The sequence below is a fragment of the Vibrio sp. RE88 genome (genome assembly GCF_013113835.1).
Lineage (GTDB): Bacteria > Pseudomonadota > Gammaproteobacteria > Enterobacterales > Vibrionaceae > Vibrio.
Map to the genome: position 1 here is coordinate 1 of NZ_VTYQ01000017.1, position 57671 is coordinate 57671.

Sequence of the window (57671 nt, forward strand, 5' to 3'; positions counted from 1 at the left end):
GTACCGTCTGGGCTAGAGCCGCCAGACAGATCATTTTCTTGCAGAATGAGTGCTTCTGCTGAGGCAATGTTCGGGCTGTCGTCGCCAATGGTCACTGGCAGCGTGATGCTGTCGGTATCACCATCAGTGTCGGTTGCCACTACCGTAAAGTTAATCAGTTCACTGTCGCTGTTGGCGTCATGGTCAATCGGCGCTTTCAGCTCAAAGGTGTAGCTGCCATCTGGGCGTAGCGTTAGTACAAACACTTCGCCATCGGCACTGGAAGCGGTGTACGTCGCCACACCATTGGCATCGACAGATTCAGACAGCGTCACCGCTTTTCCTTGCGAGGTCATGCCATCAATCGGGTTGGTGGTCAGGTCAAGCTCGTAACTCACCACCTTATCCGCCCCTTGAGTGGTGGTGAAGTCGCCGTCTTTACTCAGCAAGGTACCGTCTGGGCTAGAGCCGCCAGCAAGGTCATTTTCTTCAAAGCTCAATGCTTCAGCATTTGTAATCGTTGGAGCGTCATCGACGATGGTGACGGAGATATCTAGAGTCGAGGTATCGCCATCATTATCTTTAGCAATAATCGAGAAATTCAACTTTTGATCATCCGCGTTCGCAGCATGATCAATCGGCGCTTTCAATTCAAATGAGTAGCTGCCGTCTCCTTTTATCGTCAGGACAAACACGTCCTGAGCAGACGTTGAAGCGGTATAGGTATAAGTATTGGTTGCGCTGTCATAAGTCTCACTGAGTGATACTGCCAAGCCGTTCGACTCTAGACCCGCGACTGGATTAGAATTTGTATCCAGTCGATATTCAACTACCGTATCTGCACCCTCAGTTACAGTAAACTGACCGTTTGCCGTCAAAGAAGCAGCGTCTGGAGAGGAACCTGAAGCAAGGTCGTCTTCGTCAAGAGACAAAGCGTCAGCACCGCTAATCGTCGGTGCATCGTCTTTCACTTGGATGAGAATTTTGCCCGCTTCCGGTGAACCCGAACCACCCGCTAATTCAGAGCGGTCGCCATCCGCATCAACCGCATAGACTGGAAGTTCAATCGTCAGTGACTCGTCATTCGCACCTAGATGATCAAGCTGTTCAAACAACGTGAATTCATAATCACCTTGCGCAGGTGAATCCACCTTAATTTCAAATACAGTGACACGACTTCCGTTAAGCTCAATCACACCTTCGTAGGTACGCACACCATTCTCGTTAGTCGTAAGTTCAAGAGTGACCTGCTGTCCCTGCGAAGTGAGTGAGCCATCGGTGTTAAATTCGCTTGGCTCCAGCTCGAAGTGATCGATAATATCGCTGCCTGTGGTGGCTGTTATTGAGCCACTACCCGAAACCACAGCAGTGCCCACTTGCGAGCCACCAGCGACGCCTGCCTCATCAAGACTCAACCCTTCAATGTTGGTAATCACAGGGTTGTTGCCGTCAGTGATCTCAATATTGATGTTGTTGGTTACGGTATCTTGGTCGTAATCCACAATAGTCGTAGGCAGCGTAAGAGAGATCGTATCAGAGCTGTTGTGTTCCAAAGGCTTAAACTGCTGAAACTGGTACTGCCCTTGCGTATCAACGCTGACCGTTAGTACGGTGTCGCCGGAACCATCAGCCGTTAACGTGATTGTTGTGCCATCCTCTGACAGTGTTGCCGTCGTGGTTTGATTATCGCTGAGTAAGCCGTCAAATTGCTGAAGGGCAGAACTGTCAAACGTTACTGAAGCAAGTGCGTCACTACCAATTTCTACCAATTCGCCTTGGATTAACGTTGAGTCAGATTCAACGTTCTGAACATTCGTCGCTTGAGGAGTTGGGTTAACGCCATCGCCAATTGAAACCTGAGCATCTATCGGAGCTTGAATGGCATTGCCACCTGAATCGGCACCTGTGATATCAAAACTGACTGAGATCTGATCATCACTGATCGCAACTTGCCCACCACCTATCGAGTCAACATGATCAATAGGTTGGCTTATAGTTGTAGTCAGCTCTAAGCTGACATCCTTGCCGACCAGAGTCGTATCAATATCAATCCGCAGCACTTCGCCTTGAGCATTGACGCCAATGATATCGTTTTCGGCCGAGTCATAAGTAAACGTAACGGCTTCGCCTGAAGATGTGATATCGGAATTGAGTTCAGCTAATAAGCTGGCGAGTGATGCTGGTTCAGGGACAAAACTGTCTGCGTCCAAGGGAAGATCACCGGCAAAGATGGTGACTGTAGCTGTTTCTGATTGAGGGTAAGTGCCAGCGGAAAGAGAACCTTCTATCACGCTGTCAGAAATGCTTTCACCACCAGCAGCAAAGACTAACGTTCTTAGCTCGTCATCCGTTTCATCGACCTCTTCTGAAGCCTGAGCAGCAGTTTCGAAAAAAGTGCTCGCCAGCACCTCGGTGCCATTATATTCAACGGAAACAAAGCCCCCATTAGCCGAGCCAGCACCACCAGCCCCCGCTGCTGTTGCTTCTAGAATTTGAGTCGGGTCAGCGCCTTCCAAGATTGCGCCTTGAATCGCCGCAATATCATCTTCACTTAAAGCACCTTCACCAAGCTGGTCCAGATCAAACTCAACATTGCCGTCAACTGACGCAACATGCCACGCACCAGCTTCTGCGCTCTCTAAATCAAGAGAAATGCTATTTTCGTCAATCTCTGAGGGAACACCGTCCGCACTTAACACCACAGAAGCATTGCGCGCGGTGATCATGATTTCATTCGACTGGATAGCCTCGCCTTGAATGACTTTTCTCGCAGCACCATCTGGCTTAACGGCGATAACATCACCATTTACTTCTTCTACGATGCGAGCCTGGCGTACTATTTCGACATCCATATTTATCCCCTCAATCTGACTAAGCAAGTCAACAGCAATTAAGAAATTTAATAATATTTAACAAGCGTATTGGCGACAAAAATATCAAATTTTGTCTATGATTCCAGTGCTTATTCTCTTATTACAGCCGATATTCGCTATTAACTTAAGTATAGACGTGAACCCGCCCAGATACCCGATACCTAACATCATGATATTCAACAGTTAACTGTTCCGCATACGCCAAAGTCTCAACTTTGAGAATTGGAGTTAAAAACTGTGGTGTTTACTTAATTAAGGCTATGAAAAACATCGTCTTTGATAGATAACTCTTATAGTAAAGAAAATACTATACGGACATTGATGTCTTCATGAATTACAAAATTCAGCGTTACTTGGCTAATGGAAGAGAAGTTTTCGCGCATGTACCCAATTTATTCCCGATTGCCGGAATATTTGCAGCGGTACTTATTGTGTCGTTTATCTGGAATTATCATCAAACCAGAGAGCAAGCGATCCTAGACGGAAACCACTCCGTGGCCACGCTGGAAAACTATATCGACCGAGTAGCCAACGAATTAATCGTCCTGAAGCAAAATGTCAGCACTTCATGCAGCGAAGAAGACAAGCTCGCCCTTCGCGCACATATGTTTCACTCTGATATGATTAAAGAAATTGGCTTATATCAGGGTTCCAATGTGTATTGCACCAGCAACGAAGGGCCAACCCGTATCCGCTTGTTTTCTTCCGTGTTAAAGCGCATTTCAGAGTCATCAAATAACATCACCATTTCGCTGACCAAATCTAAAAGCAAACTCAATTCATTTTTCATTTACGTCTCTTCCAATGACGGAACGGGGATTAACGCGCTACTTCCACCTAATCAGTTTCTGCAACAAACTTCTTCCCTGTTAGACAATCAGCACTACGGGTATCAGATTCAAGTCCTCAGCCGCAGTATTCAAGGTCAACATCAGATTTCTGAATATATGACCACTCCGTTTAACTTCTCATCACAACTCTATCCGTTGTCGGTCAAAATCCAGCTTGATACTGCCGCTTACCTTCACCATTACCAACAAAACATTTGGCAGGTCGTGCTGTTCGCTTTCGCCTTGTCACTGATTTATATCCTGCTGCGTCATCACACTCTTGTCAGGCATTCGATCGAATTCTGTCTAAACAAAGCCATAGACGAGCGTCAGATCGAACTGTATTTGCAACCTATTGTGGACATCGAAACGCGCAATGTCGTCGGTAGTGAAGCCTTGCTACGTTGGAATCACCCACTGAAAGGCAACATTTCTCCTGAAATATTTATTCCCCTCGCGGAGAAATTGGATCTCATTGATGATTTGACTCGTCACACCTTTCAATCAGTGACAGAGTTTCTAACCCAAAATGGCCATAACCTAGGCAACCATTACATTAGTATCAACTTAAGCCGTACATCATTGCTCAAACCTGACTTTATGGCTTTTCTGCAGTCTTACGCCGAAGAAAACCCTGCTTATGTTCAACACATTCTGATAGAGGTGACGGAAAACCTCGACTTTCCAACCGAGCAACTTAAGGACGCACTCAATTCTTTACAGCGTATAAGCCAGCTTGGATTTGAAGTCGCAGTGGATGATTTTGGTACCGGATACTCCGGGTTGAATTTAATAAGACAGCACAAGTTTAATGTGATGAAAATAGATAAAGTTTTCATCAACAGCTTAGGCGCAGACACCCATATCAAACCAGTTATTCAGTCTATGGTGAGCTTAGCAAAAGAACTGAACATGAAGATTATTGCTGAGGGTGTAGAAAACGAACTTCAGATCAGCCAACTGAACGAGCTTGGCGTGCGCTACATTCAAGGTTTTTACTATTCAAGACCAATACGACCTGAGGCACTTGTCGAATATACTGTTACACCATTTAGTGTGCGTTTTGCCAATCGTTCTATCTGTTACTAAAAAAGGAGCCAGCTTAGCTGACTCCTTTTTGTTTTCATTTTAAATGGCCTATGGCACACCATGACCTTTTGAGGCTACCCAAACGCGATACCATTGCTCACGAGTCAGTTCAATATCCATTGCTTCAACAGCGCTTTTCACGCGTTCAATTTTTCCTGAACCAACAATAGGCAGAGGTCGTGATGGCAGTCGATTAACCCAAGCGTAAATGACTTGATCAATACTCTGCGCACCTACTTCACATCGGATAGCTTCTAGCTCATCACGAACACGTTGTGCCTGCTCGGTTGCACCAGTAAAGATGCTTCCACCGCCTAGACAAGACCACGCCATTGGTCGTACACGCTTCATTTGAAGCTGATCTAACGTGCCATCATGGGCAACCTCAAAATTCAGCGGGTTGATTTCAACCTGGTTAGTAACAAGCGGTTTTGTCACACGAGATTGTAGAAGCTCAAACTGACTTGGAGTGAAGTTAGACACACCAAAATGCTTCACCTTGCCAACTTTGTGTAATTCATTAAACGCATCCGCCACTTCATCCGCATCCATCAGTACATCCGGTCTGTGGATGAGTAGCACATCAATCTGTTCGATATTCAGACGTGCCAACGAATTGTTGACCGATTCATAAATATGCCCCGCGCTGGTGTCATAATAGTTCACCTTGCGCTGAGGAAATTTGTCGGTGCAGAGCTTAATATCGCACTTAGTAACGATCTCGATCTCATCGCGAACGGAAGGATCTAGCTTTAACGCTTCACCAAATAGCGCTTCACATTCGTAGTTACCGTAAATATCGGCATGATCGACCGTTGTGACACCCAATTCAATGTGCTGCTTGAGAAACGATAATCGTTGCTGAGGCGTCATACCCCATTCTGCAAGACGCCAATAGCCCTGAACCAGTTGAGAAAACTCCGGGCCTTGCGGCGCAATTGTGACTTTAGACACCATCACTTACCTCCTAATAAAATCTGCCTTTACACTATTCTTGTTTAATTCAATGCTCAACGTATACTGACAACAAATTCGAACCAGAGTACGAAAAATTGAGTTTCTCCGAACGGCTAAAACAATTGATTGGTGAGGAGTCGGTTTCTGGTTTTGCTCGTAGAGTAGAACTCTCAGAGGCCTTGATTCGCAAATATCTCAACGGAAGTGAACCTAGTTTGTCGAAAGCAAACCAGATAGCCATGAAAGCCAACTGTTCACTTGAATGGCTGGCCACTGGCTGCGGATATCTATACAGACAAGCTGAAGTGGTCGACATGGACGCTTACATTATGGCCTATCGACACGTTCATGGCGTTGACCCCAAAGACCATGAACAACACCGCCATGTCATTGCAGGTTATCAATATCTGCGAGGTCACAAGAAAGCCGATGGATACCTTGATGAATCTGCCATGGCGCAATTTTTAAATCGCCAGATAAAGACACAGAGCTAAAACCATCATTCGAAGAACGCAAAGGATGACTGCTGTGATTTTGAGCAAACTTTAGGGCGTAGATTAGGGGAATGATGTCAGCTTGAGAGAATCGGTTTAGCCTTGATGAAAAAACAATCAAGGAATGAACGTGAAGCCAACACATCTCTCTCTTGCTGTGCTGACTGCCTTAATCAGCTCAGCAAGTTTAGCCGCGCCGACTCTTACCATTTCAACCACCACCACAAGTCGGGACTTCCCTTTAAGCGCATTGGATCCATTGGTTCTGCCGCTTAAAAAAGAAACCTATCAAGTTAATATATCGGGGATCGATGGTACATGCCCATCGGTGACAGAACAGAAAGTTAGGTTCCGTAAGCCACTAAGCCTCAATTGCAGTAGCGATACCGAATTATCAGTTAAGATCCGCTTCAGTGGTGATTACTCCTTTGCCTACGATGATACTCAACACACAGTAACAATTGCTCGGGAAGCAAAGAAAGTCGCAGCCAAGAAGTTTACCCGTCCTATCCCTGATGTCGTTTGCGAGCAATACAAAGGTGGAGAAGTGACACTTTCTTTAGGTGACACCTTCAGTGACGGCACTCAGCTCAGAGAGGCATTTTCAAATCAACTCGTTACCGTGCAAAACAACCAAGTCAGATTAACCCCCTCTCCGAACAGTGGTGGACTTGTTCTACTTGAACAGGCCGACGCCAGCGCCTCCTCTGCGCAATTCGACTATCGAAACGCCAATATCTATTTCGCCATGGTGGATCGATTCAACAACGGAGATACATCCAATGACCACAGCTATGGTCGAAAGAAAGATGGCAAACAAGAGATAGGCACCTTTCATGGAGGGGATCTTAAAGGACTAACCGAAAAGCTCGATTATATTCAAAGCCTTGGCACTGACGTAATCTGGCTTTCTCCTATCGTAGAGCAAGTCCACGGCTTTGTCGGTGGTGGAGAGAAAGGCAGTTTTCCATTCTATAGCTACCACGGTTACTGGACTCGTGATTTCACTAAAATCGATCAGAACTTTGGTAATGAAGAGGATCTAAAGCAGTTGGTTACACAGGCTCACAAACGTGGTATGCGTATCTTCCTTGACGCCGTGGTCAATCATTCAGGTTACTCGACACTGGCAGACTTACATTTCGACAACATAAACGTTGTTAACACCGAAAATATGCCCGATAAGTGGCAAGACTGGGCACCCAAATCAGGGCAGAACTGGCATAGCTTTAACGATTCTGTTGATTACACAAGTTCAAACTGGCAGCAGTGGTGGGGTAAAGACTGGGTTCGAGCAGGTTTACCAGGCTACAGCAAACCCGGATCAAGTGATATCACAATGACGCTGGCTGGCTTACCCGACTTTTTGACCGAGTCTGAGCAGCACGTAATGCCACCAGAATGGTTACTCAACAATCCAGGAACCCGCGTTCAAGCGCGTGAGAGCTACACCGTATCTGACTACCTCATCGAGTGGCAAACCGACTGGGTCAAGCGATTTGGTATTGATGGCTTTCGAGTTGATACCGTTAAACACGTTGAAGGAGATGTGTGGAAACGGTTGAAAAGCGAGGCAACAAAGAGCCTTGAGCAATGGCGTGTCAATAATAATCAGACTGGGCAACCTTTTTGGATGATGGGTGAAGTCTGGGGACATTCTGCTTACCGTTCTCCTTATGTTGACCAAGGTTTCGATGCGCTAATCAACTTTGATATGCAGAAGAAACTCGACAAAGGTGCTGCTTGTCTGAGCCAAATGCAGGAGACCTATCAAAACTACGCCGATTCAATGCAAGAAACGCCAGATTTTACCCCTGTCAGCTACATGTCTTCACACGACACAGAACTGTTTTTCAGTCGTTTCAACTCGATTGAGATGCAGCGTAACGCCGCCAACGCTTTACTACTTAGCCCCGGCGCTGTTCAGGTTTACTACGGTGATGAAGTGGGAAGAGATTTAGGCCCCTATGCTGATGACTTCCATCAGGGCACTCGCTCAGACATGCTGTGGGAGCTAAGCAAAGAGCGCCAACAACTTCTCAAGCACTGGCAAACGTTAGGCCAGTTCCGTCAATCCCACCCAGCAATAGGAGCTGGTGTACACAAAGAAATTGGCAACAATTCTGCCTATGTTTTCTCTCGGAGTTTGGAAGGTGACACGGTTGTTGTAGGTTTCGTTGGTAAATAAATAACAAGGGCTCTCTGCCGAGAGCCCTTGTTCAAAATAGTCAGATTAAGGTTCGTAGTTTGGATTCATCAATGAATATCGGTATTGCTGATCTTTCTGTCCTTCCGCCGCAATATAAAGTAAGAACAGTCCTGTATGACCGATGCCACATTTGAGATCGCAAGGGACCTCATAATCTAGCTTCAAGGCTGGCGGAGGTGATGCACTATCGACCTTTACATCAATCGGGTCTTGGTTCATATCATTGCGCGAGTCATCGTACTTGGGCAGAGTGTAAATAAACAAATCACTCTCGCTTTGGGCCGCGTGAGCCCATGGGGCTAGAGCCAAGCATAGTATGACAGTCCAGATAGTCGTTGACGTTCGCTTCATGAATCATTGGGGTCGATAAGTTTGATTTCCATAATATATTAAACAGTGTTCAATTAAACCCCTAAAACGAAAAAAGCTCCCAATTTGGGAGCTTTTCTTACAAATAAGAGCTAGGTTTATTTGTTACGACGCGCTTCTACCGCATCGGCTAACTGACGAAGAACCTTTTCAGTGTCTTCCCAACCAATACATGCATCAGTGATAGACTGACCGTAAGTCGGTGCTTGACCATCAACAAGATCTTGACGACCTTCAACTAGGTGTGACTCAATCATTACACCGAAAATAGCATCTTCACCTGCAGAGATTTGACCCGCTACATCTTCCGAAACCAACATTTGACGCTGGTACTGCTTCGAGCTATTCGCATGGCTAAAGTCGATCATCACCTTCTGAGGTAGACCTGACGCTTCAAGTTCAGATTTAATAGCACCAACATGCTCAGCACTGTAGTTAGGCTCTTTACCACCACGTAGGATGATGTGGCAGTCTGGGTTACCAGCAGTTTCAACGATTGCTGAGTGACCGTACTTAGTGACTGACAAGAAGTGGTGAGAAGCACTCGCACTGCGGATTGCATCTGATGCAATTTTGATGTTGCCATCAGTGCCGTTTTTGAAGCCGACTGGGCAAGAGATACCTGAAGCCAGTTCACGGTGTACCTGAGACTCAGTAGTACGTGCGCCGATAGCACCCCAGCTGATTAAGTCTGCAACGTACTGCGGAGTGATCATATCAAGGAATTCACTCGCCGTCGGTAGGCCAAGATCAGTTAGATCCAGCAGCAACTTACGACCCATGCGCAGACCGTCGTTGATCTTAAACGTATCGTTCAGGTACGGGTCGTTAATCAGACCTTTCCAACCCACAGTTGTACGTGGCTTCTCAAAGTAAACTCGCATCACGACTTCTAGACGGTCGCCCAACTCATCACGCAATACTTTCAAACGCTTACCGTATTCGATTGCTGCTTCAGGGTCGTGAATAGAACAAGGACCAACGATAACCAGCAGGCGGTCATCATCGCCGTTTAAAATCTTAGAGATTGCTTCACGAGAGCGAAAAGTCGTTGAAGACGCAGTTTCAGTTGCCGGAAACTTCTCTAAAACAGCTACTGGCGGTAATAATTCTTTTACTTTGCTAATTCGTACATCATCAGTCTGGAACATTGCTTACGTCTTCCTATTTCTCTTGGCTTGAACACCGCACCAAAAATTAGTGGTGCATAAATGCTCTATTTTGTTTTTCATCTTCCCTGTAACTTATCTATCAAAAACGATGCTTGCAACCACTTTTTAAACCAAAAGGCAATATTTCTTCTATTTTTACATTTTACACCGCATGTAAAATTTAAATTACATACGATAAAGAGTGAGCAATATCAGGCTTTCTAGCTCTATTTGAACCGCATGAGATGCAATATCTCTTTGATATTGTTAAGGTGGAAATACAAATAAATGCATATAAAGAACCGGCATGAGCGCCATCGATTTTACACACGTCAGCAAGTGGTACGGCCATTTTCAGGCACTGAAGAATATTAGCCTCTCTGTACAAAAAGGAGAGAGGTTAGTCGTTTGTGGTCCCTCTGGTTCTGGAAAATCGACCTTAATTCGTACCGTCAACGGTTTGGAAACCATCTCAAAAGGCAATATTCAGGTGCTCGGCCAGCCTTTGTCCTCTGTCTCACCGGGAAAAGTCGGCATGGTTTTTCAGCATTTTAATCTTTTTCCTCACTTAACCGTATTAGAGAACCTGACGCTGGCACCGATGCGCACATTGAAGCAATCGAAACAACAAGCCATCGATACAGCCATGCACTTTCTAGATCGCGTCAACATCACTGAGCAGGCAAGCAAATATCCCGTTCAATTGTCTGGCGGGCAGCAGCAGCGTGTCGCCATTGCACGCTCTTTGTGTATGAAACCCGAGATTTTGTTGTTTGATGAGCCAACCTCCGCTTTAGATCCTGAGACCATCAAAGAGGTTTTGGAAGTGATGACAGATTTAGCCACAGATGGCATGACGATGATTTGCGTAACACATGAAATGGGCTTTGCCAGAAAGGTGGCCGATAGAGTGATATTTATGGATCAGGGAGAAATACTCGAAATGGCTACCCCTGAGCAATTGTTCAGTGCGCCCCAACATCCAAGAACACAACGATTTCTGGAGCAGATCCTGAGCCACCAATGATTAGCCGAATTTTAAAGCCCGTTTTATCCGCCTTCGCTCAGATCGTAATGCTAGGTTTAGGGTTATGGTGGCTGCTGGATTCTGGCGCGAAAGCAATAGATTACCAGTGGCAATGGCACCGAGTACCTGACTATCTTGCCTTCTATGAAGATGGCCAGTGGTGGCCTGCTGAACTGCTCGAAGGCTTGTGGGTCACTATCAAGATATCGGCATGGAGCCTATTGTTTACTCTGCTGATTGGAATGTTGACGGCTTTACTCAAGCTCTCTCAATCTGTTGTAGGCCGAACCATCGCAAATACTTACATTGAGCTGATTCGCAATACGCCACTTCTGGTTCAGATATACCTTTTGTATTTCGTCTTTGGTCCAGTGATCGGCCTTGATAGATTTGCGACTGCGATTTTGGCGCTCTCACTTTTCCAAGGTGCCTACACCGCTGAGATTTTTCGTGGAGGTCTGAACAGCATCTCTAAAGGTCAGTTTGAGGCTGCTCGCTCCCTTGGGCTCAGCCCTTTCTCTACCTACTACGACGTTATCTTCCCGCAGTTACTGCAAAGAACGTTACCGCCTTTAACCAATGAAGTGGTTTCTCTGGTTAAGAACTCCTCAATTGTCAGCGTAATGGCCATATTCGACCTGACGACAGAAGGAAGAAACATTGTTTCGGAAACCGCGATGCCATTTGAGATATGGTTTAGCGTGGCAGCGATATATCTTTTACTCACACTGTCACTCTCGGGAATCTCCGCTTGGCTAGAACACAAACTTGGCGCCCAATGGCGTGCTCAATAATAAGGAAATCAAATGAAACACTTAGGACAAAAGATTCGTTCGTTGAGAGCTTTCAAGCAAGCGATTACCGCTTTGCTTGGGCTAGCAGTAGCACTACCAACGCTTGCCAGTGAAACCCCAAATTTGGATAAGATTAACGAGCGCGGTACCTTACGCGTCGGAATGTCGACCTTTGTCCCATGGGCAATGCGCGACAAGCAAGGGGATTTAATCGGCTTTGAGATCGATGTGGCTGAACGTCTTGCCGCGGATTCTGGCTGGAAAGTCGAATTTGTACCCACCGCTTGGGATGGCATTATTCCAGCGCTTCTGGCGAAAAAATTTGATGTCATTATTGGCGGCATGAGCGTGACTCCCGAACGCTCTAAGAGTGTTTTATTTACCACTCCTTATTCACACTCTGGTGTTCAGGTGGCAGCCAATAAAGAACTGGCTTCAGGCTTTTCTGAAATGAGCGATTTCAATTCTCGACGCATTAAAATCGCTGCACGCCGTGGCGCCTTCACGGTACAAGTCGCTCGAGAAGCTTTTCCAAAAGCTAAAATTCTTCAGTTCGACGACGATGCTCAAGCATTTCAGGAAGTCCTCAATGGTAACGCTCACGCTGTGATTGCTTCTAGCCCTAAACCTGAACATGAAGCAGTAAAGAATGCCGACAAACTGTTTATCCCGTTTAATGAGCGCCTGTCTAAGGGTAACGAAGCGTTCGCCGTTCGTCTTGGTGAAAGTGACAAGCAAGCCTTCTTCGACCAGTGGATACAAGCTCGTACCGAAGATGGCTGGCTTGAGCAGAGATACGAATACTGGTTCGCGACGCTCGACTGGCAGCAGCAAGTTGCAACCGGTCAATAACCACGTTTCTTAAACCCAGGATGATTGACAAGACATAAAGATTAGCAGGACGTTAGGTGAATAAATCGAATTTGCTGACCGCCAGTCAGGACAGAAAACCCAGCTGGAACTTCAATAAACTTGATGTAGTTTTATTGCTTGTTTTAGCTGGATTTGGGTTCTGGCTTTACCAACGTGCTTCTATCGGAGTGAATTACACTTGGCGATGGAGCGAAGCATTCACGCTAATCTTTACTTCACGCTCTGATGGGTCGTTGCCCTACTTCATTCAGGGTGTGATCTCGACATTACGGCTCAGTGTTTGGGGAATGCTACTGGCACTAACCTTGGGAACACTCATTGGTGTAGCTAGGCATTCTTCCATTTACGTATTTCGTTCACTGGCCAATGTGTATATCCAGTTAATCCGAAATATTCCCCCGCTGGTCTTTGTGTTCATCTTCTACTTTTTTATCTCAAATCAGCTCATTCCCGCTATCGGGCTGGAAGGGATTCTAAGGGAGTACTCTGGAGAGGCGAATGCGTTGCAATCGATCTTGTTCGGGCCTAAGCCTCTATGGGAAAACCTGCTGTCTGGCGTACTTTGTGTCGGGATCCTTTCCTCTGCCTATGTTGCTGAAATAGTACGTTCAGGTTTGGCTGGCATAGCAAAAGGACAATGGGAAGCGGCGGACGCATTGGGGCTATCTACTTGGGCTAAGTACCGTTTGGTAATCGCCCCACAGGTATTAGCCGCAATTACTCCTGCACTTGCCGGACAAGCCATTTCATTGGTCAAAGATACCTCGATTGTGTCACTGATTTCGATTCAGGAAATGACTTTCGTTGGCACAGAGATGGCAAACTCTTCCGGCCTTATTTTTGAGTTCTGGCTGATAGTAGGCGCCACTTACCTGATATTTTGCCTGACGCTTTCTACCTTATTTAAAAGGCTTGAGCGCCACTCCTTGAAACATAAAGCAAATGGCTAGACAGGTACTTCTCTCAAATCAAAACTTCCCTCAAATCAAATAGTGCTCGGCTAATAGCGCGGAAAATAGCAACATCAGGTGCCAAATAGAGAACTTAAATGTTTTGATGGCTTGCTTCTCGTCAGTACCAAATTTCAACTTCCAAGCGTGATAGATAAACAACGCAGACAGTATTGTTACTGAGGCTAGGTAAAAGACTCCTGCCATCCCAACCAACACAGGGAACAGGCAAACGATAAGTAATAATACGGTGTAAAGCAGTATTGATGTTTTCGTATATTCCTCACCGTGCGTGACAGGCAGCATTGGTATATCGGCTTTGGCATAATCCTCTTTGCGATGAATCGCTAATGCCCAAAAATGCGGAGGGGTCCATATAAAGATAATCATCACAAGCAGCCAGGCATTAGCATGCATTTCACCTGTGACAGCCGTCCAACCAAGTAACGGCGGCATCGCACCAGCAATCCCCGCAATGACGATATTTTGTGGCGTAGCCCGCTTTAAGTACATGGTGTAGATAACGGCATAGCCCAGCAAACTGGCAAAAGTCAGCCAAGCCGTCAACGCATTCACCCAGACATACAAGACCACAAATCCGGCGAGCCCGATTCCAGTGGCGAACGCAAGCACATTGCGCACATTGAGTTCACCCGACGGCAGAGGTCGCTTGTATGTTCGAGCCATAACCGCATCAATACGTCGGTCAATCAGGTGGTTAAATGCTGCAGCAGAGCCTGCCATCAAAGCAATCCCCAACATACCAAGAATTGATTGTTGAACAGGCAGTGTTCCTGGCACCGCCAAACACATACCGACCAGAGCGGTAAGCAGCATTAAAGCAACCACCTTCGGCTTAGTCAGAGTGAGGTAGGTTCGCCATAATGATCGGTCTTGTTCAGAGATGTGACTGATAGAATTACTCATCGCGAACTCTCCTTACGAAAAATCGAGTGGAATGGGCATTAGCAGTGACTTTCTGTCGCAGCAGATAATTGACATGGAGGACTGAAAGCAGCAACAAAGCAGCGACTAGGTTATGCGCAACCGCCACCACAAGAGGTAAGCTAAGTAAGACATTAGCAATACCTAAACTGATTTGTAGAATCAGCAACACACCCACTTTGAAAGCGGCACTTGTTAGCTTAGGATTTCTGGCACATAGCAACGCACAAAGTAAACTGATGGACAACAAAGCCACCAGCACAGCACCAAATCGGTGCGTCACATGAATGGTCATGCGAGCGCCATAGTCTAACGTGCCAAACTCGTAGGTTTCCTGCTTGGGTTGTATCAACTGAAAAGCGCGGTAAAAATCCAGATGCCCCGTCCAATTCCCTTCACATACCGGTAAACTTGTACACATTAGGGCGGCATAGTTGGATGATGTCCAGCCGCCCAAGGCTATTTGAATAACAACAAAACACAAAGTGACAGGCGCGAGAAACTTTAACCAACCAGATACATGAGGGACGGCTTCGATGGGTGACTTGCGATCAAGTAGCCGCCAATACAGCAGCGCAAGTAAACAAAACAGCGTAAACCCACCAAGAAGGTGCCCCATCACCACCAGTGGCATCAACTTCATGGTTACCGTCCACATACCCAAGAGCGCCTGAAAAACCACCACTAAAGAGATCACAATCGGTAAGCCATAAGGCAACGACTTCTCTTTAATCACTCGAAATGAAATAGCAAACACCAATAAACCCAGCGTGCCCGCAAAATAACGGTGGATCATTTCCAGCCAAGCTTTATTCGCTTCAACAGTGAGCTCAGGATACAAGGATTTTGCCAGTGCGATTTCTTGTTGATCGCTAGGTACGGTCAGCTGGCCATAACATCCCGGCCAGTCCGGACATCCTAGTCCAGCGTCAGCCAGTCGGGTATAGGCACCAAGCATGATGACGATAAACGTCAATACGAGACTTAGGCGAACTAAATTGGTCAATCCCATAACCAAACTCCTTCCCTACTGTTAGCCTACTCTTGATAACTTAAGTAGCTTCCTTAAGTCCGCCAGTACATCTTTGCTTTGGCGGACCAAATCGTCTTGTGATTCCACTTTGGGATAACGCATCACCAATTGGCCCAATGGGTCGACAATGACGTACTCGAAGTCAGACACAACCTGATGGAAGGCTTGATTCACTTTGATGGCTTCAAACCCACCCTTTTCCAATACCGATGTATCACTGAGCTCAGAGACAAGCAGCACAGGTGCAACGCGGCTCTGATATTTACCCAGCGCTAAATGACTTTGACCCAGCAAGTACACCTGCTTCTGGCAGAATTCATCACATTGCTGCGGAATCAAATACCCCAACTGCCATTGCTCGCTTGCATAAGGGTTGCTGATTCCAAGTCCATCAAAACTTTGCTTTGGTTCAATCAATTCGCCTTTGTTCGTCACGCCAGACTCATACCAATGATTGGCGAGAAATGTCTTGGCAATGACTGCGGGCAAAGCAAACATTAGTACCAAGGCAATCAGAATGATTCTGCCTCTTGTAACTGGATTAGCCATCCTGATCTCCTTGTTTTAATGCTCTGATAAAAACCCAACCACTCAACAACACGAGAGCCACAGCCATGCTAAACCACTGAACGGCATATCCTGTGTGTTTAGCGGAACCCAGCGGGACAGGTTTCCAAGGCTGCCCATAGGGCCAATCTGACGTGCGGGGCTGTAAAATGTAAGGCTCTATTGGGTGCTGCCAATATTGTTCCAGTTCAGCAATATTGAGATTTTGAATTCGATGCGGAACACCCGGCTCAATATACAGCTCATCACTCAGCGGATTTGAAGAGCGCTGGTAAACTCTCGCGTCTGATTTTAGTGGGCTGTTCAGCCAATCAACGTTGGGCAAGTTATCTCGTTGACCCTTTGAAGGAATAAACCCGCGCTCCACCAAAACCGCGCTATCAACCCCAAACTCCATAAGCTGATAAGCCAAATAACCAACTTCACCTTGATAGGTTTGATTATCGAGCAATAGGTACTTTCCCTCGATAGGCCTTAGTTCAGCGGTAACCCGCATGCCTGTAAGGTAGCGGGTCTCGGTAACGTTTAGCTGAGTAATATCGATTGCAGGGGCCTGTTCTCTTACATCCAGAAACCGCTCCATTTGCTGCTTTTCTTCAGCTCTCGATAGTTGCCACAAGCCTAAGTTGACCAAAATAGAAAAGGCAACCACAGTTAATAACAGACCAACCCAAAACGAGTACGACTTCATCTGAACTGATAAGGAAGACTTTATGGTATTCATCTTCAAATCGCTGTTGGTAGTGTTACTACTGTTTATCATCGTAAACCTCGCAAGAGCGATGCTCGAAATGGTGAAAGGGCCTCAGCCTGAAAGTGATGAGGAACCTCGCCAAGATAAGCCTATGAGTTATTACCTTGGCCGACGTGTGTTCCTCTCTGCACTCGCCGTTGTGTTATTGATCGCCGCCCTTCTTACAGGTTTTATTGAACCTAATGTTCGCCCTTACTAAGGGCGAGCACACCTACAGTACATAAACAAAGACAAACAGGCATAACCAAACCACATCGACAAAGTGCCAGTACCAGCTGCCTGCCTGAAACGCGAAGTGGTCCTTAGGAGTAAAATGATCTTTTGCCACACGGGCGAGCAGTATGATTAGGAATGTTGTCCCTAAGAAAACGTGCATGCCGTGGAAGCCAGTCAATAAGAAGAAAGTGTTGCCATATATGCCGGATTGCAGAGTAAGATTTAGGTCCTGATAAGCGTGAGCGTACTCAACGCCTTGGTAGTAAAGGAAAAAGCCCGCCAGAACAATCGTAATTTCTAGCCATACAATGAGCGCCATGCGCTTGTTCTGCTCAAGACTCGTATGGGCCATATGCAAAGTAATAGAAGAAGTCAGAAGAATCAGGGTGTTAATCAGCGGAATGCCCTGCCACCCCATCGCTGTCGTTGTGACACCATCGGGGGTGGTCGTCAAGGGCCAAAGTGCTTCAAACGCAGGCCACAAAACTTCATGAGTCATCGCGTTATTACTCGCGCCACCCAACCAAGGCACTGAAATCATGCGCGCATAAAACAGTGCTCCGAAAAAGGCGCCAAAGAACATCACTTCAGAGAAGATAAACCAACTCATCCCTTGCCTGAAAGAACGCGAGATTTGCTCAGAATACTTACCTGTCATCGATTCGGTAATCACATTGCTAAACCAACCCGCAAACATGTAGAGCAGGAACAGGAATCCAGCCAGTAGAATCAGCTTGCCGAAGACACTGCCTTCTCCACCTTCGGCCATGTTCTGCACAGTGATCCCCGCGCCAACCGCGATAAGAAACAGCGCAACCGCTCCGACAATTGGCCAGCTGCTTTGAGCCGGAACATAATATGATTGATGTTTTGAACTCATGGCTTAGCTCCTTGCTGTGTGAGGTCGCCACTCGGTTCCATTCGTGCTACTTCAACGGGTTGAGGAACCTTATCCGTAATGTCGTAGAGGGTATACGACAGCGTTAATGTATGAATCGACTCCGGAATGTCTGGCTCAATGTAGAAGATCAAAGGCATCTCGGCTTTCGCCAGACTTTCCAGTGGTTGGTGATTAAAGCAGAAACATTCAATTTTGTTGAAATATGACGCCCCCATGCCCGGTGACACTGAAGGAACGGCTTGGCCGATTGTTGCCTTGGCCGACTGGTTTGTCGCTATGTAAGCAGTCTGAATCACTTCTCCGGGATGCACATCCATTGACTGTTGCTTAGGTTCAAACAACCAAGGCATACCCTGATTTCTGTGCGCCATAAACTCAACTCGAATAAGACGTGATGTGTCAGGAACCATCCCCTGTGGCTGTAGCGCAGACTCAGTATTTGTTTTTCCGTTGATTCCTAAAGCCTCGCACATCACGTCATATAACGGGACAAGCGCAAAACCAAAGCCAAACATTGCCACCACTGCTGCCAGCAGTTTTAAGGTTAATTTGTTATTGGATTGCTGTTGTCCATCCATAGCGCTTCCCTCAATCCACTTTCGGTGGGGTAGAGAATGTATGGTGTGGTGCTGGGCTTGGTACTGTCCACTCCAACCCTTCAGCACGATCCCACGGTTTTGCCTCAGCTTTTTCTCCTCCACGGATACACTTAATCACTAACCAGAGGAAAATGAGCTGAGACAAACCAAAGGCAAAACCACCAATCGACACTATCTGATTGATGTCGGCAAACTGAATCGCATAGTCAGGAATGCGTCGTGGCATCCCAGCTAAGCCAAGAAAATGCATCGGGAAGAATAAGACATTGACCGAAATCACTGAGCACCAGAAATGCCACAAGCTCAACTTATGGTCATACATATGCCCTGTCCATTTCGGTAGCCAATAGTAAGCGGCGGCCATAATCGAGAATACCGCTCCTGAAACCAACACATAATGGAAATGCGCGACCACAAAATACGTATCGTGATACTGGAAGTCTGCAGGAACAATCGCCAGCATAAGGCCAGAGAACCCACCAATGGTAAACAGAATGATGAAAGCAATGGCGAACAGCATCGGCGTCTCGAATGTCATGGCGCCCCGCCACATCGTAGCCACCCAGTTGAACACTTTGACCCCAGTGGGCACCGCGATCAGCATGGTGCAATACATAAAGAAGAGTTCGGCGAACACGGGCATCCCTGTTGTAAACATATGGTGCGCCCAAACCAAGAAGGACAGCAGCGCGATACTACAAGTGGCGTACACCATCGAGTGGTAACCAAACAGCTTTTTACCACTGAACGCAGGGATGATGGCCGACACAATACCGAACGATGGCAAGATCATGATGTACACTTCGGGGTGACCGAAGAACCAGAAGATATGCTGGAACATCACTGGATCACCACCACCCGCGGCGTCAAAGAACGATGTGCCGAAATACTTATCGGTGAGGACCATGGTCACCGCCCCCGCCAGCACGGGCATGACGGCAATCAACAAGAAAGCAGTAATCAACCAAGTCCAGACAAACATAGGCATCTTGAACCAAGTCATCCCCGGCGCTCTCATATTGACGATAGTGACGATCACGTTGATCGCCCCCATGATCGAGCTAATCCCCATGATGTGAACTGAGAACACAAACAGCGCAGTACTGTCAGGCCCGTAAGTCGTAGAAAGCGGCGCGTAGAAAGTCCAGCCGAAATCAGGGCCCCCACCTTCCGTAAATAACGAAGCAATCAGGATTAAGAACGCAAAAGGTAAGATCCAAAAACTGAGGTTGTTCATCCGTGGTAACGCCATATCTGGCGCGCCAATCATCATCGGAATCATCCAGTTGGCTAAACCAGTAAAGGCAGGCATGACCGCACCAAACACCATGATCAAACCATGTACAGTGGTCATCTGATTAAAGAATTGAGGCTCGACCAATTGCAGACCGGGTTGGAACAACTCGGCGCGAATGATCATCGCCATGGCTCCACCGGTCAGGAACATAATGAAACTGAACCAAAGGTAAAGCGTCCCGATGTCTTTGTGGTTGGTCGAATAAATCCAGCGGGCTATGCCAGAAGGCGCTTCGTGATGCTCATGATCATCGTGTTCATCAATGGCAATCGCACTGTTTGCTCTTCCTAACTCGGCATCAGCCGCTGGCGCTGATTTTACTGATTCAGAATTCATTGACTCAGGTTTGGACGTTTTCATTGCCCCTCCTTGGATGCCTTAAATGCATTCACATCGGATGCCTGCACCACATCACCCGTACTGTTTCCTAAACCGTTACGTTGGTACGTCACCACAGCCGCAATTTCTTTGTCCGAAAGCTGATTAGCAAAAGCCTGCATTGCAGTCCCTGCCCGGCCGTTAACTACAACGTCAATGTGAGTATCAACATCGCCCGTCGCAATCTTACTGCCTGTAATTGCAGGGAATGCGCCCGGAATACCCGCGCCGCTCACCTGATGACAGACGGCACATCGGTCGACATAAACTTTCTCACCTATCGTCATCAGTTCTTCTTGCGATAGTGACGCGGTTAGAGATGCTGCCGCTTCTTGCTTCGCTTGCTCTATCTCGGCTTTCTTCGCCAATAGCCAAGCATCGTATTTGTCTTCTTCCATGGCATGGACGACAACGGGCATGAATCCATGTGCTCGACCACATAGCTCTGCACACTGGCCGCGGTAAACACCGGGCTCATCAATGCGCGTCCAAGCTTCATTAATAAATCCTGGGATCGTGTCTTTTTTCACTGCGAAGTCAGGTACCCACCAAGAGTGAATAACATCATCGGAGGTAAGGAGGAATCGCACTTTTCGGTTGATTGGCAACACAAGAGGGTTATCAACTTCAAGAAGGTAATGCGCGCCTTTTTCTTCTATGCCATCAATGGCTTTTTGGCTGGTTGCTAACAAGCTGAAAAACTCGACATCTTCTCCGAAGTAGCTGTAGTGCCACTTCCACTGGGAGCCAGTGACCTTAATCGTCAGATCGGATTGAGACGTATCTTCCATGGCGACAAGCGTGCGAGTTGCCGGAATGGCCATGAGAACCAGAATGATGATGGGGATGACCGTCCAGATCACTTCCACTTTGGTACTTTCATGGAAGTTGGCCGCCACTGCCCCTTTCGACTTTCTGTGATGGTACATGGAATAGAACATCGCCCCGAATACCACGACGGCGATAGCGCAACAGATATAGAAAATCAGCATGTGTAAGTCATAGACTTCATTACTGATACCTGTCACACCTCTGGTCATGTTCAAGGTGTTCTCTTCAGCGTTGACTGAAGTAGCAAAGCCAACAAACAACAAATTGATCAGTTGCCACAGTGAAACCTGTAATCTTTTCAAAAGACCTCTCCTCTGCCTGAGGCATCATCTCTGATGATTTATCCAAGGCGCCCTTTAGCCTGAATGACGCAAAAAAGTCCTAGTGGGCCAAAGGGTGCGGAAAATTCCTTGTAAACAGCAAATTCGATGTAATTTGTTATAGTTATGTTAATAAAAGCTAGTTGGCGTTTACTAATTGTGCAAGAAAGTGCTAATGGAAATGTCGCTAATTTGAGCAGGTTAAATTGAAGATTGATCACAATAATTGGTTTAGCGATTGCGCTCTCGCAAATGATAATCAATATCACTTAATATCCATCCATTATTTCCCAAATGTCATACACTTGGGATAACGATAGTTAAAGGTAGAAATAAGTTATGATGGAACAAGTTACTCGTTGGTTGGAAAAAGATCCGGATCCACGTACTCGTGAAGAACTTCAACACTTGATTGATAAAGAACAGTATCAAGAATTAGCAGACCGATTTAGCCAGAGATTGGAGTTTGGTACTGCTGGTTTACGAGGAAGAGTCGGCTGTGGTCCAAATCGAATGAACCGACTTGTTATTCAGGAAACGGCTACCGGGCTTGGTCATTATCTTATTAAGCACGTTCAAGATGCAGTAAAACGTGGCGTTGTCATTGGGTATGATGGACGCCCAGATTCAAAGCAATTCGCTCATGATACCGCCTCTGTATTGACCTCTTTAGGCATCAAGGTATACCTGACACACGATGTTGCTGCGACACCTATCGCTGCGTTTGGTGTTCGTCATTTTAATGCCGCCGCTGCTGTCGTCGTCACGGCCAGCCACAACCCACCCGAGTACAACGGCTTTAAAGTGTATTGGGAAAATGGCGCTCAAATCATTCCTCCTCATGACTCTGGTATTGCTGGAGAAATCGACGAAGCCGCCACAAAACCCATCCCTCTGATGAATCTTGATGATGCAGAAAAGCATGATCTTCTCGTGTGGCTAAAAGAAGACTACTACGAGACTTATCGCCAAACGATGAATGGCAACCCACTGCTGGCTAATCATCAACAGCCAGAAGCGGTTGGCGTCGCCTATACTGCAATGCATGGTGTGGGTGCTGACATGGCAGAAACACTGCTAAAAGATGCAGGCTTCACCAAAATCTACAGTGTTGCCGAGCAACGTGAGCCTGATGGTTCTTTCCCGACTGTGAACTTCCCTAACCCTGAGGAAGCTGGTGCCATGGATATGGTGGTCGCGTTGGCAAAAGCTAACAACGCCGACATCGCGTGTGCCAATGACCCTGACGCAGACCGTTTTGCGGTTGCTGCTCGTCGACCTGATGGCGAATACCAGATGCTAACGGGCGATCAGGTGGGTTCTCTATTTGGCAACTATCTACTTAGCCATACCGATGCAACTCAACAGTTGATTGGTAATACTATCGTGTCTTCAACATTGCTTAAGAAGATTGCACTTTCTCATGGCGCTGAGTACTACCAAACTCTGACGGGTTTCAAATGGCTGACCAATATCGCCATGCAGAAAGAAACCGCAGAGAAGCAATTCTTGTTCGCGTATGAAGAAGCACTAGGCTACACCGTGGGTAATAAAGTGTGGGATAAAGATGGTTTGTCTGCTCTAGTCGCTTTCTCTCAACTAACCGCCGAGCTAAAGAGTCAGGGGAAAACGGTGTGGGATCAATTGGAAAGTATTTATCGCGAGCACGGTATGTACATCAATGCTCAGCATAGCACTGCGCTCGATCCAAAAGCACCGCCTGTTGGAGACAAGCTACGAGCTGCACAACCAAGTCAAATCGCGGGTCGTAAAGTCGAAGTGATTGAAGATTTGAAATCCTCAACACGTACCTTTGCAGACGGAAAAACTGAATCTATTGACTTACCAGCCAGTGACGTTCTGATCTATCACCTGTCTGGCGGTGCACGTGTCATCGTTCGCCCATCAGGTACAGAACCTAAGCTGAAGTGCTACTACGAAGTCGTCGAAGCATTTGATGCCGCAGATAGCTTTTCCGTCGCGGAAGAAAAAGCTGAGCTAGCACTGGATATGCTGATCAGTGAACACCAAACAAGTTTGGATCACTAACGAGTCATCGTCTCGAAAGTACCTGTTTACAAAGCGGCTGGATAGCCGCTTTTTCTATATCTCTACTCTTATTTCAATCCCCAAACACCTTCAAACTGACAAATATGTTAAAGTTTGGCTTCCACTTTCCTCTAGTGATTGAATCGTCATGAATACCGTTTTATCTGTCATCCCTGTCGGGGTGCGTTTTATGCTGCTTTCGGCGCTTGGCTTTGCCTTGATGTCGGCCTGCGTCAAATACGTCAGCAACTATGGTATTCCTGTGTTTGAGATCGTTGCCGCAAGGGCATTAGTTTCGCTGGTGATCAGTTACCTTGATGTCAAACGCAAGCGCATTTCAGTGTGGGGACACAATAAGCCCTTATTAATGCTTCGTGGTGCAGTCGGCACGGTTGCTCTCATGTGTGTTTACTATTCGGTGACCACCCTTCCATTAGCGGAAGCAACCATCCTCCAATATGTGCACCCTGTGTTTACTGCCTTGCTTGGCGTGCTGTTCCTCAAGGAACGCATTCAGTTTTCAACCATGATATGCATCGCGCTTTGTTTAGTGGGTTTAGGTGTCATGGTTCAGCCGAGCATGCAAACCGGCTCCAGCTCAGACTTACCGCTATTTAGTGTGATGATGGCACTACTAGGTGCCTTTGGTAGCTCTATTGCTTACGTGATTGTCCGTCGGTTAAGCCAGACAGAAGACAGCTCAGTGATTATTTTCTATTTCCCACTGATGGCCCTACCCACTTCTATGGTTTTGATTGGCGATGATTTTGTGTGGCCAAGTCTATTTTTGACCTTGATGCTGATCCTAGTTGGCGTCTTTACTCAGATAGGTCAGTATGGGCTAACCAAAGCGATGCAGACTCAAGCCGCAGGCAAAGCCTCAGCCTATTCCTATGTGCAAATTGTTTTTTCGGCCCTACTTGGTGCTTGGGTGTTCAACGAAATCCCATCCTATTGGACATATTTGGGTGGCTCGTTGATTGTCATTGGCGCATTAATCAACGTCTTTGGGCAACATTTGAAGCCACCGTTCCAACGGGCAAAATAGCTTCAATCCCTCGCGGGGTGTCTATACTTGTCATTAACAATGATAATGAAAACACCTCGCAATGAATTTACGAGTATGCTTTTGCTTCCTGATTCTGCTAACGAGCTCTAAAGCCCTAGCGACAGCGATAGAGCTCCGTGACGAACATCTGAGTATCTGCGGTGACTCTATCGATTGGCCACCCTTTACGTATCTAGATGGAGAAGACGTTAAAGGCTTCGATTTCGAGGTCCTTAACGAGGTTTTGATGCCGCAAAATATCACCTTCAATGTCACCATGACATCTTGGACCCGCTGCCTCAAAGGCGCCAAGAATGGTGAATTCCAAATTGCAGTCAGTGCTTCCCACTCAGAAGAACGTGCAAAGCACTACCTATATACAACCTGGTACTATCACATCACCCCCTACTACCTATACAAAAAGTCGAGATTTCCTCAAGGGCTAAACATTGATGGCGTTGCTGAGTTAGAGCAATACAAAGTCTGTGGAATCCACGGCTACAACTATGGCGATTTCTGGCTTAAAAATGTCGAACAATACTCACACAACATGCATGAGCTGGTCACAGAACTCAAAGAACAACGATGCGACGTCATTTTGTCTTGGCAAGAGATTCTCGAAGGGATTAAAAGCGTTTGGGGAATTACTTACGTGAGTGAAGACATTGAATCTAAGCCGATTCCAAATATGCCTAAGCATAAATTTTACATGTTGATTTCCAAACAATACGAACACGGCCCCGCGCTACGAACCATCCTCGATAAAGGTTTGAGAAAATTCCAAGCTAAATAACTATCGACCCGAACTTTCGCACTTAGCCCACCAATAACCCCAACAAGTGATATATAAAATTATTATCAAAAATATATAACTGACTGAACTTTGATAACTTTTTTCATCCGGCTCACTAATCTGCTCACCACAGCCCATGCAGCAGCATGCGGCGCTTTTACTCAACAACAGGAACAGATTAGTGAAAAAGTTATTACCTATACTGGCGCTGGCCGCAGTATCGTTAAACAGTATTGCCGCTGAAGACCCAAACATCTCCGTCGGCCTTGGTTATGACCAAGACCTGAGCGTCATCTTCGATCTTAATAGCACTTTTAGAATGACGGCAGGAAACGATGGCATGGCAATGGACTACGTATTTAAGCGTGGTGACATAGAGTCAGAAACTGATATCAACTGGTTTTTAGGCGCTGGTGGTTACTATGAGTGGGATGATGACTTTGGCGCACGCTTACCACTGGGTATTGAAGTGCACTTTGCAGACAAGTGGGAAATCTATGCTCAGGTACACCCAGAGTTAGGTATTAGTGACGGCTTGGATTTCGGTGTCGGAGCTTCATTTGGCGTCACCTACTCATTCAAATAAGTCGTTCGGGGCAGCCTGCATTCACTGCCCCGGCTTCTTTGATTTACAGTAGCCGCCTTCTCAGGCCTGCTTTTTCAAGGATGCGGGTTGAAATCTCTTCTACCGACAGCGATGACGTGTTGATGTACGGAATGGCTTCACGTCGGAATAAAGCCTCAACACTCTCCAACTCGTTGATGCACTGTTCTGTGCTCGCATATTCACTGCCCGCCAAACGGTTCTCACGAATTTCGGTCAACCTTTCAGGGTCGATCGTCAGACCAAACAATTTATGGCGATGGATTTCGAATTCTGGCAGCAGTCTCAGACGACGAATATCTTCCTCAATGAATGGATAGTTCACAACTCGCAGGCCAAATTGCATCGCCATGTAAAGGCTGGTTGGCGTTTTACCGCTTCGAGAAACGCCCAACAATATAATGTCAGCCTCGTCCATTCCCTTGAGCGTAATGCCATCATCATGCGCTAAGGTGTATTCAATTGCTGCAATGCGATCAAAGTAAGTGTCAGAATCTTTGCCCACGCTGCGCGATCGTTGCAGCTTCGGTTTTGGCTCCATCTGAATATCATCCTTAACCTGTTGGACGATACTCGCCAGCACATCGTAACTGAATGCAGGGGCTTCCAATAGTTTCTGTTTGATCTCCGGAATAACGATGGAAAAAAACACTAAAGGCTTCACACCGCTCTCTTGATAAGACTGTTCTATCTCTTTCAGCAGATCCGCTAACTTGTCTTCACTTTCGACAAACGGAAACGTTTTTTCGTTGGCGTTAAACGGGAATTGGCCCAAAACAACATGGCCTAATGTCTCACATGTTATGGCCGTTCCGTCAGAAACATAGAATACATCACGACTTTGAATATCAATTTGCATGTTTTATTTAAACTTTAAAATTCTTTTGAGTAGGATGGACACCATAATATCGATAATAAAACCCGGCTGACAATTACGCCCCCCACAGCTTTGAAAATTTGTTGAGAATTTTTTTGAGCCAATGCGTAATCGTTTGCCTTATCCCTACAAAGCTGCAATGTTTCTGGAGAAAGACATGCAAAAGAACACCCTCTGGTTCAATAGCCTATCCATGGAAGATGTCGACAAGGTCGGCGGTAAAAACGCTTCACTTGGAGAAATGGTTTCAAATCTATCGAATGCTGGCGTTTCAGTACCGAATGGTTTTGCGACTACTTCTTACGCGTTTAACCAATTCCTTGACTATGAAGGTCTGGATGAACGAATCCACCAACTGCTCGATGAACTAGACGTTGAGGATGTAGAAGCTCTGCGCAAGACAGGTGCCACCATCCGTCAATGGGTTTTAGAAGCTCCCTTCCCTGCTGACCTAGAGCAGGATATTCGTAACGACTACCAAGAACTGATTGAAGGTAATACAGAGCTTTCAGTCGCTGTTCGATCTTCAGCAACCGCTGAAGACTTGCCGGACGCCTCATTCGCGGGCCAGCAAGAAACGTTTCTTAACGTAAAAGGTATCGATGCTGTACTTGAAGCAACGAAACACGTTTACGCATCTCTGTTTAATGACCGCGCTATCTCCTACCGTGTGCACCAAGGTTTTGACCACCGTGGTATCTCGCTGTCTGCGGGTATCCAACGCATGGTGCGCTCAGATAAAGCCTCTTCAGGTGTTATGTTCACCCTAGACACTGAATCTGGCTTCGATCAGGTTGTGTTCATCACTTCCTCTTGGGGTCTAGGGGAAATGGTCGTTCAGGGTGCAGTAAACCCGGACGAGTTCTACGTTCACAAGCCAATGCTTGAAGCGGGTCAGCATCCGATTGTTAAGAAGACGTTCGGTTCTAAACTTATCAAGATGATCTACTCGACCAACCAAGAAATTGGTAAGCAAGTCGATATCATTGATACCTCAGCACAAGAGCGTGAGCAGTTCTCTCTTAATGACGAAGAGATCAAAGAACTGGCAAAACAAGCGATGATCATCGAAAAGCACTACCAGCGTCCGATGGATATCGAGTGGGCGAAGGATGGCATTGATGGCAAGCTTTACATTGTTCAAGCTCGCCCAGAAACCGTATGTTCTCAAAGCGAACAGAACGTCATTGAGCGTTACGAGCTGAACAACAAAGCAGAAGTTTTGGTCGAAGGCCGTGCTATCGGTCAGCGTATCGGCTCTGGCCCAGTACGTCTGGTTGACTCGCTAGACCAAATGTCTTTGGTTCAAGATGGCGATGTGCTGGTTACTGACATGACTGACCCAGACTGGGAACCAGTGATGAAGAAGGCCTCTGCTATCGTCACTAACCGTGGTGGCCGTACTTGTCACGCAGCCATCATCGCGCGTGAGCTGGGTATTCCAGCAATCGTTGGTTGTGGCGATGCCACATCTAAGCTGACAGACGGCGCTACCGTTACTGTCTCTTGTTCTGAAGGTGAGACAGGTTACGTTTATCAAGGTGAGCTGGACTTCGAAGTGAAGCGTTCTGCGGTTGATGAACTGCCACTGCTACCAACTAAAGTGATGATGAACGTCGGTAACCCAGACCGTGCATTCGACTTCGCACAGATTCCGAACGAAGGCGTTGGCTTGGCGCGTCTGGAATTCATCATCAACAAGATGATTGGTATTCACCCGAAAGCACTGCTGAACTTCGATGCACAAAGTGACGAGCTAAAAGCAGAAATCACTCAGCGTATCCGTGGCTACAAAGATCCTATCGATTTCTACGTCAGCAAGCTGACTGAAGGTATCGCGACTATCGCTGCGGCATTCTGGCCAAAACGTGTCATCGTTCGTATGTCTGACTTTAAGTCCAACGAGTACAGCAACCTCGTTGGCGGTAAAGGTTACGAACCGCATGAAGAGAACCCTATGCTGGGCTTCCGTGGCGTGTCACGTTATATCTCACCTGTTTTTGAAGACTGCTTTGAGCTAGAAACTCAGGCGATTAAGCGTGTTCGCAATGAGATGGGTCTGAAGAACGTTGAAATCATGATCCCATTCGTGCGTACTCCAAGCGAGGCTGCATCGGTTATCGATCTTCTTGCGAAGTTCGATCTGCGCCGTGGCGATCAGGGTCTGAAAGTCATCATGATGTGTGAACTACCGTCTAATGCCGTGCTGGCAGACGAGTTCCTCAAGTACTTTGACGGTTTCTCAATCGGCTCTAACGATATGACTCAGCTAACACTGGGCCTAGACCGTGATTCAGGCGACGTAGCTCACCTGTTTGACGAGCGTAACCCTGCTGTTAAAGCCATGCTGCAAATGGCTATTGATGCTGCGACTAAAGCTGGTAAATACGTCGGTATTTGTGGTCAGGGTCCATCTGACCATGATGATCTGGCTGAATGGCTAATGGAGCAAGGGATCAGCTCAGTGTCACTTAACCCAGATACTGTGATTGATACTTGGCTGAAACTTGGTCAGGTAAGCGGCAAATAAAACGGCACGATAACTTAGTAAAAACCGCCTAGTCTGACTGGGCGGTTTTTTATTTTCACGATTAAATCGCTGACTTTATTCTCTCAAAATGTCTATTTATCCGATTTCGACATTTTTCTCTCTACCCACTTTATTACACCTAAAAACGCTCAACACCTTGCCCTGCCTAGCGACTCAACACCGAATTTATGAGTCCCACCTCTATTATTCAAAATAAAAATAAAGACCACACACAGTTCACGGTTGCAACATAATTTCAATCAAATTAACATCAACAAAACAAAAATCCACCATTGAACGAAAATAACACATTTAATCATGAATATTTAGCGGTTTTTATTGAATAGTATTGCAAAGGTATTCGAAAGACAGTAGGCTTGCGCCCGATGATTAAATGCAGATGTATAGTGAATATATATGCCAGGTGGATTGGCCTATCATATTGACTAGTAGTAACACGAGAATTGTAATGCAGAATAACGCTCAATCTATCAAACAGACGAAAGGTAAAGGCAACTTTTGGATGTTCTTTATCCCTTCTTTACTGGGTCTGTTTCTTTTCATGGCGCCGATTAGCTATGACGGTGATATCACCATCCCAGTTGCCGTACTGGCAAAATCCATCCAAGCTGTATTTGGTGATCACCTTGTAGGCATGGTCACCTCTATCATCTTATTTATGGCGGCAACATCATTGCTATGTCGTATTAAGAACCCTGCATTTATTGCTAACAGTCCGTTTTTGAACAGCCTGTTTAACCCAAGCCCTCTTTGGTTGGCAGTGCGTGTTATTGGTGGTCTTGCTGTTGCGATGACCTTCTTCCAAGTCGGCCCTGAAGCTGTATGGGAAGAAAATACTGGCGGCCTAGTACTAGAAGGTTTGTTACCAACGCTATTCTCAGTATTTATCTTTGCGGGTCTACTACTCCCACTGCTACTTAACTTTGGTTTGTTAGAGCTATTTGGCACGCTGCTAAGTAAAGTGATGCGCCCAGTATTTAACTTACCTGGCCGCAGTGCTATCGACTGTATGGCTTCTTGGCTTGGCGATGGCTCAGTCGGTATCCTGCTGACCAGCAAGCAATACGAAAACAAATTCTACACACAGCGCGAAGCGGCTGTCGTAGGTACCACATTCTCAGCAGTATCCATCACGTTCAGCTTGGTTGTTCTTGCTCAGGTTGAACTGGAGCACTTGTTCTTACCTTTCTACGGTGCAATCTGTCTGGCGGGTATTGTCGCGGCGATCATCATCCCTCGCTTGCCTCCTCTAAGCATGAAGAAAGACACTTTCATCGATGGTACTAAACCAGCAAAAGATGCCGATGCTGTTCCTGCTGGCCACACAAGCGTGTCTTGGGGTATGGAGCTGGCACTAGCGAAAGCGAGCCAAGTAAAATCATTTAAAGATGTCTTTGGTGAAGGCGTGCGTAACGCAGTAGACATGGTATTTGGCGTGCTGCCTGTAGTAATGGGTCTAGGTACGATTGCCCTAGTGATTGCTGAGTACACGTCGGTGTTTAGCTTCCTAGGTCAACCATTCATCCCATTCCTTGAACTATTAGGCATCCCAGAAGCAGCAGCGGCCTCTGAAACTATCGTGGTTGGTTTTGCTGACATGTTTATCCCAGCGATTCTAGCGTCGTCTATTGATAACGAAATGACACGTTTCGTCATCGCTGCTATGTCTGTCACTCAGCTGATTTACATGTCTGAAGTTGGTGCGCTGCTACTTGGTAGCCGAATCCCAGTGAACATCTTTGAACTGTTTGCCATCTTCATTCTACGTACCTTAATCACACTGCCTGTGATTGCTGGTATTGCTCATCTGATTTTCTAATCTCAGATTACGAATCAATCTTTTTTTTGAAGGCCCTTTCAGGGCCTTTGTTTTACCTGCCAACCTAGATCAGCAAAATAAAGTCTCTTACCTATACTTAAGTTAATTTGAGAGGTGGTAGAGGAGGGAGAGATGAGCCCTTTACTTTTGCACGTGCTATTGCTGACAACGCCCGCACCAACAGTCGACGCGAGCTCTTTGCCTTTGAAATGTCGCCTACTCCATACTGCTGACAATTTTTGGTTTTATCGCGAGCAGATGGTGTATGAAAGCGATCAATTTGTGATCTTCCAAAACTTTAAAGGCCGGGTTGTCACTCAAGTGGATTTAAAAACCAATGAGTTGATCAGAACAACCTACATTGGCGAACCTTACGATCCTAAATATCAAATCCTGCTTGGGTTATGCGATAAAACCAAGCACACGGTTGAAATGTGGAAACTCAAACAAGTTCCCTACGATAATTGAGCCCTACCAGTAGCGCTCAAAGGTGATGTTGCCTCCCGTCGCTCGACGGAATTTTTCTAACCCAAACCCTTGCAGAGTCTTGGTGGTCTCTTTGATCATTTCTGGGTTTCCGCACAGCATGACAAAACTGTTCTCCTGAGTGAGCTCTGCCTGTGCTCTTTCTTGAATCTCACGCTGATCCAACAACTGAGGAATGCGGCCATATAGCGTATTTGGATGTTGCTCTCTCGACACAACAGGCACATAGCTCAGGCGACCTTCATATTGGTCAACTAACTGCTCAATCAAGTAGCGGTAGACCAAGTCTTTCTCATGCCTAACGCCATGGACTAAAACAATTTTTTCATATCCGGGGCGAACGTTAATGTCATCGAGTAGCGATAGGAAAGGACCAATACCCGTCCCCGTTGAAAGCAACCATAAGTCCTGAGTCGATTTAGGAATAGAACTCAAAATCAAATCACCGTAGGCGGCAGCGCCTACGTATACCGAGTCTCCCTCTTTCAAGTGCTGCAGTTTTGGCGTCAGTTTGCCTTCAGGGTTCGAAACAATCAGAAATTCCAGCATATCGCTGCTGTTGAGTGGTGCGTTGACGACTGAATACGCTCGGCTGATCAATTGGCCGTCGTCGTCATACAGGGCCAGCTTAGTAAATTGGCCCGCTTTAAAGGTGAGAGGCGCGCCGGTAAGACGTAAACTGAATAGCTCTGACGTCCAGTCAGTGCGCTTATCTACTTTGGCGAGATTAAAACCATCGGGTGCGGTCATTGCAGATCCTCCATCAGGTTACCTCTTTAAAACCTACTCCTCTGATCTTTATAAGTAAAGACGGGCCTTTACTTAGTCATTAAAGATCACATTTTGATAACATTTTCACAAAACCACTTGATTCAGCATTAGAATAAAAACTCTTTTAAAAACCAATGCAAGGAACACGCATGGAATCGTTACTGAAAGACTTTCCGGTCATCACAGAAATTCCGGTCGCTTGGGGTGAAATGGATGCTCTCCAACACGTCAATAATGTGGTTTACTTTCGCTACTTTGAAACCGCAAGACTCGACTACTTTGAGCACATCAATCTTCTCGTCAACCTAAGCCAAAGCCATATCGGCCCTGTATTGGGCGAAACAAGCTGCCGCTATAAAATGCCCATTACCTATCCAGACACTCTGATGATAGGCTCTAAAGTCGTCGACATTCAGGAAGACAGATTTACTATGGAGTATCAGGTTGTGAGCAAGAAAGTCGGTAAAGTCAGTACCGTAGGGCGCGCCACCTGTGTGATGTTTGATTTTAAAAACAATTGCAAAGCAAACTTACCAGAGCAAATCAAACAGTCCATTTTAAATTTAGAAGCGACGGCAGAATCCTAATACACCGCTTGACCTTCCCCCTAGGGGAAGCTTTATGCTAGCCGAGTTATCGTCATTTTAGGTTACGTATGGGCTTCCCTTCGATTCGTAAATACTGGATTCTATTTATCAGCATGAGCGCCATGTTGGTATCCAGTTTTGCTACTAGCGAAACCCTAATGACGTTCGAAATGCTCAGCGATTCCGGTAGCAAGCAGGCTCACTGTGGCATGGCAATGAACATGAGCCCAGCGCTGACAGATTCTTCAATCCCTTCAGATCATTGTGAAACCAGCGAAGAGATGGTTCATAACTGTTGTAGCGTGATGTGCGCAACGGTTTTCGCCCCCATTCCCCGAATTGATAAACCTCTACTAATCTCGACTCAGTTGGCTCTGATCCATTCAGATGTCCAAGGTCAGGTCATTACCCGTTTAAGCTCACTCTATCGCCCTCCGATAGCATAATCCGTTCTCTGTTATCGACTCCCAGCCTATTGCTTTGGGAGATGGTTTTTCGTGCCTGTCAGGCACTCGGAAACGGACAATAAAGTGAAAATCAAACCAAGGATTCTGGCGCTTTCTGTCAGCGCCGCGGTCTGGTTTGCGCCTGTATCAGCAAACAACTTGCAAGAGCAGACTCACCAGCCGCAAGCTGTGCTATCACAATTGATCAGCATGGCACTCAACAACGACAGCAATCGAAAGCAATATTTTGCTCAGTCACAAGCTTTGCGCGAGACCGGCGTTGCCAGTGCCACGCTAATGGACCCCAAAATCAAAGTTGGTTTTGGCGGCCTACCTGTCGACAGCTTCAAATTCGACGAAGATCCGATGACGAACATTTCCGTCGGATTGATGCAACAATTTGAGCGTGGTTCGACACTGGAGTTACAACAAAAGAAAAGCAATCAACAAGCGGATGGCGTCGGTTTACAAATTGATGCCCGAGAACTGGATGTCATTAGCAGCATGACCCAACTCTGGCTTGAACTAGGTTACCAGCAGCAGGCGAAAACCATCATGCTGGAAAACCGTCGTTTGCTCAAAGAAATGGAAAGCTTTATTCAAACCAACTATTCGATTGGTAAAAGCGAAGCTCAGGATCTGCTCAATGCTCAGCTTCAAGTGAGCAAACTGGATGAGAAGCTTCAGGCTAATCAGCAGATGCAACAGCGCTTGATGGCCCAGCTTTCCGAATGGTTGGGAGCCAATTGGTCTGAACAGATTCAGAGCGTCAGCGCATCCAATCAGCTTAACTGGACCAAGCTCGACCAACAGCTGAACGAGAACCTAGCAAGCTCCGAGTATTATCAGCAGCTCAGCCTGCACCCAATGGTACAAATGGCCAGCCAAACCATATCCACTTCCGAAACTCAGGTTGAAATTGCACAGCAGGCTTACCAACCTCAGTTTGGCGTTGAAGTCATGTATGCCTACCGTCAGGCCAACGGTATGATGGGAGAACCTGCATCAGACCTAGTTAGTGCCTATCTGACCATGGACATTCCTCTGTTCACGGGAAACCGTCAGGACAGAAATCTCGCTGCGGCCCAATATCAGGTCGGCGCGGCCAAGTCCCAGAAAGACACGTTACTGGCTCAGATGAATGCCAAAGTCAACGCCTTACTTGTCGACCGAACCAATTTAGCCCAACGACTAGAACGGTATCAGTCCACCCTTCTTCCTCAGGCCAACGCACGAATTCGTGCGGTTGAACGAGGTTATCAGAACAACACGTCGCAGTTTAACGATGTCATTACGGCCTCTGCCGATGAACTTGCTCTGCAACTCGAACAGCAACGTCTGATTGCAGATTTAAACATTGTGAACAGCAACTTAGCTGCCCTACTGGACGGTTTTGATTATCAAGTTGAGCCAGTCACTTTGGCTCAAGGCGAACAAGAATAAGGTATCTGACATGAAAACAATACAAATCGCTGCTATCGCTCTGTTGGTAGGAGGCGCGCTGGGCTATTCCGCTAATCATTTCCTAGCCGGATCTAGCATGGGAATGGACGCCAAGGCTGAGTCTGGTTCTTCTGATTCTGCTGAACCTCTCTACTGGGTTGCTCCGATGGACCCGAACTACAAGCGAGATAAGCCCGGTAAGTCACCAATGGGCATGGACTTAATTCCAGTTTACGCCGAAGACATGGCGGGAGAGCAAGATAAACCCGGAACCATTACGATTGATCCTTCGGTAGAAAACAACCTCGGCGTCAAGTCCGAACCCGTAACCCTAGAACCTCTCTCCCCCCGCATTGAAACGGTCGGTTACATCGCGTTTGATGAAAGCCAGCTGTGGCAAACCAACGTACGCGTCGCGGGTTGGGTTGAAAAACTGTTCATCAATGCGATCGGTGAGAAGGTCAACAAAGGCGATGTGCTGTTTACGCTCTATTCACCTGAGTTAGTGAAAGCGCAGGAAGAACTACTCAATGCCTCCCGAACAGGCCGAACCGGCTTAGTCAAAGGTGCCACTGAACGACTCGTGACACTAGGTGTAGACCGTGCACAGATTAAAGCGATTCTAAAACGCGGTAAAGCGTCACAGACGATAGAAATAAAGGCACCAGCTAACGGTGTGATTGCAAGTTTGAGCATTCGCGAAGGGGGTTATTTGTCACCCGCGCAAGCAGTGATCAGCGCTGGCCCACTGAACAATGTTTGGGTAGACGCAGAAGTGTTCGAACGTCAGGCGCAATGGATTAAAGCTGGCAGTGAAGCTTCAATGACATTAGATGCCATTCCGGGCAACGAATGGCAGGGTAAGGTCGACTACGTCTACCCGATTCTTGATCCTAATACTCGTACTCTGCGCGTCAGGCTTAAATTCTCTAACCCAGATGGTGAGCTCAAGCCCAATATGTTCGCCAACATTGCTCTTCAACCTGTTAGCGAAGAGTCGGTACTGACTATTCCTAAATCTGCGGTAATACGCTCTGGTGGCATGGCTCGCATTGTGCTGTCAGAAGGTGAAGGCAAATATCGTTCTGCTCGCATCGAAACAGGCCGCGAAGCCGGAGATCGGGTTGAAGTTTTGCAGGGTTTAACCCAAGAAGATCAAGTGGTGACTTCCGCACACTTTATGCTCGACTCTGAATCCAGCCAGTCTGCCGACCTTGCGCGCATTAATGGTGTTGAGCCAAATGAGGAGACCGTTTGGGCGAAGGGAGAGATCACCGACGTCATGGCTGATCATGGCATGTTGACGATCAACCACCAGCCGGTACCTGAATGGGATTGGCCGGGCATGGTCATGAATTTTACTCTCGCTGAAGACGTCGATGCGAGTTCGTTCACAACAGGCCAAAGCATAGAGTTTGAAATGCAAAAAACCGAGTCTGGCCAGTACGAAATTGTCGACTACAAAGTGGATGACTCTGTTGTTGCTGGCGAGCTTTGGTTGCAAGGCGATATTTCTATGCTTATGGCCGACTTTGGCATGATCACCTTAAACCACCTCCCTGTCGCGGAGTGGAACTGGCAAGCCGGTGAGATGAACTTCTCCGTTGGCGATGAAGTGGATCTATCAGGTTTTGAGGAAGGTCAGCGCGTTCGATTTCTAGTTGAACGACAAGGTGCAGATTACCTGCTCAAGCAATTGGCAACGGATGAGGGCTAACGATGATCAATGCAATTATCCGTTGGTCAATCAGTAATAGACTCCTAGTATTGATTGCCACCTTAGCTATTGTTTTAGCTGGTCTTTACAGTGTAAAGAATACGCCTGTAGACGCAATTCCTGACTTATCGGATGTTCAGGTTATCATCAAAACCAGCTATCCGGGCCAAGCACCTCAGGTTGTCGAGGATCAGGTCACTTACCCATTAACCACTGCCATGTTGGCTGTACCCGGTGCAGAAACCGTCAGGGGATACTCTTTCTTTGGGGACTCCTATGTCTACATCATCTTTAATGATGACACTGATATGTACTGGGCCCGCTCGCGCGTGCTGGAGTATCTCAGCCAAGTCGCACCAAACCTGCCATCCAATGCCAAACCAACGCTGGGGCCTGATGCCACTGGGGTTGGCTGGGTTTACAGCTATGTTCTTCAGGATAAAACCGGACAGCACGATTTAGCCCAGTTACGTAGCTTGCAGGATTGGTTCCTCAAATACGAACTGCAAACCGTTGATGGGGTATCGGAAGTCGCCACTGTAGGTGGTATGGTCAAACAATATCAGGTCCAGATTGACCCCGCCAAACTGCGTGCTTACAACCTGACATTACAGCAGGTAAACAACGCGATTCAAAACGGTAATCAGGAGACAGGTGCCTCCGTGATTGAGGTCGCTGAAGCCGAACACATGGTGCGTACCACGGGCTACCTGACTAGCATCGAAGATATCCGCTCACTGCCACTTAAGGTAACCGAAAAAGGTACCCCGCTTCTGTTGGGTGATGTCGCGGATATTAACCTTGGCCCACAAATGCGTCGTGGCATTTCTGAGCTCAACGGTGAAGGGGAAGCCGTTGGTGGTGTGATCGTGATGCGCTTCGGAGAAAATGCCAGTGAAGTGATAGCCAAAACCAAAGCCAAACTGGCCGAGTTGCAACGCAGCTTGCCTGAGGGAGTCGAAATCGTACCAACGTATGACCGCTCTACGTTGATCGACTCTGCGGTAGAGAACTTGTGGAAGAAATTGGCTGAAGAGTTCATCGTGGTTGCGATTGTCTGTGCTTTGTTCCTGTTCCATATCCGCTCATCTCTGGTTATCGCTTTGAGCTTACCAGTGGGTATTCTGACCGCGTTTGTGATCATGCATTGGCAAGGGATTAACGCCAACATCATGTCATTGGGCGGTATTGCCATCGCCATTGGAGCCATGGTCGATGGCGCAATCGTGATGATAGAAAACGTTCACAAGCACATTGAACGGACTCCGCTCACCGATAAAAATCGCTGGCAAGTCATTGGCAAGGCCGCAGAGGAAGTCGGCGCACCGCTGTTCTTTTCTCTGCTAATCATCACGTTGAGCTTTGTCCCTGTCTTCGCTTTGGAAGGTCAGGAAGGCAAAATGTTTTCGCCACTGGCATTTACCAAAACCTACGCCATGGCGGCCTCTGCTGGCTTAGCGATTACGCTAGTGCCTGTTTTGATGGGCTATTTCATTCGTGGCAAAGTGCTCCCGGAACACAAAAACCCAGTCAACAAAGGGTTAGTCTCGCTTTACAAACCCTTACTCAACCTGAGTCTGAATTACCCTAAAACCATGATCGTCATTGCGATGGGACTTATGGCATCGGCTTACTACCCAACCAGTAAGCTTGGCAGCGAATTCATTCCTCCACTCGATGAGGGTGACTTGATGTACATGCCGACCACCTATCCGGGCATCTCGATTGGTAAAGCACGCGAGCTGTTACAGCAAACCAATAAGTTGATTAAAAGCGTCCCTGAAGTTGAAACGGTATGGGGGAAAATCGGACGCGCCGAAACCGCAACCGACCCCGCACCGCTGACCATGATTGAAACCGTCATACAGCTGAAACCTCGCGAACAATGGCGTGAAGGTGTAACAACCGAATCGCTGCGCAAAGAGTTTGACGATCTAGTGCAGTTCCCCGGGCTAACCAATGCGTGGGTCATGCCAATCAAAACCCGCATCGACATGCTGGCAACTGGCATTAAGACGCCTATTGGGATCAAAATTGCAGGCCCTGACCTTAACGCCATTGAACAGATCGGTGCTGAACTGGAGCCGATTCTCAATCAGGTCAATGGTACAGCTTCTGTGTATGCTGAGCGTGTCGCAGGAGGACGATACGTCACTATCGATATTAAACGTCGCTCTGCCGCTCGCTATGGCCTCAATATAAAAGATGTTCAGCGCGTGATTTCCACTGCAGTAGGAGGCATGAACGTTGGGGAAACCATAGAGGGGCTGGAACGCTACCCGATTAATGTTCGATACCCGCAGGACTACCGTGATTCAGTGGTGAAATTACAGAACCTACCTCTGGTTACCCCAAATGGCGCTCGCATCGCACTGGCGGATGTGGCTGATATTCGTTACGAAGACGGCCCACCGATGATCAAAACAGAAAACGCCCGCCCTAATGGCTGGGTATTCGTTGATATTGATGGACGAGATCTCGGTTCGTACGTTGCAGAAGCACAACAAGTCGTGGCTGATCAGCTCAATCTGCCCGCTGGCTATTCTCTGGCTTGGTCGGGGCAGTATGAATATATGGAACGAGCGAAAGAACGCTTAAGTGTCGTGGTACCGATTACGCTGGCGATCATTATGCTGCTGCTTTACTTCAGCTTCCGTCGCATTGGCGAAGTGCTGATCATCATGATGACTCTTCCTCTCGCGATGGTGGGTGGCTTATGGTTGATGCACTACCTCGGCTATAACTTCTCGATTGCAGTTGGGGTCGGTTTTATTGCCCTCGCGGGTGTCGCCGTCGAAATTGGCGTCATCATGCTGGTGTATCTCAACCAAGCCTGGCACTACAAAAAGCTGGATGCCCAAGAGCAGAATCACGCCATTACTTCCGATGATCTGTCGATGGCGATACGAGACGGCGCAGGTCTCAGAGTTCGACCTGTGATGATGACAGTTCTGACCGTCATCATTGGTCTTGTACCGATCATGTACGGCGAAGGTACGGGCTCTGAAGTCATGCAACGAATCGCCGCCCCTATGATTGGTGGAATGGCATCGGCGCTGCTACTCACGCTTCTGGTACTACCGGCCATTTTCAAATTGTGGAAACAAAGAGAAATCTCACGTCACTCATAACCATAGAACCATGTCCCCGTAGCTCAGTGCTTCGGGGCACCCTACTACTTAAGGAAACAATGATGAAAAAAACAATTCTGGCACTTGCACTGACTCTGGCTAGCACTCAAATTCTCGCTCAAATGGATCACTCATCCATGGATCATTCCAAAATGAATATGGAAGGTATGGACCATTCGAAAATGATGGGCGATATGAAGGGAGTGGACCACTCACAAATGAACATGGACGAGATGTCCGATGTCGGTATGCCAGCCAAAGGAGCTAAACCGGACAAAGTGGTCCACGTGATCCTAGACGATGATATGAGCATTACATTCAAAAAAGAGGTGGATATCGAACCGAATGACGTGGTCCAGTTTGTGGTTATGAACAAAGGGAAAATCGACCATGAGTTTTCCATTGGCTCAGCACAAGAGCAACTCAAGCACCGTGAGATGATGAAGAAAATGGGCAACCACGCTCATGATTCTGGCAGTACAGTGACGGTTGCTCCGGGCAAAGCCAAGCAGTTACTGTGGCATTTCCATGGAGACAACAACGTTGAATTTGCCTGCAACATCCCAGGACACGCGGAAGCTGGCATGGTCAAATCAGCGGTATTGTAACGCTCCCAAGCCTGCCAGCTGTTGCTGGCAGGCCGTCTGACGTCAGTCAAAGTGCTTCATCGGATATAAAGTGCCAGCTTTGGGTTGCTGTAAGTGACTCGGTAACGCGATAACCTCATCAAAACCCGCTAACGTATAAACTTTTTCGGAATTGGGAATATTATTCTTTCCTTCTCTTAGATGTGCCACGTTGTTACGGTAAATCAGATTGTCAGCTCCCGGAGCTTGATGCTTGCCCGACTCCCCTGTCGCAATCAAAGGCCAATGATGGCTCCACGGTAACTGAATCAGGTTGTTTTCAACTAAATTTTTCCCACCATCGCCATTGTGAAAGTTGACATCCACTTCAAGGTGATTGTCATAAACCACATTGTATTTGGCTTGCTGATGCAGAGTAACATGGCGAATTTTTCGCACCCTTTCGTTCGTCACTAAAATGTACTGACCGCGTATATCGTAATAGCAGTTACCGTTGATTCCCTTGTTGTAGCAGCGGTAGATATCATTACCGCGAAATGTCAGGTGTGAGGTGTCGCTAGCTGCAAAGATGGGGTTCGTTCCTGCTTCCAACATGCGGGTATCTTGTACCCAAGAATCATGACTCTTTTCAGAAAACTTAACCAAGCCGACATAGAGGTTTGGATCTGATACAGGTTGGTTTTTGTCTCCGGTTCGAGCCACTTTGACGTCATTGGTAAATGGCCACGCAGTTTCAACATGTGGCTCATCGAAATTGTTTCTATCTAGAGGCTCAAATCCGTCAACCGCAAGCTGAATCGTCATGTTCTCCAAACCAGCCCCAGAGACATCCGAGAATTGAAAAGCAAATCTATCTGTACCATAGCCTTGCCAAGTATTACGCATGGTTACCAGAACATGTGTCTCTGTTTTGCTGCTGCCGCGCAATACTACGTTTGAGCGCATCTCCATCGTTTTAGCCAGCCGATAAACACCCTCTTCCAGTATTACTGTTCCTCCGCCAGCACGCGCCACTTTATCAATTGCCGTTTGAATATCATCCTTAGGCGTTATCTTCACAACCACTCGTTCAGGATCAAAACACGGAATTCCCCCTCTGACTCCAGCCTTTGCCCATTCGATGCTCAGTGGAAATCGTTGGTCATACTGGCTGATATCAAACTGCCAATTCGCATCTCCAATCCGATTGTCCGCAGTGCACGCCGCCCAAGCAGATGGCCACGTTATCGAGCTTAAAGTGGTGATAAGGAAAAGAGACGCTCGACGTAATGCCGTAAACGAGAAGAGGATAGACATACTTTAATTCTGTTCAAAGTTGAACTTCTGAGCATAGAGACAAAACGGAGTAATCATTAATAGTTAACAATGATTAACCTTTAAGTAGGTCTAAGGGGTTTTCTAAAAAATCAAAAGAAGTAAATAAAGAAAAAGCCACGTATCTTAGACACGTGGCAAAACAAAAAGTGAATGGCAGTGGATTATTCGCTTTTTGCGTTTTATAGCCCCCAAGCTCAGGAGCTAATACGTAAAGTTTAGACGAAATAGTGCAACTATCTATTCATACGGTTTAATATCAATATTTTTCAAACTCACCGTTGTTGTAGTCGCTGATCGCCTGTTCAATTTCTTGCATGCTGTTCATCACGAACGGGCCATAGTGCACAACGGGCTCATCAATGGGTTCACCTTGGAAAATCAGCACACCGCTTGTACTGTTTGCATTCAACTCAGTGACTTCTCCAGAAGACAAAAGCGCCATCTCACCTTGTTGCACCCTGCGTTCTTTAACACTAATTTCGCCCTGATAAACATAAAGCATCATGTTAAATTTCTGCGGCGTAAGTAACTTAATCTTCTGCGCTGTTTCAGAACGCCAGTCTGAAACTGATAACGGCACTCCGGTTTTGCTCAGCGGCCCTTGTTGTACGTTGCCTTCAACGGATACCTCACCTGCTAGAACGCGCAATACGCCAAGGCTCTCATCTTGATATTCTGTGATGGTTTCAGGCTGAAAGTCATGAAACTGAGCGGGTTTCATCTTGTCGCGCGCTGGCTGATTTATCCAAATTTGGAATCCATGCAACTCGCCATCCTGCATGATAGGCATTTCACTATGAATCACACCACGGCCTGCTGCCATCCATTGAGCGCCACCAGAACGTAACTCACCCACATTTCCCATATGATCTTTATGTTGAAAATGACCTTTGAGCATATAGGTCAGCGTTTCAATGCCGCGATGCGGATGAGGAGGAAAACCGCCTATATAGTCGGAACGCTGATCGGATTTCAGCTCATCCATCATTAGAAATGGCGAGAAACTTGCGTTGTTAAACCCCGCCACGCGGCTAATTTTGACACCATCGCCATCGAACGTGGCATGGGCTGGAATGATTTGACGGATTTCGCGAAGCTGGCTCATTTTCTTTCTCCTCAAGAGCGATGAATACAGTCTATCGCCCTCAAATTGAAACTTGAGCACAAGAATTCGAGCTACTCATTCAAAATTTTTGAATGCCTCTAAAGCGGCTATCTCTGCAAAGCCTATTTGACTGAGAGGCCACTTAAGTTTGTATTTTGACTGTCACGAAGCAGCAATGTAGTTCTGCCAATAGCGATGAAGCGCAGCGATATCTTTGGAACACAACCATTCCATCGCCCCTTCTAGCTCTTCGTCATGCCAGTGCCACCACTGCATTTCCAACAGCTGCGTGATTTCTTCTTGGCTAAAACGAAACTTGATGTGCTTAGCTGGATTAGAGCCAACAATCTCATAAGGTGCCACATCTTTTGTTACCACAGCTCGGCTGGCAATCACCGCGCCGTCACCAATTTTGACTCCTGCCATGATCATGGCCTCAGAGCCTATCCACACGTCATTGCCGATGACAGTGTCACCTACCGGACGAAAGCCATCTTTTGCTTGAGCAAAATTTGAATCGTCCTGATAAAAGAAAGGAAAAGTACTTGCCCAGTCGGTACGATGCCCTTGATTACCAGCCATCATAAACACTGCGCCGGAACCGATAGAGCAAAAGCTGCCAATGATCAGTTTATCGACATCGTCACGCTCAGCAGAAAGATATCGCGCACAGTCATCGAAACTGTGCTGATGGTAGTAGCCTGAATAGTAGCTGTGCCTGCCAACGACAATGTTAGGGTTAGTAATTTGTCCAGCAATCGGTTTACCCGCAAAAGGCGAGTCAAAATAGTTTTGCATTATGGTGGTACCTGATTGTTTTTCGGACAATTTACACCAACACTCTATTGCCCCCAAGCATTCTTTCTCGTCTGAACCAGATATAACGCAACGCTGACAAGACATAGACCAAGCATCACCCAATAAGCGCCCGCTAGGCCCAGCCATTTCGCTGACAGGCCTGCACTCAAATATGTCACCAACCACCAAAAATGAGTCAACGAAAAATGCGCGGCAAAATATTCACCACTCTCTTTACCTTCGGCTGCGGCATTGATAATGAGCCCAGATGTCGTTTGAATGCATGACATTCCGATACCCAACGCAAAGCACATCAAGCCAAAACCAATCCAGCCTGGTGTCCAGGTTCCGGCCAAAAACGCCAGAGCAATAAAGACTAAACCGCGTAGATGGTAGCGCTGTGGTTGATGATGTTTCAGGAGTCGAGGAAGAAAAATCGCCACCAGCATGGACCCTAATCCAACCACCAGCATGGCCATCGCTGTTTGGGTTTCACTGCCATGCAAAATGTCGTGTACATAGACCACAGTATTCACCAAAACCATGGCACTAGCGGACGCAGCTGCCAAATAGGCATACCAAAGTGCACGCAAACTAGGCTGCTCTAAGTACGCTGAAATTCCACTTAACACTGAGCGAAAAGAGAGTTTTTTGGGCTGAACATTCAGTTCTTTCCTTTTGGGTAAGGTACATAGAATGATCAGTACGCCAGACAATAAGAAAGTCATCGAATCAAGCATAAACAGCTGACGAAAACTGATCACACTCAGCAACAATGCTGTGAGCATCGGGCTAAAGATCTGTTCTAAATCATAAGCTAAGCGACTGTATGAGAGTGCTCGAGCATAATCATCTTTATCCGGTAAAACTTGTGGCAAGGTGGACTGAAACATAGGTGTGAACCCTGCTGAACATGCATTGATGACAAACATCAACACGTACACTTCCCACACTTCAGTGACGAAAGGGAGACAAGCAAACATCAGCGCACGGATGATATCCAGCGCGACCAGCGTCTGGCGCTTGGGCAGCTTGTGAGCCAAAACACCAAATACTGGTGCTAAGCCAATATAGGCCAGCATCTTGAGGGCGAAAGCAATGCTCAGTACTGCTCCTGCATTTTCTTCCGCTAAATCATAAGCGAGTAAAGCTAAGCATACCGAGCTCACTCCTGTGCCAATCAGGGATATCACCTGCGCAGACAGTAAGCGAACATAATTCACGTTCTGCCACAAGGTAGAAGGCTTCAAAGCAACGGTCATTACTCTCCCTCCCAAAACGCTTTAATGCCTGACACCAAAGCACGTAGCCAGAGTTGGAAGGTATCCATCAGCCGACTGGTAAATGAGCCTTGGTCCACCCCGACCTGACTTACGGCGGGAGCAGTAAACACTTGCTCACCGTTGAGACTCCAGATGACCTGCCCCAGAGAGTCTCCCGCGGCAATCGGTGCCTGTAACTGGGATTCGACGACCACCTCCTGCTTGAGTGAGTCTTTCATGGCACGTGGAAAGGTCAAGTACACAGTTTCTGCCACCGTTACAGGAACGTTTTCCTCAGCGCCCTTCCACACTCGGCTTTGCATAATGACTTCGTCTTTTTTCGCCACTTGGACGGTATCAAAAAAGCGAAAGCCGTAACCAAGTAAGTTGCGTGAAGCGCTGGTTCTCGCCTGCTGACTTGGTGTACCCATCACCACAGAAATTAAACGCATCCGCCCCTCTGTCGCAGACGAGACAAGGCTGTACCCCGCGTTCTCGGTATAACCTGTTTTACCACCATCGACATTCAGTGAGCGATCCCATAACAGCTTATTTCGGTTGTACTGTTCGATACCATTCCAAGTAAATTTCTTCTCCTGATATAGCTTATAGACCTCAGGCACGTCCTTGATGATCGCGCGCATCAGGTTCGCCATATCCTTTGGTGTGGTTTGAATATTGTCGCCATCTAAGCCATGCGCATTGATAAACTGTGTGTTTTCCATGCCAAGCGTCTGCGTCCAACCATTCATCAAGCTAACAAAAGCACTTTCACTGCCTGCTACGTGCTCAGCTAGCGCAACCGAAGCGTCATTTCCCGATTGCACAATCACGCCCAACATCAGGTTACGAATGCTGATTTCGTCACCCGGTTTGATGAACATTTTGGATGACTCCGGAAAATTCACCGACCAGGCATTACGGCTGATTGTCGCTTTGTCATCCCAGTTAAGGCGACCAGAGTTTATCTCTTGTCCAACGACGTACGCCGTCATAAGTTTGGTTAAACTCGCAGGAGCCAAAGGCGTATCTGGGTTTTGTGATGCAATCACCTGACCGGAGTGATAATCCATTACGACGTAGCCTTTAGCATTAATCTGTGGTGCATCAGGTGTAATAACTGCCCCCGCGGAGGCCGTGACCAGAGTACAGAGCAAGGCACAAAGTTGAGTCCATTTGATCATTGTGCCACCTCACTACTCAACGCAGCGAGATCGCCGATATATTGTTGTCTGTCTCCCTTGCCATTTGAAATGTACTGGTGAGTTTCACTGCCTTTTCCACACACCACGATCAAATCACCGGCCACGCTCAATTGCTTTGCAAATTCAATCGCTTCCGCTCTGTCACTGATTTCAAAATGAGGAACTTTGGACACTTGCGATGTGAGTGCTCGAAATATGTCTTCCTGATCGACACCCATGGGGTTATCTGAGGTAAAAACTGCCGTATCTGCCAGTTGCGAGCACAGAACGCCAATGCCACTCGCGTCCTGAATCCGATCTCCCGTTACTCCGGTCACTACGATTAAACGCCCCTTGGTATAAGGTCGAACGTCTTCCAGCAGCTTACTGAGCCCATCAGCATTGTGGGCATAGTCCACCAATCCGGTCGCTCCATTGTTAAGCGACAAGAACTGAGCACGGCCATCGGGCGCTACTATGGTTTGCAATGCGGCCGCTATCCGACTAGGTTGCCAACCGAGTGAAAGTAAACTCGCTGCAATCGCCAAAGCATTTTCGACATTGAACGTAAAAGGCATTTGAGAGTTGACATCAAAACACTCGCCGTCAATTCGGAGTTCAAAACATGAGCCAAAACGAGTAGTGCGTACATTGGTGGCGAAAACATGCGCCTGAGCATTCTCAATACCGAAAGTCACCACGTTCACTCGCCCACTCGCTCGCTCAATCGCCGCGGCTGCATGTGGGTCATCAAGGTTGATCACCGCCGTGCCATTGGGCGCTATACGATCAATCAACTGCAATTTGGCTTGGACATAAGCATCTTTAGTCTTGTGGTAATCGAGATGGTCGCGGCCAATATTGGTGATGATACCAATCTGCAATGACACAAATCCGGCTCTGTCCTGTGCTAGAGCGTGGCTACTCAGCTCCATAAGATTGAATTCCGTTTCGCGCTGCGCCATCTGATGGAAGAGGTTCAGTAACGTCACACCATCGGGGGTTGTGTTCTCAAGCGGGTAATCGCTACCCGCCAACTTCGCACCCAGCGTTCCGATGTAAGCACTCGTCGTTGTCTGGTTCAGGATCTGGTTAAGACAGTGAGACACGGTGGTTTTACCATTGGTTCCAGTGACGCCTATGTGCTTGATTTTCTGGTGGGGGTGACCATAGTAAGCCTTCACTAACGCTAAACTCTGATAGTAGCTATCGGTCATTATTACCGGAATATCAATATCTAACGGACGATTCGCAATCACCGCAACAGCACCTCGACCGACCGCTTGTTGCGCATAGCTGTGTCCGTCATGGGAGATCCCTTCACGACATACGAATACATCATTAACCTCAATCTGCGCACTGTTCGTTTTGAATTGATTGACTGGCAGAGATTTTAAAACTTCTATCTGTGAGTTGATGGCTGGGGTTGGCATAGAATTCTTCCCATTAACGAAATTACTTCGAGTATAGGAAGTGAAACAAAATCAGTGAAATCGAATGATTTTATCATCCACATCGACTACATTGATATCCATGGTTAATCACTGCTTTGAATGAAATGAGCGACAACATCAACTGGCGACGCGTAGATCTTAACCTGCTTCTAACCTTCGACGCCCTATACAAGCACCGCAGTGTTTCGGCAGCGGCAAAACATCTTCACCTCGGTCAACCTGCGACAAGCTACAACCTCAAAAGGCTAAGGGAGTTACTAGACGACCCCTTGTTTGAACGAGGCGGCAGCAGCATGACTCCAACGACTAGAGCGATGGAAATTGAACCTAAAGTTCGTCAGATCCTATCTATATTCAGTCAGGACATCATGCCTAAAGCCGCGTTTGAAGCTGACAGTTTCGACGGCACTTTCAAAATTGGCCTGAGCGATTATGCGGAACAAGTGTATGGCCCAGAACTGTTTGATAAGTTGCAACAGTTAGCGCCAAACGCCAAGGTGCTGTTCAAACCTGTTGATGCCAGCAACTGTGTTGAGGCATTAGAGAAACAAGAAGTAGACCTGTGTATTGGCGTGTTTTCAGATCTCCCTCCAAAAGTCACCTCGACCTTTCTATACCGAGAGAAACATTTGTGCATCTTTGATAACAGAGTGCTGGGTTCCGAGCTCCCACTCTCCCTTGAGACCTACCTAGCCACGCCGCAAATGATCATAACGGCCAGTCAGGAGCTGACTACTAAGGTTGACGCCACATTATCGAATATGGGGGTCAAACGGAATGTAGTGTTGGGTAGCACCCGTTTTCTCACGATTCGAAGAATGCTCACTGGCCGTCGCTTGCTTGCTGTCATGGCAGAAATGGTGGGAAGGGTTGAACTGATCGACGACAACCTCACTCTTTGCCCACCACCTATCAATATTCCTGATTTTGATATCGAAATGGTCACACTCACCCGCGATAGCCACCACCCGAGAATTCTTTGGCTATCGGATTGGGTCAAAGAGGTCATCCAGCATAAAGTGGCGGCCCTGCAGACAACGTCCAATTAGGCGCGCTATCCTTTGCTCAGAATTGACCTGATAGGATTGGTTATCCGCTTCAACCAGAGTAAAGTAGCCCGACTTCAGAAAAGGAAATAATAATGAACGCTCAAGCATTTATTGACGCAGGACTGCATTACATCCCCCACACATTCTCAGTGCCACTGGATTACTCAAACCCAGCACAAGGACATATTGATATCTTTGCGCGTGAAGTGTCTCTCGTTGAAGGCAAGAATTCGTCTAAACCGTGGCTGGTTTATTTTCAGGGTGGGCCAGGGTTTCCGTCACCACGCCAAAACGGCAATAACGGGTGGATAAAACGCGCGCTGCAAAACTACCGCGTGTTGTTGCTTGATCAACGGGGCACTGGTAACAGCTCGGTTGTTAATCACCAAACATTGGCCCATTTACAGCCACAACAGCAGGCAGAGTATCTGAGTCATTTTCGCGCTGACAACATAGTGCGAGATGCGGAATTCATCCGTGAACAGTTCGGTGTCGATAAATGGGCTATCCTAGGCCAGAGCTTTGGTGGTTTCTGCTCGTTAACTTATCTGTCTATGTTCCCAGACAGCTTGTCGAGAAGCTACATCACAGGCGGCGTGCCTTCTGTTTCCCGCCACCCAAACGATGTCTATCGTGCGACGTTTAAACGCACGATGGAAAAGAACCAAGCGTTTTTCAGCCAGTTCCCGAAAGCTCAGCAGCTATGTCAGCAGATTGCTGATCATCTTTTGCAAAATGAAGAGTTTCTGCCCAATGGCCAGCGTTTTACCGTTGAACAATTCCAGCAAATTGGGATTAACTTTGGCGTAAGTGATACCTTCCTACCCACTTACTACTTGCTTGAAAACGCGTTCATTACAGTGAACAGTAAGCCTCAGCTTCGTTATGAATTCCTCAATAGTATGCTGATGGAACAAAACTTCCAGACCAATCCGATTTATGCCATTTTGCATGAGTCTATCTACTGTCAGGGTTTTGCTTCAGAGTGGAGTGCGCACCGTGTTCGTCACGATCATCAGGCGTTTAATTATCAGTCGGGGCAGCCGTTTTACTTTACTGGCGAAATGGTATTCCCTTGGATGTTTGACCAATATGTAACGTTAAAACCGCTCAAACAAGCCGCAGACCTACTGGCAGAAAAGCAAGACTGGGCGCCGTTATACAGTGCTGAGCAGCTTTCAAACAACAAAGTACCAGTCAGCTGCGCGGTTTATGCCGATGACATGTTTGTTGAGATGGACATCAGCCGCGAAACTCTGGCAATGATGCCCAATGCTAAAGCGTGGATAACAAACGAATACGAGCACAACGGTCTTAGAGCCGATGGCGAACGTATTTTCGACAAACTGTTCGAGATGGGTGAACAAACTGCCGCCAATCTCACGCTGGTTTAACGAAATCAAGGCGAACACTGAGATCAATTGTTGGTGTTCGCCCTGTCAAATCGTATAATTTCCTTATTAGTCTGTTATTTCTGGATTCAGAACATGTCTTCAAAATTTATTGAACGAGTTTGGTCTCATGCTTGTGTCACTATGGAAGAAAAGCTCATCTTGCTCGCTCTGGCAGAATTGTCCGATCGCAGCGGTGCAGTAATTACCACCATGGCGGAGTTGCAGGAAATGACCAACGGTTCTGAATCCACGATTGACCATGTCCTTGGCAAACTGGCGGTTGAACAAGCCATTATTTCACTAAGTAAGACGTATACCCGTAAGCAGGGGAACATCAAGTGCAAAATCAACGTTGGCAACCAGCACTCTATTCCTGTGTATGCCACCTCAGAGCCGATTGCCAAAGTGCCACAATTCCATAAAACGCAGGTGAAGCCACTCAATCCATCGGCTTCCAATGGCAAAATGATCAACCTTGCTGAACTGTCACCTAATGTGATCGAGTCGTGGGCAGAAGTCATTATGTTCCGCACTGGTTTCGCCAATCAGACCAACGTCTGGGCAAGCTTTGTGGAAAAAGTGCAGGCCATTGGTCAGCCACTGATGAGTCAGGACGACCTTAACAGTCGCCTTCACGCACACCTGCACACGGAAAAGAGTTACGGACAAGGTAAAGGCTTTAGTAATAAAAAACCTGCAGCGACCAAAATGTCACCCAACCAAGCCTTCAAGAAAAAGATGGCGAACTTCAACTTTGATTTTGACGATTAGGTAAAAGATGAAAGATATCAACGAGATCGCCTCTTCTTGGAAGCAAAAAAGTCAGGATAATCCCGCTCAAACAACTCAACAGGTCACCAAACCTAGCATCCCCGTTGTTCAGCAAACTCAAACACCTGCTGCACCTGCGACTACTTCGAACCAAATGCAAGTTAGCAGCGAATTCAATCAGGATTTGAAGGATGTGCTTCGTCCCTACTCTGTAGAGCAACGCAAGCACATCATGGGTTTCTTTGGCAAGATGCAGGAGAACTTCTCCACCCAGTTCACTCACATGTACGGCTCAGAGCCGGATGATGAATTTGCGGCGTTTGCCTCTGAGCTTTCCATCGATGATGTTGAGCGTATTGTTCATCATCTACGTGAGCGTTTGGTGGCAGGTAAAGAGTGGCCACCCGCATTGGCCCTGCTCTCTATGCTGAAGGACCTACCGCTCAACAACGAAATTCTTGAAGCTCGCCATCGCATTTTAATTAAGAAAGATCCGCAAACTCGCGTTGAAAAGTACATCTTCAACCGTAAGAACAGCTACCTGAAATCACTGTCTGAGAAGAATCTCGCCGAAGAATTCAAAGTGCTATACATCAACGCGTATCAAGAAGTGCAGAACAACCTCGATCAGACACTCGACCAAAGAGAAAAAGATGTCGAACAGAACGTGCTCAAAGTGGAGCCGACAGAAACTGATCGTGAAATTGAACGTCGAATGACACAAGGTATAAAGCCGAGCGGAAAAGTCGGAAGCATTCTGTCTCGTATTGATAAACTTCGTGGGGCGGGTGAAAGCACGTCGGCAGAAAACGCGTCGGAAGCGACATGGGAAGAGGTGACAGAACCTGCGAAACCAGTTAAACAAGACACGATCGATCGTGAGCAACAAGCTTTGATGGAACAGATTCTACGAGAAACAAACGGCGACAATGAGAACCTTTAATATTCTGAAGAAAGAGCGAGATTTCTTTCTCGCTTCCACTGGGCGTTCGCATTGTAAAATCATCATTGACGATTACAGTCGTGACTTGCCGCTCGGTGAAGTTGAGCTGCATGTTGAAGAAGTCTCCAACAAATACAAATACTACTCCAACGAAGCCATTTTTAAGCTCACACTGCCCCTTGAAGAGCAAAGCAGTATCGACATTTGCACGCTCAGCAGTGGCCGTAAGAATCAATTTCTTTACAAGAAATGTCTGCGACTCGGCGGCAAATGGGAAACGATTCTCGGCCAGTGGGTATTTTCCGCATCGGTTGAAGATAAAGTGCGTGAACTGGAAAGTATTATCCGTTCTGAAGAACAGTATTTTGAGGTGACATTCAAAGAGACCGTCACTCTGACCAATCAAGAACTGACCTTGTTTGGCTATCCGGTGGTGCTTTCCTCATCTAGCGCATCGGTGAAAACCATGAAAGGCATCAGATTGCATCGTGGTGATATCGCCGTGATGGGAAATCGAACCGTCGTCGTCGCAGGTACGAAGATCCGACTATTTGTCCCATTGGAGATGAAAGACAACCCTGATTTCCGTGAAGATTACCTCTGTGCAACAGAGGTTGAGAAGAAGCGTAAGCCTAACAAGAAAACGACTTATTCTTGGGAGTAAGGTGGCTTGCTTCCCTCACTGCAAAACGGAGGGAAGCAAATGACAATCAAGCCATTGAGTGAAGGCCAATCATATTCCCTTCTGTGTCCGACACCACGGCGATAAAGCCATGAGGACCAATAGAGAATTTAGAGTGTTCAACTTTTCCACCAGCGCCAGCGACTCTAGCCTCTTCAACGCTGCAATCTTGGCACGAGAAATACACCATCGTGCTGTTGCCGCCTGCTGAAACACCTTCCATCTTCGCCAATGCGCCTGCCGCGCCATACTGTTCCATCACAGCCGGGAATAGCCACATCTCCACACCCATTTTGGCATCATCGTTCATCTCCTCCAGCGTGACATCAAAAACCGTTTGATAAAACGCCTTCGCTCGATCCATGTCATCAACATAAATCTCAAACCAACCTACCGGATTTGTTTGCATAGCCCGTTCTCCTTTTGTGCGCCGCCCGGTCTGTTAAAGGTAGACCATCCCAGTTGATAGCGTGGACTTACGACGATTCATTCGCACAATCGAAACATTTAGTGACGCTCTTTTGCAGCAAGAGGGAGTTAGGGTAAGTAATCACGTTGCCTTCAGGGTGTTTAATCAGGGTATGAAACATACGTATATCGAGAATGGTCCCCTCAATATCTTCCCCGTCGGCAACTTTAATCGCATCGCCAATCCGATATGGAAAAACAAAGAAAATCAGAAAGCTGGCTGTAATGTTGCTCAAGATAGACCACTGAGCAATAAAGCCAACACCAAGAACAGTAAAAACAGACGAAAGAAAAATTGAAAAACTTCCATAGCCAATCCCACTAGCAATTAGATAAACAGCGAATAGGAAACCGAAGTAGATCAGGCTGAAGCAACGCTTAATAAACAGGGTACGACTTAGGCCAACTTTCTTAGCAACCGCCAGCGTCGTAATCGCTTTGTCCGTAAAACGAACCATGATCCAATAGATAATGATAAATGTCAGTGCGAGCAGAATATCGTACTCCTTAAGCACCGCAAAAAACCTCGCCACATTTTCCAGCATGATGATCTCCTCTCGATTTCTGGGTTCAATCATGCCGGAACTGCACTGAAAATTTATCAACGGCGGATAGCCATTTAATAAAATCACTATCTAAGAGGAACAAGGACTCCCACATAAGCTCAATGCATCCACCTTTAGGTCAGTCAAACAGATAAAGTACCGATAAAATAAATATCAAAACACTGATATATAAGGATTTATATTTTTATTTCCAGCAAATAGCTTGATGAGATATTGCTAACGATTCGGTAATTAAAACCCGTTCGGATTAGGAAATAATGCACTCCTGTTCAACCTACATCAGGAATCTACTATGACCTTTATCGCTATTAAATTGCTTTTTGTCCTTGCCACACAGCTACGTAAAAAATATCGAGCTAGCCGCGTGCAAGCTTAATCGACAATGCTCAGCCTTTTGATCACCCAATTTCTTATGCTCTGGGCAATCGTCGACCCTATCGGTACCGTCCCGATCTACATATCACAGCCAACAACAACTAGGTTGTTGGCTTTGTAATACTGCTGATTAGGCTGCGTACGTTTGCTACCTCCTCTCACTAATCATTAACTGGTTATCGCTATGAATTTAGACATTGCCGTTATCTTCGGCACTTTGCTGGCACTGGAAATTATCCTCGGTGTCGACAACATCGTTTTCATTTCCATCTTGTGTGAACGACTCCCCATCCACCTTCGCAGGCGTGTGCGAAACCTTGGTATTGGACTCGCCGTGGTGTCACGAATCGGCTTGGTGTTCTCAATCAGTTGGTTGATGTCTCTGACAGAACCTTTGTTCACCATCAGTGAATATGACTTCACAGGTAAGGCGCTCATATTGCTATTGGGTGGGCTGTTTTTGCTACTTAAAAGTTTGCACGAATTGTGGCACTGGCTGGGGGCTAAAACCCAAACCCATTCGCGTACATTAAGCACTGGTGTGGCCGTCATCATTCTACAAATCATTGCGGTGGATGCCGTATTCTCTATCGACTCAATCATCACCGCGGTAGGCTTGACTAACGACATCAATATCATGATCGCAGCAATCATCATCTCAGCATTAATCATGATGGTATTCGCCGATAAAATTCAGGGGGCAATATCGAAGTACCCTGGGCTAAAAACTTTAGCGCTGCTGTTTTTGGTGCTTCTTGGTGGGCTATTGATTGCCGAGGGGGTAGGTATTGTGGTCAACAAAGGCTATGTCTACGTCGCGATGGCATTCGGATTGATTCTGGAAGGTTGCCATATCTTGCTGAGCAAGCGTAAAGCGACCAACAGTCAGGTTAACGCTGCAAATGATTTGAATCAGTTGGGCTAAGCCCTCGACTACCGAACAGAAAACAAAAACGCCGGAATCACTCCGGCGTTTTTTCATTTACTGCTCTGGGCTTATATCTTCAAGAATAGGGTCTAAGTTACTGTCAAAAAACAGTGGCCCTGCCAGATTGAGGGCTCGCATAGAAGAATTACTCTGAGTCGCTTTTAAGTACAGCTCTTTAGCACCGCCAATGTTTCCTCTCGCTTCTTCTGCTTTTGCCAGCAAAATGTAGGTCAGATTAGATTGCTGCTGGTAAGGCATGGATAACAAAATACGTGAAGCAAGCCTAGGGTCATCTTTAGTGAGTGCCATAATCGCATTTGCTTCATAAATTCTTGGTGAAGCGCCTTCCTGCAGCCTCTCAACTAATGCGGGTTCATAAAGCTGATTGAGCTGAGCGATCTTTGCACTCTTATTTTCCTCATCGGTAAAGAATACATTCATCACCTCGCCGATGTAGTTCACCGCAATCACCATCGAATTATCAGGTGACGCTTCTTTCGCGGCTCTGAATCGGTTCAAAGACCCCATAAAATCGAAATTTTTGTACAACAAGCCAATGCCATTCATCATATTTTCGAGCGTCTGTGGGTCACGTGGCATTTCTTCTAACGTGAGTAAAATATCGCGCTTAGGCACCTCAATGAACATCGAGCTGAGTACGTCATCCAGCATTGCCAAAAAGGTCGCATGAAATAGAGATAGGTCAGTGGAATAACGTCGATTTAAATGTGTTTGCTCAGATACGCGATTGTAATACTTCATCGCCAGCTTTTGCTTGCCATCTTTACCTTGCTTGAGCTTGAAGCTTAGCTCAACCGCAGCCAGTTTAGAATGAGGCTCTTCGTTCACAATACGGATATTGCTGTAATAGTCGAGATACTCCATGAACTTGGTCACCATGCCATACAGCTCCGGAGATTCTTCAATTTCAGGGCTGAGATTAAGCACCACATAACGTGATTCGTAATGCTGAATGTTATCGACCGCTTGATGTTGATGGTCAGCTTCTGAAGTGGAGTTTGCCCAGTGATTTGCGATGAAGCCGGCTTGCAGCACCACAACCACACCTAAAGCCCAGGTAAGATAGCTACGCTTGGAGCGTGCAGGTTTGTCAGCGACGAAAGTCGTCGGTGCCACAACTTCTTCGTCTGATTCTACCAAGTCATTGGCTGTTGAAGGCGACGATACTTCCAGCTTTTCGACTGTCACTTCAGCGTCAAACTTGTAACCGCGCTTTGGCACAGTCACAACATAATTTTTGTGAGATTCCGTTTTGTTTTTAAGGACCTTGCGCAGCTCAAATACTGCTTGGGTCACGACCTGATCCGTCAGGATTGTTCCATTCCAGACATGCTCGATCAGTTCATCACGAGTATGTGTCTGCCCCGGATACTGACAAAAGAACTCAAGTAGCTTAGATAGCCTTCTATCAATATTAACCGTTTCGTCAGCAAAAAAAATCTGCCCTTCGTTTGGAACAAAGCGCCATTCATCAACAATAAAACAGGTACCTTTCTCTAACATATTTGGAAATCTCGCCCCTATTGTTTCGTTAATTCAGATTAAAGATAGTATACAATTAGATGATTTTGTTGGATTTATTATCAATTCTTATCGACTTCATTGTCGTTCTACCCAATGGCTCACAAAAGCAGACTCTGATCGAATCAATTCTATGTGAAGATCTTCTATATCCAGTCCATAAATAGGTTTTGGTAGCTTCAGTAATTCATCCTGTTCACTGGTCAGCCCAACATCGTTCACACCAAAGGCAAGAACGACAACAGACAAGGTTTTAGCGGTTAAATTTAGCATCTCATTACCATCGAAGTTCGGAACCAAAGCTCCACGAATACCGAAAAGAGAAAGCATTCTATTCATCCACTAACGCATGTCATAAAAATAGAATAATTAAATAATTCATAAGGATATGACGAAAATTGGATGTTTTGTTTATCTTAGTTTTATCTTTTTTATCTTGTTACACACTAGTCTGTTGCCTTAATTAAATAGTCCTAAGGAGATAGATGTGAAAAAGCCTTTCACCGTTCTCATACTTGCAGCGGTATTCGGTGTTGTTGGCTACAGCAGCGTGAAAAGCTATGCCGAGTGCGAGGATCAGGAGATACTCTCCGTCGATAAAATGACCTGTGAGCAGTTCAACGAACTGGAATTGCAGACTCAACCTGTCGTGATGGAATATCTCTTGTCATGGAATTACAACGCGGATGAAGTCGCCGTTATTATTGAAAGCAACGGAATTGAAGCGTATATCGATGAACTGGCGCAGCAATGCCGAGACACACCAGATATCATGTTGCATGATATTGTTGTCGACGAGCATCACTCATAGATTATCCGCTATCAGAAAAGGGCGCTCAGGCCCTTTTCATTTTTTACTCTTCGGAGAGTGTCACCTCTGTATAAGCTTGCTCACTCATCAAGTCATCCAAAACCTGATTCAGCTTACTTCGATTTCTCACTGTCTGACCTGCGATAATGATGTGAGCCATACCATTTGCAACGGCAAGATGGTGCTTTCTCCAAATGGCTTCAGAAGGCTTAGGGAATACTACGATGGTTGAATTGGCGTTTCGCCAGGCTGGAATATTATGCTTGTTAAGTACCTGAACCGTTTCTTCTGCCAGTTCAAGACAGCTTTGAATTCGCTCTCTTTTTTCTTGTTCGCTGGTGCTTCGAATAAACTTCCACAGAAACAAAGGCGTTAAGCCATTACGCGAGCCCGTCAGCGTTTTATCTGGTGCAGCAATGTATTCAATCTGATGGCTAATCTTATCGGTGTGCTCTTTTAAGGCCAGCACCATGCCACACGGAATCGGTGACCCCAGCATCTTATGGCCAGACACAGATATTGAGTCAATGCCGTCTCTGAATGAAAACTTGGGCGGGTTGTCTACGTAAGGAATTATCATGCCGTGAAACGCGGCGTCCGCATGTAAGTAGTACTGATCGCGGCTAAAACCTGCATTATACAATCGAGCCTGAATCTGCTCTAAGTTATCTATTGCT

At 46.8% G+C, this 57671-nt stretch carries 53 protein-coding genes (1 of these 53 running past the window's edge); 28 read left to right on the forward strand and 25 right to left on the reverse strand.

Features of this window, described 5'->3' with window-relative positions; genetic code table 11:
* A partial coding sequence (locus F0265_RS23435; protein ID WP_171750522.1) for a retention module-containing protein occupies positions 1-2831 on the reverse strand: 2831 nt, incomplete at its 3' end.
* Positions 2832-3181: 350 nt separating this feature from the next.
* On the opposite strand from F0265_RS23435, the gene F0265_RS23440 reads away from it, so the two are divergent.
* Positions 3182-4771: an EAL domain-containing protein gene (locus F0265_RS23440; protein WP_171750523.1), complete on the forward strand. Its 1590-nt coding sequence runs from the start codon at positions 3182-3184 to the stop codon at positions 4769-4771.
* Positions 4772-4819: 48 nt separating this feature from the next.
* On the opposite strand, the gene F0265_RS23445 is transcribed toward F0265_RS23440, so the two are convergent.
* Positions 4820-5728 (reverse strand): aldo/keto reductase family oxidoreductase, encoded by a 909-nt coding sequence (locus F0265_RS23445; RefSeq protein ID WP_171750524.1) that lies wholly within the window; start codon positions 5726-5728, stop codon positions 4820-4822.
* Between the two features lie 95 nt (positions 5729-5823).
* Here F0265_RS23445 and F0265_RS23450 point away from each other — a divergent pair, with 95 nt between their 5' ends.
* Together F0265_RS23450 and F0265_RS23455 are read left to right on the forward strand one after the other, a co-directional pair.
* A complete protein-coding gene (locus F0265_RS23450) occupies positions 5824-6222 on the forward strand; it encodes a helix-turn-helix transcriptional regulator (protein ID WP_171750525.1) in 399 nt (132 codons plus the stop codon).
* Positions 6223-6346: 124 nt separating this feature from the next.
* Positions 6347-8410 carry an alpha-amylase gene (locus F0265_RS23455; RefSeq protein WP_171750526.1) on the forward strand — a complete coding sequence of 688 codons (2064 nt, stop codon included), beginning with the start codon at positions 6347-6349 and terminating at the stop codon, positions 8408-8410.
* A 45-nt stretch (positions 8411-8455) separates the two neighbouring features.
* Here F0265_RS23455 and F0265_RS23460 read toward each other — a convergent pair whose 3' ends face one another.
* Together F0265_RS23460 and aroG are read right to left on the reverse strand one after the other, a co-directional pair.
* Entirely contained in the window at positions 8456-8782 is a 327-nt protein-coding gene (locus F0265_RS23460) for a hypothetical protein (protein WP_253809547.1), read from the reverse strand.
* A gap of 116 nt (positions 8783-8898) precedes the next feature.
* Positions 8899-9951 carry a 3-deoxy-7-phosphoheptulonate synthase AroG gene (gene aroG / locus F0265_RS23465; protein ID WP_006960398.1) on the reverse strand — a complete coding sequence of 351 codons (1053 nt, stop codon included), beginning with the start codon at positions 9949-9951 and terminating at the stop codon, positions 8899-8901.
* 307 nt (positions 9952-10258) lie between these two features.
* Between aroG and F0265_RS23470 the strand changes: the two genes are divergently transcribed.
* The 4 genes from F0265_RS23470 to F0265_RS23485 are packed head-to-tail and all read left to right on the forward strand — an operon-like array spanning position 10259 to position 13595.
* Positions 10259-10978: an amino acid ABC transporter ATP-binding protein gene (locus F0265_RS23470; protein WP_171750527.1), complete on the forward strand. Its 720-nt coding sequence runs from the start codon at positions 10259-10261 to the stop codon at positions 10976-10978.
* Positions 10975-11772, forward strand: coding sequence for an amino acid ABC transporter permease (locus tag F0265_RS23475; protein WP_171750528.1), 798 nt, complete (start codon positions 10975-10977; stop codon positions 11770-11772). Before F0265_RS23470 ends, F0265_RS23475 begins: the two co-directional genes overlap by 4 nt.
* Before the next feature lie 42 nt (positions 11773-11814).
* Positions 11815-12624 carry a transporter substrate-binding domain-containing protein gene (locus F0265_RS23480; RefSeq protein ID WP_171750591.1) on the forward strand — a complete coding sequence of 270 codons (810 nt, stop codon included), beginning with the start codon at positions 11815-11817 and terminating at the stop codon, positions 12622-12624.
* Positions 12625-12680: 56 nt separating this feature from the next.
* The gene (locus F0265_RS23485) at positions 12681-13595 is read left to right on the forward strand and encodes an ABC transporter permease subunit (protein WP_171750529.1); all 915 of its coding nucleotides are present in this window, start codon (positions 12681-12683) and stop codon (positions 13593-13595) included.
* Between the two features lie 30 nt (positions 13596-13625).
* Here F0265_RS23485 and cyoE read toward each other — a convergent pair whose 3' ends face one another.
* Genes cyoE through F0265_RS23505 form a run of 4 tightly spaced genes read right to left on the reverse strand, consistent with a single transcriptional unit; the run spans position 13626 to position 16864 of the window.
* Positions 13626-14522: a heme o synthase gene (gene cyoE, locus F0265_RS23490; protein WP_171750530.1), complete on the reverse strand. Its 897-nt coding sequence runs from the start codon at positions 14520-14522 to the stop codon at positions 13626-13628.
* Positions 14515-15552 carry a COX15/CtaA family protein gene (locus F0265_RS23495; RefSeq protein ID WP_171750531.1) on the reverse strand — a complete coding sequence of 346 codons (1038 nt, stop codon included), beginning with the start codon at positions 15550-15552 and terminating at the stop codon, positions 14515-14517. The genes cyoE and F0265_RS23495 overlap by 8 nt, the downstream gene beginning before the upstream one ends.
* Before the next feature lie 21 nt (positions 15553-15573).
* The gene (locus F0265_RS23500) at positions 15574-16122 is read right to left on the reverse strand and encodes a hypothetical protein (RefSeq protein ID WP_040121277.1); all 549 of its coding nucleotides are present in this window, start codon (positions 16120-16122) and stop codon (positions 15574-15576) included.
* The gene (locus F0265_RS23505; protein WP_171750532.1) at positions 16115-16864 is read right to left on the reverse strand and encodes an SURF1 family protein; all 750 of its coding nucleotides are present in this window, start codon (positions 16862-16864) and stop codon (positions 16115-16117) included. Before F0265_RS23505 ends, F0265_RS23500 begins: the two co-directional genes overlap by 8 nt.
* Between F0265_RS23505 and F0265_RS23510 the strand changes: the two genes are divergently transcribed.
* Entirely contained in the window at positions 16854-17093 is a 240-nt protein-coding gene (locus F0265_RS23510; RefSeq protein ID WP_006960389.1) for a DUF2909 domain-containing protein, read from the forward strand. The two genes, F0265_RS23505 and F0265_RS23510, sit on opposite strands and share 11 nt — an antisense overlap.
* Before the next feature lie 12 nt (positions 17094-17105).
* On the opposite strand, the gene F0265_RS23515 is transcribed toward F0265_RS23510, so the two are convergent.
* The 4 genes from F0265_RS23515 to coxB are packed head-to-tail and all read right to left on the reverse strand — an operon-like array spanning position 17106 to position 21418.
* A complete protein-coding gene (locus F0265_RS23515; RefSeq protein ID WP_095561661.1) occupies positions 17106-17990 on the reverse strand; it encodes a cytochrome c oxidase subunit 3 in 885 nt (294 codons plus the stop codon).
* Positions 17987-18589, reverse strand: a complete 603-nt coding sequence (locus tag F0265_RS23520) for a cytochrome c oxidase assembly protein (protein WP_171750533.1) — start codon at positions 18587-18589, stop codon at positions 17987-17989. Before F0265_RS23520 ends, F0265_RS23515 begins: the two co-directional genes overlap by 4 nt.
* Positions 18590-18599: 10 nt before the next feature.
* Positions 18600-20267, reverse strand: a complete 1668-nt coding sequence (gene ctaD / locus F0265_RS23525; RefSeq protein WP_021457923.1) for a cytochrome c oxidase subunit I — start codon at positions 20265-20267, stop codon at positions 18600-18602.
* Entirely contained in the window at positions 20264-21418 is a 1155-nt protein-coding gene (coxB, locus tag F0265_RS23530) for a cytochrome c oxidase subunit II (RefSeq protein ID WP_171353637.1), read from the reverse strand. Before coxB ends, ctaD begins: the two co-directional genes overlap by 4 nt.
* A 357-nt stretch (positions 21419-21775) precedes the next feature.
* Between coxB and F0265_RS23535 the strand changes: the two genes are divergently transcribed.
* The 4 genes from F0265_RS23535 (at position 21776) to F0265_RS23550 (ending at position 25912) form a co-directional block, all read left to right on the forward strand.
* Positions 21776-23485, forward strand: coding sequence for a phospho-sugar mutase (locus tag F0265_RS23535; protein WP_171750534.1), 1710 nt, complete (start codon positions 21776-21778; stop codon positions 23483-23485).
* Between the two features lie 148 nt (positions 23486-23633).
* The gene (locus F0265_RS23540) at positions 23634-24533 is read left to right on the forward strand and encodes a DMT family transporter (protein ID WP_065742196.1); all 900 of its coding nucleotides are present in this window, start codon (positions 23634-23636) and stop codon (positions 24531-24533) included.
* 61 nt (positions 24534-24594) lie between these two features.
* Complete coding sequence (locus F0265_RS23545) at positions 24595-25326, forward strand: transporter substrate-binding domain-containing protein (RefSeq protein ID WP_171750535.1); 732 nt, start codon at positions 24595-24597, stop codon at positions 25324-25326.
* Positions 25327-25507: 181 nt separating this feature from the next.
* On the forward strand, positions 25508-25912 hold the full coding sequence (locus tag F0265_RS23550; RefSeq protein WP_171750536.1) for a hypothetical protein: 405 nt from the start codon (positions 25508-25510) through the stop codon (positions 25910-25912).
* Between the two features lie 43 nt (positions 25913-25955).
* Here the strand turns inward: F0265_RS23550 and F0265_RS23555 are convergent, their stop codons facing one another.
* Complete coding sequence (locus tag F0265_RS23555) at positions 25956-26789, reverse strand: pyruvate, water dikinase regulatory protein (RefSeq protein WP_006960380.1); 834 nt, start codon at positions 26787-26789, stop codon at positions 25956-25958.
* Positions 26790-26964: 175 nt separating this feature from the next.
* Between F0265_RS23555 and ppsA the strand changes: the two genes are divergently transcribed.
* The 3 genes from ppsA (at position 26965) to F0265_RS23570 (ending at position 31645) form a co-directional block, all read left to right on the forward strand.
* On the forward strand, positions 26965-29337 hold the full coding sequence (gene ppsA, locus F0265_RS23560) for a phosphoenolpyruvate synthase (RefSeq protein WP_171750537.1): 2373 nt from the start codon (positions 26965-26967) through the stop codon (positions 29335-29337).
* Positions 29338-29806: 469 nt separating this feature from the next.
* Positions 29807-31177, forward strand: a complete 1371-nt coding sequence (locus F0265_RS23565) for a YjiH family protein (protein WP_171750538.1) — start codon at positions 29807-29809, stop codon at positions 31175-31177.
* 132 nt (positions 31178-31309) lie between these two features.
* Entirely contained in the window at positions 31310-31645 is a 336-nt protein-coding gene (locus F0265_RS23570) for a hypothetical protein (protein ID WP_019275425.1), read from the forward strand.
* 3 nt (positions 31646-31648) lie between these two features.
* Here the strand turns inward: F0265_RS23570 and F0265_RS23575 are convergent, their stop codons facing one another.
* Entirely contained in the window at positions 31649-32413 is a 765-nt protein-coding gene (locus F0265_RS23575; protein ID WP_006960372.1) for a ferredoxin--NADP reductase, read from the reverse strand.
* Positions 32414-32583: 170 nt separating this feature from the next.
* Here F0265_RS23575 and F0265_RS23580 point away from each other — a divergent pair, with 170 nt between their 5' ends.
* The 6 genes from F0265_RS23580 (at position 32584) to F0265_RS23605 (ending at position 40366) form a co-directional block, all read left to right on the forward strand.
* A complete protein-coding gene (locus F0265_RS23580; protein WP_006960370.1) occupies positions 32584-33021 on the forward strand; it encodes a thioesterase family protein in 438 nt (145 codons plus the stop codon).
* A gap of 68 nt (positions 33022-33089) precedes the next feature.
* The gene (locus F0265_RS23585) at positions 33090-33467 is read left to right on the forward strand and encodes a hypothetical protein (protein ID WP_019275422.1); all 378 of its coding nucleotides are present in this window, start codon (positions 33090-33092) and stop codon (positions 33465-33467) included.
* A 51-nt stretch (positions 33468-33518) separates the two neighbouring features.
* On the forward strand, positions 33519-34910 hold the full coding sequence (locus tag F0265_RS23590) for a TolC family protein (protein ID WP_171750539.1): 1392 nt from the start codon (positions 33519-33521) through the stop codon (positions 34908-34910).
* A gap of 10 nt (positions 34911-34920) precedes the next feature.
* Positions 34921-36627: an efflux RND transporter periplasmic adaptor subunit gene (locus F0265_RS23595; protein WP_171750540.1), complete on the forward strand. Its 1707-nt coding sequence runs from the start codon at positions 34921-34923 to the stop codon at positions 36625-36627.
* Positions 36628-36629: 2 nt separating this feature from the next.
* Positions 36630-39758, forward strand: a complete 3129-nt coding sequence (locus tag F0265_RS23600; RefSeq protein ID WP_171750541.1) for an efflux RND transporter permease subunit — start codon at positions 36630-36632, stop codon at positions 39756-39758.
* A 62-nt stretch (positions 39759-39820) separates the two neighbouring features.
* Entirely contained in the window at positions 39821-40366 is a 546-nt protein-coding gene (locus tag F0265_RS23605; RefSeq protein WP_171750592.1) for a cupredoxin family protein, read from the forward strand.
* A 42-nt stretch (positions 40367-40408) separates the two neighbouring features.
* On the opposite strand, the gene F0265_RS23610 is transcribed toward F0265_RS23605, so the two are convergent.
* The 6 genes from F0265_RS23610 to F0265_RS23635 all read right to left on the reverse strand — a co-directional run bounded on the left by F0265_RS23610 (position 40409) and on the right by F0265_RS23635 (position 47444).
* On the reverse strand, positions 40409-41641 hold the full coding sequence (locus F0265_RS23610; protein WP_171750542.1) for a hypothetical protein: 1233 nt from the start codon (positions 41639-41641) through the stop codon (positions 40409-40411).
* 277 nt (positions 41642-41918) lie between these two features.
* Complete coding sequence (locus F0265_RS23615; RefSeq protein WP_171750543.1) at positions 41919-42767, reverse strand: pirin family protein; 849 nt, start codon at positions 42765-42767, stop codon at positions 41919-41921.
* Positions 42768-42929: 162 nt separating this feature from the next.
* Positions 42930-43565 (reverse strand): type B chloramphenicol O-acetyltransferase, encoded by a 636-nt coding sequence (catB, locus tag F0265_RS23620; RefSeq protein ID WP_171750544.1) that lies wholly within the window; start codon positions 43563-43565, stop codon positions 42930-42932.
* A gap of 44 nt (positions 43566-43609) precedes the next feature.
* The gene (locus F0265_RS23625) at positions 43610-44827 is read right to left on the reverse strand and encodes an MFS transporter (RefSeq protein WP_065742206.1); all 1218 of its coding nucleotides are present in this window, start codon (positions 44825-44827) and stop codon (positions 43610-43612) included.
* Positions 44827-46011: a D-alanyl-D-alanine carboxypeptidase family protein gene (locus F0265_RS23630; protein WP_171750545.1), complete on the reverse strand. Its 1185-nt coding sequence runs from the start codon at positions 46009-46011 to the stop codon at positions 44827-44829. Before F0265_RS23630 ends, F0265_RS23625 begins: the two co-directional genes overlap by 1 nt.
* Positions 46008-47444, reverse strand: coding sequence for a UDP-N-acetylmuramoyl-L-alanyl-D-glutamate--2,6-diaminopimelate ligase (locus F0265_RS23635; protein WP_171750546.1), 1437 nt, complete (start codon positions 47442-47444; stop codon positions 46008-46010). Before F0265_RS23635 ends, F0265_RS23630 begins: the two co-directional genes overlap by 4 nt.
* A gap of 125 nt (positions 47445-47569) precedes the next feature.
* Here F0265_RS23635 and F0265_RS23640 point away from each other — a divergent pair, with 125 nt between their 5' ends.
* From F0265_RS23640 to F0265_RS23660, 5 genes are all read left to right on the forward strand, one after another.
* Positions 47570-48514, forward strand: coding sequence for a LysR substrate-binding domain-containing protein (locus tag F0265_RS23640; RefSeq protein ID WP_171750547.1), 945 nt, complete (start codon positions 47570-47572; stop codon positions 48512-48514).
* A 92-nt stretch (positions 48515-48606) separates the two neighbouring features.
* Positions 48607-49908, forward strand: a complete 1302-nt coding sequence (locus tag F0265_RS23645; protein WP_171750548.1) for an alpha/beta fold hydrolase — start codon at positions 48607-48609, stop codon at positions 49906-49908.
* Between the two features lie 93 nt (positions 49909-50001).
* On the forward strand, positions 50002-50679 hold the full coding sequence (locus F0265_RS23650; protein ID WP_006960342.1) for a hypothetical protein: 678 nt from the start codon (positions 50002-50004) through the stop codon (positions 50677-50679).
* A gap of 7 nt (positions 50680-50686) precedes the next feature.
* A complete protein-coding gene (locus F0265_RS23655; RefSeq protein WP_171750549.1) occupies positions 50687-51622 on the forward strand; it encodes a hypothetical protein in 936 nt (311 codons plus the stop codon).
* Positions 51609-52286 (forward strand): hypothetical protein, encoded by a 678-nt coding sequence (locus F0265_RS23660; RefSeq protein ID WP_006960338.1) that lies wholly within the window; start codon positions 51609-51611, stop codon positions 52284-52286. Before F0265_RS23655 ends, F0265_RS23660 begins: the two co-directional genes overlap by 14 nt.
* A 46-nt stretch (positions 52287-52332) precedes the next feature.
* On the opposite strand, the gene F0265_RS23665 is transcribed toward F0265_RS23660, so the two are convergent.
* Together F0265_RS23665 and F0265_RS23670 are read right to left on the reverse strand one after the other, a co-directional pair.
* The gene (locus tag F0265_RS23665) at positions 52333-52713 is read right to left on the reverse strand and encodes a VOC family protein (protein WP_019275406.1); all 381 of its coding nucleotides are present in this window, start codon (positions 52711-52713) and stop codon (positions 52333-52335) included.
* A 67-nt stretch (positions 52714-52780) separates the two neighbouring features.
* Positions 52781-53317 carry a mechanosensitive ion channel family protein gene (locus F0265_RS23670; protein ID WP_171750550.1) on the reverse strand — a complete coding sequence of 179 codons (537 nt, stop codon included), beginning with the start codon at positions 53315-53317 and terminating at the stop codon, positions 52781-52783.
* Positions 53318-53897: 580 nt separating this feature from the next.
* On the opposite strand from F0265_RS23670, the gene F0265_RS23675 reads away from it, so the two are divergent.
* The gene (locus tag F0265_RS23675) at positions 53898-54638 is read left to right on the forward strand and encodes a TerC family protein (protein ID WP_171750551.1); all 741 of its coding nucleotides are present in this window, start codon (positions 53898-53900) and stop codon (positions 54636-54638) included.
* A 57-nt stretch (positions 54639-54695) separates the two neighbouring features.
* Here the strand turns inward: F0265_RS23675 and F0265_RS23680 are convergent, their stop codons facing one another.
* Both F0265_RS23680 and F0265_RS23685 read right to left on the reverse strand, forming a co-directional pair.
* The gene (locus tag F0265_RS23680) at positions 54696-56165 is read right to left on the reverse strand and encodes a winged helix-turn-helix domain-containing protein (protein WP_171750552.1); all 1470 of its coding nucleotides are present in this window, start codon (positions 56163-56165) and stop codon (positions 54696-54698) included.
* A 96-nt stretch (positions 56166-56261) separates the two neighbouring features.
* The gene (locus tag F0265_RS23685) at positions 56262-56513 is read right to left on the reverse strand and encodes a hypothetical protein (protein ID WP_006960329.1); all 252 of its coding nucleotides are present in this window, start codon (positions 56511-56513) and stop codon (positions 56262-56264) included.
* A gap of 157 nt (positions 56514-56670) precedes the next feature.
* On the opposite strand from F0265_RS23685, the gene F0265_RS23690 reads away from it, so the two are divergent.
* Entirely contained in the window at positions 56671-56994 is a 324-nt protein-coding gene (locus F0265_RS23690) for an HdeA/HdeB family chaperone (RefSeq protein WP_019275401.1), read from the forward strand.
* 43 nt (positions 56995-57037) lie between these two features.
* On the opposite strand, the gene F0265_RS23695 is transcribed toward F0265_RS23690, so the two are convergent.
* Positions 57038-57671, reverse strand: the 3' portion of a protein-coding gene (locus F0265_RS23695) for a histidine decarboxylase (protein ID WP_171750553.1). Its footprint extends 521 nt past the window's final position; the window shows 634 of its 1155 coding nt (coding positions 522-1155); its start codon lies off the right edge, out of view; the stop codon is at positions 57038-57040.

Coding starts and splice junctions, on each gene's coding strand:
- F0265_RS23440 (WP_171750523.1), top strand. CDS start 3,182: ATGAATTACAAAATTCAGCGTTACTTGGCTAATGGAAGAGAAGTTTTC.
- F0265_RS23445 (WP_171750524.1), bottom strand. CDS start 5,728: ATGGTGTCTAAAGTCACAATTGCGCCGCAAGGCCCGGAGTTTTCTCAA.
- F0265_RS23455 (WP_171750526.1), top strand. CDS start 6,347: ATGAACGTGAAGCCAACACATCTCTCTCTTGCTGTGCTGACTGCCTTA.
- F0265_RS23460 (WP_253809547.1), bottom strand. CDS start 8,782: ATGAAGCGAACGTCAACGACTATCTGGACTGTCATACTATGCTTGGCT.
- aroG (WP_006960398.1), bottom strand. CDS start 9,951: ATGTTCCAGACTGATGATGTACGAATTAGCAAAGTAAAAGAATTATTA.
- F0265_RS23470 (WP_171750527.1), top strand. CDS start 10,259: ATGAGCGCCATCGATTTTACACACGTCAGCAAGTGGTACGGCCATTTT.
- F0265_RS23475 (WP_171750528.1), top strand. CDS start 10,975: ATGATTAGCCGAATTTTAAAGCCCGTTTTATCCGCCTTCGCTCAGATC.
- cyoE (WP_171750530.1), bottom strand. CDS start 14,522: ATGAGTAATTCTATCAGTCACATCTCTGAACAAGACCGATCATTATGG.
- F0265_RS23495 (WP_171750531.1), bottom strand. CDS start 15,552: ATGGGATTGACCAATTTAGTTCGCCTAAGTCTCGTATTGACGTTTATC.
- F0265_RS23500 (WP_040121277.1), bottom strand. CDS start 16,122: ATGGCTAATCCAGTTACAAGAGGCAGAATCATTCTGATTGCCTTGGTA.
- F0265_RS23510 (WP_006960389.1), top strand. CDS start 16,854: ATGGTATTCATCTTCAAATCGCTGTTGGTAGTGTTACTACTGTTTATC.
- F0265_RS23505 (WP_171750532.1), bottom strand. CDS start 16,864: ATGAATACCATAAAGTCTTCCTTATCAGTTCAGATGAAGTCGTACTCG.
- F0265_RS23515 (WP_095561661.1), bottom strand. CDS start 17,990: ATGAGTTCAAAACATCAATCATATTATGTTCCGGCTCAAAGCAGCTGG.
- F0265_RS23520 (WP_171750533.1), bottom strand. CDS start 18,589: ATGGATGGACAACAGCAATCCAATAACAAATTAACCTTAAAACTGCTG.
- ctaD (WP_021457923.1), bottom strand. CDS start 20,267: ATGAAAACGTCCAAACCTGAGTCAATGAATTCTGAATCAGTAAAATCA.
- F0265_RS23535 (WP_171750534.1), top strand. CDS start 21,776: ATGATGGAACAAGTTACTCGTTGGTTGGAAAAAGATCCGGATCCACGT.
- F0265_RS23540 (WP_065742196.1), top strand. CDS start 23,634: ATGAATACCGTTTTATCTGTCATCCCTGTCGGGGTGCGTTTTATGCTG.
- F0265_RS23545 (WP_171750535.1), top strand. CDS start 24,595: ATGAATTTACGAGTATGCTTTTGCTTCCTGATTCTGCTAACGAGCTCT.
- F0265_RS23555 (WP_006960380.1), bottom strand. CDS start 26,789: ATGCAAATTGATATTCAAAGTCGTGATGTATTCTATGTTTCTGACGGA.
- ppsA (WP_171750537.1), top strand. CDS start 26,965: ATGCAAAAGAACACCCTCTGGTTCAATAGCCTATCCATGGAAGATGTC.
- F0265_RS23565 (WP_171750538.1), top strand. CDS start 29,807: ATGCAGAATAACGCTCAATCTATCAAACAGACGAAAGGTAAAGGCAAC.
- F0265_RS23570 (WP_019275425.1), top strand. CDS start 31,310: ATGAGCCCTTTACTTTTGCACGTGCTATTGCTGACAACGCCCGCACCA.
- F0265_RS23575 (WP_006960372.1), bottom strand. CDS start 32,413: ATGACCGCACCCGATGGTTTTAATCTCGCCAAAGTAGATAAGCGCACT.
- F0265_RS23580 (WP_006960370.1), top strand. CDS start 32,584: ATGGAATCGTTACTGAAAGACTTTCCGGTCATCACAGAAATTCCGGTC.
- F0265_RS23585 (WP_019275422.1), top strand. CDS start 33,090: ATGGGCTTCCCTTCGATTCGTAAATACTGGATTCTATTTATCAGCATG.
- F0265_RS23595 (WP_171750540.1), top strand. CDS start 34,921: ATGAAAACAATACAAATCGCTGCTATCGCTCTGTTGGTAGGAGGCGCG.
- F0265_RS23600 (WP_171750541.1), top strand. CDS start 36,630: ATGATCAATGCAATTATCCGTTGGTCAATCAGTAATAGACTCCTAGTA.
- F0265_RS23605 (WP_171750592.1), top strand. CDS start 39,821: ATGAAAAAAACAATTCTGGCACTTGCACTGACTCTGGCTAGCACTCAA.
- F0265_RS23610 (WP_171750542.1), bottom strand. CDS start 41,641: ATGTCTATCCTCTTCTCGTTTACGGCATTACGTCGAGCGTCTCTTTTC.
- F0265_RS23615 (WP_171750543.1), bottom strand. CDS start 42,767: ATGAGCCAGCTTCGCGAAATCCGTCAAATCATTCCAGCCCATGCCACG.
- catB (WP_171750544.1), bottom strand. CDS start 43,565: ATGCAAAACTATTTTGACTCGCCTTTTGCGGGTAAACCGATTGCTGGA.
- F0265_RS23625 (WP_065742206.1), bottom strand. CDS start 44,827: ATGACCGTTGCTTTGAAGCCTTCTACCTTGTGGCAGAACGTGAATTAT.
- F0265_RS23630 (WP_171750545.1), bottom strand. CDS start 46,011: ATGATCAAATGGACTCAACTTTGTGCCTTGCTCTGTACTCTGGTCACG.
- F0265_RS23635 (WP_171750546.1), bottom strand. CDS start 47,444: ATGCCAACCCCAGCCATCAACTCACAGATAGAAGTTTTAAAATCTCTG.
- F0265_RS23640 (WP_171750547.1), top strand. CDS start 47,570: ATGAGCGACAACATCAACTGGCGACGCGTAGATCTTAACCTGCTTCTA.
- F0265_RS23645 (WP_171750548.1), top strand. CDS start 48,607: ATGAACGCTCAAGCATTTATTGACGCAGGACTGCATTACATCCCCCAC.
- F0265_RS23650 (WP_006960342.1), top strand. CDS start 50,002: ATGTCTTCAAAATTTATTGAACGAGTTTGGTCTCATGCTTGTGTCACT.
- F0265_RS23655 (WP_171750549.1), top strand. CDS start 50,687: ATGAAAGATATCAACGAGATCGCCTCTTCTTGGAAGCAAAAAAGTCAG.
- F0265_RS23660 (WP_006960338.1), top strand. CDS start 51,609: ATGAGAACCTTTAATATTCTGAAGAAAGAGCGAGATTTCTTTCTCGCT.
- F0265_RS23665 (WP_019275406.1), bottom strand. CDS start 52,713: ATGCAAACAAATCCGGTAGGTTGGTTTGAGATTTATGTTGATGACATG.
- F0265_RS23670 (WP_171750550.1), bottom strand. CDS start 53,317: ATGCTGGAAAATGTGGCGAGGTTTTTTGCGGTGCTTAAGGAGTACGAT.
- F0265_RS23675 (WP_171750551.1), top strand. CDS start 53,898: ATGAATTTAGACATTGCCGTTATCTTCGGCACTTTGCTGGCACTGGAA.
- F0265_RS23680 (WP_171750552.1), bottom strand. CDS start 56,165: ATGTTAGAGAAAGGTACCTGTTTTATTGTTGATGAATGGCGCTTTGTT.
- F0265_RS23685 (WP_006960329.1), bottom strand. CDS start 56,513: ATGCTTTCTCTTTTCGGTATTCGTGGAGCTTTGGTTCCGAACTTCGAT.